Source organism: Tychonema sp. LEGE 06208, from assembly GCF_015207505.1.
Taxonomy (GTDB): domain Bacteria; phylum Cyanobacteriota; class Cyanobacteriia; order Cyanobacteriales; family Microcoleaceae; genus Microcoleus.
Genome location: NZ_JADEWT010000019.1, coordinates 1 through 57,671, shown reverse-complemented (window position 1 = coordinate 57,671; position 57,671 = coordinate 1). Strand labels below are relative to the sequence as shown.

The 57,671-nt window shown below is 46.5% G+C and carries 34 protein-coding genes and 1 pseudogene (1 of these 35 running past the window's edge); 23 read left to right on the top strand and 12 right to left on the bottom strand.

Translation table 11 applies throughout. The features are described from left to right. The 10 genes from IQ263_RS07630 to IQ263_RS07585 form a co-directional block, all read left to right on the top strand. Positions 1–7,824: the 3' portion of a non-ribosomal peptide synthetase gene (locus IQ263_RS07630; protein ID WP_194066902.1), read on the top strand. It extends 717 nt beyond the left edge of the window; 7,824 of the gene's 8,541 nt are visible here — the last part of the coding sequence; its start codon lies beyond the left edge, outside the window; the stop codon is at positions 7,822–7,824. Between the two features lie 204 nt (positions 7,825–8,028). Then, positions 8,029–12,741, top strand: a complete 4,713-nt coding sequence (locus tag IQ263_RS07625) for a non-ribosomal peptide synthetase (RefSeq protein WP_194066901.1) — start codon at positions 8,029–8,031, stop codon at positions 12,739–12,741. Between the two features lies 1 nt (position 12,742). Continuing rightward, on the top strand, positions 12,743–16,015 hold the full coding sequence (locus tag IQ263_RS07620; RefSeq protein ID WP_194066900.1) for a non-ribosomal peptide synthetase: 3,273 nt from the start codon (positions 12,743–12,745) through the stop codon (positions 16,013–16,015). A gap of 98 nt (positions 16,016–16,113) precedes the next feature. Continuing rightward, entirely contained in the window at positions 16,114–17,802 is a 1,689-nt protein-coding gene (gene panP, locus IQ263_RS07615) for a pyridoxal-dependent aspartate 1-decarboxylase PanP (protein WP_194066899.1), read from the top strand. After that, positions 17,789–19,339, top strand: coding sequence for a condensation domain-containing protein (locus tag IQ263_RS07610; protein WP_194066898.1), 1,551 nt, complete (start codon positions 17,789–17,791; stop codon positions 19,337–19,339). The genes panP and IQ263_RS07610 overlap by 14 nt, the downstream gene beginning before the upstream one ends. Positions 19,340–19,403: 64 nt before the next feature. Then, positions 19,404–20,453, top strand: coding sequence for a TauD/TfdA family dioxygenase (locus IQ263_RS07605; RefSeq protein WP_194066897.1), 1,050 nt, complete (start codon positions 19,404–19,406; stop codon positions 20,451–20,453). Between the two features lie 22 nt (positions 20,454–20,475). After that, positions 20,476–23,709 (top strand): non-ribosomal peptide synthetase, encoded by a 3,234-nt coding sequence (locus IQ263_RS07600; protein WP_194066896.1) that lies wholly within the window; start codon positions 20,476–20,478, stop codon positions 23,707–23,709. Then, positions 23,706–29,462: a non-ribosomal peptide synthetase gene (locus tag IQ263_RS07595; RefSeq protein WP_194066895.1), complete on the top strand. Its 5,757-nt coding sequence runs from the start codon at positions 23,706–23,708 to the stop codon at positions 29,460–29,462. The genes IQ263_RS07600 and IQ263_RS07595 overlap by 4 nt, the downstream gene beginning before the upstream one ends. Positions 29,463–29,530: 68 nt before the next feature. Then, on the top strand, positions 29,531–33,871 hold the full coding sequence (locus IQ263_RS07590; protein ID WP_194066894.1) for a non-ribosomal peptide synthetase family protein: 4,341 nt from the start codon (positions 29,531–29,533) through the stop codon (positions 33,869–33,871). A gap of 59 nt (positions 33,872–33,930) precedes the next feature. Further along, entirely contained in the window at positions 33,931–35,304 is a 1,374-nt protein-coding gene (locus IQ263_RS07585; RefSeq protein ID WP_194066893.1) for an aspartate aminotransferase family protein, read from the top strand. Positions 35,305–35,991: 687 nt separating this feature from the next. Here the strand turns inward: IQ263_RS07585 and IQ263_RS30090 are convergent. Further along, positions 35,992–36,246 (bottom strand): annotated as a pseudogene (locus tag IQ263_RS30090) (hypothetical protein); the annotation flags it as partial. Between the two features lie 14 nt (positions 36,247–36,260). After that, the gene (locus tag IQ263_RS30085; protein ID WP_486579294.1) at positions 36,261–36,386 is read right to left on the bottom strand and encodes a hypothetical protein; all 126 of its coding nucleotides are present in this window, start codon (positions 36,384–36,386) and stop codon (positions 36,261–36,263) included. A 380-nt stretch (positions 36,387–36,766) separates the two neighbouring features. Here IQ263_RS30085 and IQ263_RS07575 point away from each other — a divergent pair, with 380 nt between their 5' ends. Further along, positions 36,767–37,789 (top strand): ABC transporter ATP-binding protein, encoded by a 1,023-nt coding sequence (locus IQ263_RS07575; RefSeq protein ID WP_194066892.1) that lies wholly within the window; start codon positions 36,767–36,769, stop codon positions 37,787–37,789. A gap of 169 nt (positions 37,790–37,958) precedes the next feature. Here IQ263_RS07575 and IQ263_RS07570 read toward each other — a convergent pair whose 3' ends face one another. Then, complete coding sequence (locus tag IQ263_RS07570; protein ID WP_194066891.1) at positions 37,959–38,573, bottom strand: Uma2 family endonuclease; 615 nt, start codon at positions 38,571–38,573, stop codon at positions 37,959–37,961. Between the two features lie 31 nt (positions 38,574–38,604). Then, a complete protein-coding gene (locus IQ263_RS07565; RefSeq protein WP_194066890.1) occupies positions 38,605–40,008 on the bottom strand; it encodes a helix-turn-helix domain-containing protein in 1,404 nt (467 codons plus the stop codon). 233 nt (positions 40,009–40,241) lie between these two features. On the opposite strand from IQ263_RS07565, the gene IQ263_RS07560 reads away from it, so the two are divergent. Together IQ263_RS07560 and IQ263_RS07555 are read left to right on the top strand one after the other, a co-directional pair. Continuing rightward, complete coding sequence (locus IQ263_RS07560) at positions 40,242–40,754, top strand: DUF2273 domain-containing protein (protein ID WP_194066889.1); 513 nt, start codon at positions 40,242–40,244, stop codon at positions 40,752–40,754. Positions 40,755–40,787: 33 nt separating this feature from the next. Beyond that, positions 40,788–41,318, top strand: coding sequence for a hypothetical protein (locus IQ263_RS07555; RefSeq protein ID WP_194066888.1), 531 nt, complete (start codon positions 40,788–40,790; stop codon positions 41,316–41,318). Positions 41,319–41,546: 228 nt separating this feature from the next. Here the strand turns inward: IQ263_RS07555 and IQ263_RS07550 are convergent, their stop codons facing one another. From IQ263_RS07550 to IQ263_RS28305, 3 genes are all read right to left on the bottom strand, one after another. Beyond that, a complete protein-coding gene (locus tag IQ263_RS07550) occupies positions 41,547–41,747 on the bottom strand; it encodes a hypothetical protein (RefSeq protein WP_194066887.1) in 201 nt (66 codons plus the stop codon). 65 nt (positions 41,748–41,812) lie between these two features. Further along, complete coding sequence (locus IQ263_RS29760) at positions 41,813–41,926, bottom strand: type II toxin-antitoxin system PemK/MazF family toxin (RefSeq protein ID WP_194066886.1); 114 nt, start codon at positions 41,924–41,926, stop codon at positions 41,813–41,815. Then, the gene (locus IQ263_RS28305; protein ID WP_228049870.1) at positions 41,916–42,332 is read right to left on the bottom strand and encodes a hypothetical protein; all 417 of its coding nucleotides are present in this window, start codon (positions 42,330–42,332) and stop codon (positions 41,916–41,918) included. The genes IQ263_RS29760 and IQ263_RS28305 overlap by 11 nt, the downstream gene beginning before the upstream one ends. A gap of 144 nt (positions 42,333–42,476) precedes the next feature. Between IQ263_RS28305 and IQ263_RS07535 the strand changes: the two genes are divergently transcribed. Together IQ263_RS07535 and IQ263_RS07530 are read left to right on the top strand one after the other, a co-directional pair. Beyond that, the gene (locus tag IQ263_RS07535) at positions 42,477–43,367 is read left to right on the top strand and encodes an ABC transporter permease (protein WP_194066885.1); all 891 of its coding nucleotides are present in this window, start codon (positions 42,477–42,479) and stop codon (positions 43,365–43,367) included. 133 nt (positions 43,368–43,500) lie between these two features. Next, on the top strand, positions 43,501–43,890 hold the full coding sequence (locus tag IQ263_RS07530; RefSeq protein ID WP_194066884.1) for a hypothetical protein: 390 nt from the start codon (positions 43,501–43,503) through the stop codon (positions 43,888–43,890). 265 nt (positions 43,891–44,155) lie between these two features. Here IQ263_RS07530 and IQ263_RS07525 read toward each other — a convergent pair whose 3' ends face one another. Beyond that, the gene (locus IQ263_RS07525) at positions 44,156–44,905 is read right to left on the bottom strand and encodes a class I SAM-dependent methyltransferase (RefSeq protein ID WP_194066883.1); all 750 of its coding nucleotides are present in this window, start codon (positions 44,903–44,905) and stop codon (positions 44,156–44,158) included. Between the two features lie 398 nt (positions 44,906–45,303). Between IQ263_RS07525 and IQ263_RS07520 the strand changes: the two genes are divergently transcribed. The 6 genes from IQ263_RS07520 to IQ263_RS07495 all read left to right on the top strand — a co-directional run bounded on the left by IQ263_RS07520 (position 45,304) and on the right by IQ263_RS07495 (position 52,955). After that, positions 45,304–46,773 carry an adenylate/guanylate cyclase domain-containing protein gene (locus IQ263_RS07520; RefSeq protein ID WP_194066882.1) on the top strand — a complete coding sequence of 490 codons (1,470 nt, stop codon included), beginning with the start codon at positions 45,304–45,306 and terminating at the stop codon, positions 46,771–46,773. Positions 46,774–47,057: 284 nt separating this feature from the next. Beyond that, entirely contained in the window at positions 47,058–48,470 is a 1,413-nt protein-coding gene (locus tag IQ263_RS07515; RefSeq protein ID WP_194066881.1) for an adenylate/guanylate cyclase domain-containing protein, read from the top strand. A gap of 192 nt (positions 48,471–48,662) precedes the next feature. Further along, positions 48,663–49,967 (top strand): adenosylmethionine--8-amino-7-oxononanoate transaminase, encoded by a 1,305-nt coding sequence (gene bioA, locus IQ263_RS07510; protein WP_194066880.1) that lies wholly within the window; start codon positions 48,663–48,665, stop codon positions 49,965–49,967. A gap of 17 nt (positions 49,968–49,984) precedes the next feature. Further along, entirely contained in the window at positions 49,985–51,028 is a 1,044-nt protein-coding gene (gene bioB, locus IQ263_RS07505; RefSeq protein WP_194066879.1) for a biotin synthase BioB, read from the top strand. Between the two features lie 135 nt (positions 51,029–51,163). Beyond that, a complete protein-coding gene (locus IQ263_RS07500; protein WP_194066878.1) occupies positions 51,164–51,775 on the top strand; it encodes a class I SAM-dependent methyltransferase in 612 nt (203 codons plus the stop codon). A gap of 502 nt (positions 51,776–52,277) precedes the next feature. Further along, positions 52,278–52,955 (top strand): SDR family oxidoreductase, encoded by a 678-nt coding sequence (locus IQ263_RS07495; RefSeq protein ID WP_194066877.1) that lies wholly within the window; start codon positions 52,278–52,280, stop codon positions 52,953–52,955. 109 nt (positions 52,956–53,064) lie between these two features. Here the strand turns inward: IQ263_RS07495 and IQ263_RS07490 are convergent, their stop codons facing one another. Beyond that, positions 53,065–53,568 (bottom strand): hypothetical protein, encoded by a 504-nt coding sequence (locus tag IQ263_RS07490; RefSeq protein ID WP_194008018.1) that lies wholly within the window; start codon positions 53,566–53,568, stop codon positions 53,065–53,067. A gap of 82 nt (positions 53,569–53,650) precedes the next feature. Here IQ263_RS07490 and petN point away from each other — a divergent pair, with 82 nt between their 5' ends. Together petN and IQ263_RS07480 are read left to right on the top strand one after the other, a co-directional pair. Continuing rightward, positions 53,651–53,740 carry a cytochrome b6-f complex subunit PetN gene (petN, locus tag IQ263_RS07485; RefSeq protein ID WP_071883976.1) on the top strand — a complete coding sequence of 30 codons (90 nt, stop codon included), beginning with the start codon at positions 53,651–53,653 and terminating at the stop codon, positions 53,738–53,740. 152 nt (positions 53,741–53,892) lie between these two features. After that, entirely contained in the window at positions 53,893–54,081 is a 189-nt protein-coding gene (locus IQ263_RS07480) for a CsbD family protein (protein WP_194066876.1), read from the top strand. Between the two features lie 562 nt (positions 54,082–54,643). Here IQ263_RS07480 and IQ263_RS29600 read toward each other — a convergent pair. The 3 genes from IQ263_RS29600 to IQ263_RS29755 all read right to left on the bottom strand — a co-directional run bounded on the left by IQ263_RS29600 (position 54,644) and on the right by IQ263_RS29755 (position 57,412). Beyond that, a complete protein-coding gene (locus IQ263_RS29600; RefSeq protein WP_194066875.1) occupies positions 54,644–56,602 on the bottom strand; it encodes a calcium-binding protein in 1,959 nt (652 codons plus the stop codon). A gap of 13 nt (positions 56,603–56,615) precedes the next feature. Beyond that, positions 56,616–56,786, bottom strand: coding sequence for a hypothetical protein (locus IQ263_RS07470; protein ID WP_194066874.1), 171 nt, complete (start codon positions 56,784–56,786; stop codon positions 56,616–56,618). Positions 56,787–57,229: 443 nt separating this feature from the next. Then, positions 57,230–57,412 (bottom strand): cob(I)yrinic acid a,c-diamide adenosyltransferase, encoded by a 183-nt coding sequence (locus IQ263_RS29755; protein WP_333194381.1) that lies wholly within the window; start codon positions 57,410–57,412, stop codon positions 57,230–57,232. Between the last annotated feature and the right edge of the window lie 259 nt (positions 57,413–57,671).

The following is a 57,671-nucleotide window of genomic DNA, read 5'->3' as shown; positions in this document are numbered from 1 at the left end:
TCTTACTTCATGCCGCCAGCCGCGTTTATTCAGAACCCGATGTGCTGGTTGGAAGCGATTTCACACTACAAAGCTACCCACAGCGGCGGGCCAAATTTTGCTTACGATTTGTGTGCTAGCAAAATCTTGGGCGATGGCCAAAAAATGCTCGACTTGAGTAGTTGGCGCGTGGCCTATAACGGCGCAGAACCGATTCACAAAGAAACCCTAGAACGATTTACCAAAGCTTTTGAACCCTGCGGTTTTCAGGCGGATGCCTTTTGTCCTGCTTACGGAATGGCAGAAACCACGCTAAAAATTGCCACGGTTCGCAGCGGGACAACACCGACTTTCTTAGCTGTTGATGCTGGGGCGCTGGAAAATAATCATATTGTAGAAGCATCAACAGGCGAAGGGGGCGCGAGAACTTTAGTCGGCTGCGGTTTCCCTGAATTTGGGACTAAAGTTGCGATCGTCAATCCCGAAACTCTGACGCCATGCCAGCCGCAGGAAGTCGGAGAAATTTGGGTAGCCGGCCTCACAGTTGCGCGAGGCTATTGGAATCGCCCAGAAGAGACAGAAAAAACCTTTCAAGCATATCTTTCAGATACCAGCGAAGGGCCATTTTTGCGAACCGGAGATTTAGGCTTTTTACGCGACGGAGAACTGTTTATTACAGGGCGACTCAAAGATTTGATTATCATCCGAGGTCGCAATCTTTATCCCCAAGATCTAGAAAGAACAGCAGAACGGAGCCATCCCAGTTTGCGGCTAGGGGCGATCGCGGCATTTTCCGTAAAAATTGCAGGCATTGAACAACTCCTTATTGTCCAAGAAATAGAATCTCGCAAAACACCGACCAATAGCGAGGAAATTATCAGCGCCATCCGATCCCGCATTGCGATCGAATATGAAATACAAGCCTATGGAGTAGTGCTGATTAAGCCCGGAAGCATTCCCAAAACGACCAGCGGTAAAATTCAACGTCGCGCCGCCTGTGCTGACTTTCTAGCTAACAAATTGGAAGTTGTCGCCAGTAGCATTTTAGAGATATCTAATTTTGTTGAAATAGAGAATCGCCTGACGCGAGAAAATCTGCTGACAGCCGAGTTAGAACAACGGCAGGCACAGTTAGAAACCTATTTGCGACAGCAGGTAGCGAGGGTGCTGAAAGTCAGCGTTTCCCAAATCCCATCGGCACAGGATTTTAGTAACTTGGGTTTCGATTCATTGGCGGTATTTGAATTAAAAAATCAGCTCGAAACGGATCTCAAAATTGCTTTATCAATAGAAGACTTATTCGAGAAATTAAGCCTTGCTCAACTAACAGCCAAAATTTTAGAAAAATTGGCAGAAGCGCCGACACTTGAGTCTATTCAGGCAGTTTCTCGCCTACAAAACATCCCCCTTTCTTTTGCCCAAGAGCGCTTATGGTTCTTTGACCAATTGGAACCAGGAAACCCCTTCTATAACCTCTGCGGTGCAGTTCGGATTACAGGACAACTCAATGCAGAAACGCTCAGACAAAGTATTGAGAAAATTATCGAGCGACACGAGATTTTAAGAACTGCGTTTGCTGGTGGAGAAAAAGCCCAAGTACAAATTATTTCTGATGCAAAAAGTTTCCCATTACCGCTGATAGATTTGAGCTATTGCTCCCCGGAGAAACGCGAAAAAGCAGCGCAAGAACTGTCGTTGCAAGAAGCACAATCGCCCTTTGATTTGACTCAGCCAAATCTGCTCCGCGCCAAGCTTCTGCACCTATCTGAAATAGAACATACCCTGCTCTTGTCCGCCCATCATATCATTTTTGACGGGTGGTCTTTGGGCGTATTTTTACGGGAAATAGCTGCATTTTATGAAGGATTATCTAATAAGAATTTAGTCGCGATTCCACCGCTGCCAATTCAGTATGCAGACTTTGCAACTTGGCAGCGCCAACAAATGCAGGGAGAAATATTAGAAACTCAACTTACTTACTGGAAACAGCAGTTAAGTGGCAGCGCAGCGGTTCTAAATTTACCAACAGACTTTTCTCGTCCCGCTGTTCAAAGCTACAAGGGAGGTCGGCAATTATTTGAATTGCCAGAGCACTTAACCGAGGCAATTAGACAATTGAGTCGCCGCGAAAAAACTACTTTCTTTATGACATTGCTGGCAGCATTCAAAACACTGCTTTACCGCTACACGGGGCAAGAAGATATCCTCGTCGGTTCACCAATTGCCAACCGCAACAGCAGCGAAACCGAATCATTAATTGGATTTTTTGTCAATACTTTAGTCCTGCGGACTGACTTAAATGGAAATCCCACTTTTCGAGAGTTGCTGAGTCGAGTGCGAGAGGTTGCATTAGGCGCTTACGCGCATCAAGATGTACCGTTTGAGAAGTTGGTAGAAGAATTGCAGCCGAATCGAGATTTAAGTCACTCGCCTTTATTTCAGGTGATGTTTGCCTTTCAAAATGCCTCTGAATTCGCCTTAGAATTGCCGGGTTTAAGCCTGAACTGCCAACAGATTCACAGCGGCACAGCCAATTTCGATTTAACGCTGGAATTAGAAGCGACAGCAACAGGTATTAGAGGGTGGTTTGAATACAGCATAGACTTATTTTCACCGACCACTATTGCGCGAATGGCAGGACACTTTCAGAACTTATTAGAAAGTATCGTTGCCAATTCTTCCGCACGACTGTCAGATTTGCCCATGCTTGCAGAAGCAGAACGCCAGCAACTACTCTTTGAGTGGAATAATACTGGGATAAATTACTCCCAAAATGGGTGCGTTCACCGTTTGTTTGAAGCGCAGGCTGCGAAAACCCCTGATGCTGTTGCGGTGCAATTTGAATGTCAAAGTTTGACTTACCAAGAATTAAATAATCGCGCGAATCAACTCGCACATTACCTGCACTCTTTCGGCGTAAAACCCGATGCCATAGTCGGCGTTTATCTGGAGCGATCGCTCGATGCGATCGTCGGAATCTTAGGCGTATTAAAAGCAGGTGGCGCTTATTTACCTCTCGATCCGAATTATTCCAAAGAACGTCTTAATTTCATGTTAGAAGACGCTGGAGTTCAGGTACTGCTAACGCAAACACAATTAGCAGCAAACTTACCTGCGCAGAAGATTACTGTGATTTGCTTGGATGCAGAATGGGAGAAAATTTCTCCACAACATCAGTCAAATCCTGATAGCGTCGTTGGGCCAGAAAACCTCGCTTATATTATCTATACATCCGGGTCTACTGGCAAGCCAAAAGGGGTTATGGTGCAGCATCACTCTTTGGCGAATTATACGCAGGCTGCAAGTGTCGAATATGGCATTGAAGCGAACGATCGCATTCTTCAATTTGCTTCCCTCAGCTTCGATGTCAGTGCTGAAGAAATTTATCCCTGTTTAACGCGAGGCGCAACTCTGGTACTGCGCGAAAATTCCATGTCAGACAGTATTTCTTCCTTCCTACAAAAGTGCCGGGAGTGGGAAATCACCGTCCTGAATTTGCCGACAGCTTACTGGCACGAATTCACAGCCATGCTCAGTACCAAAACCCAAGAATTTCCCCCGTCAGTGCGCTTGACAATTATTGGTGGAGAAGCAGCGCTTCCAGCGTCGCTAGATCGGTGGCAAAAGTGCGTATCAGAAAAAGTGCGGCTTGTTAATGCTTATGGCCCCACAGAAACAACGATTTCCGCGACGTGGTGCCAGTTATCGGCAAATATTTCTACTGCAAAATCTCTGCCGATTGGTCGTCCAATTCCAAATGCCCGCACCTATGTACTCGATGCTAATTTGCAACCTGTTCCGATCGGAGTTCCCGGCGAACTTTATATCGGGGGTGCAGGGGTTGCGAGAGGATATATTAACCGTTCAGAGTTGAATCGAGAAAAATTTATTCCCGATCTTTTTAGCAAAGTGCAAGGCGATCGCCTTTACAAAACAGGCGATTTAGTCCGCTATCTCCCCGATGGCAACTTAGAATTTCTCGATCGCACCGATCGCCAAGTAAAAATTCGCGGTTTCCGCATAGAGTTGGGAGAAATCGAATCTGCACTCAGCCAACATCCAGACGTGCAAGAAGCCGTCATTTTGGCGCGTGACGAAGATTCAGCCGGAAAGCGCTTAATCGCCTACCTCGTTTTAAATTCAGCACTCAGCATTGGCAACTCTGCACTGATTAAAAATCTGCGCTCTTTTCTCCAGAAAAAACTGCCAGATTATATGGTTCCTGCCAGTTTCATGTTTTTAGAAGCGATGCCACTGACGCCAAACGGCAAGGTGGATTTTAAGGCACTTCCCGCACCGGAAACTAACAGTTCAGATGCGGATTTTATCGCTCCTCAGACTTTAGAAGAACAAGTATTAGCGGAGATTTGGGCGGAGGTTCTGGGTTTAAAACAGGTGGGAATCAATGACAATTTCTTTGAGTTGGGAGGTCACTCTTTGCTGGCAACTCAACTGATTGCCAAGGTGCGCGATCGCTTTCAAGTCGAGCTATCGCTGCGCTGCTTGTTTCAATCCCCCACTGTCGCCAGTTTGGCAGTTGCGATCGCGGAAACTAAAAGCGAGCCATATCAAGAACCTATTAAATTACTGCCGACAATCGCCCCCGATGCTCAAAATCGCTACCAACCCTTTCCGCTCAACGAAATGCAGCAGGCGTACTGGATCGGGAGAAATAGCTTCTTTGAAATGGGCAATGTTGCGATTCACGGTTATGTAGAAATTGAGAGCGACGAGTTAGATTTAGAGCGGTTTAGCCTCGCATGGCAGCGAGTTGTAGAGCGTCACGATATGCTGCGGGCGATCGTACTTCCGAACGGACAGCAGCAAATTCTGGAAAACGTGCCCGCTTATAAAATTGAGGTTTTGGATTTGCGATCGCTCGATCCAAAAGTTGCCGGCGAACAACTCGAAGCAATTCGCGATCGCCTTTCTCACCAAGTGCTGCCGCTCGATCGCTGGCCGCTGTTTGAGATTTGCGCTTCGCAAATAAGCGATCGCCGCATCCGCCTCCACATCAGCATTGACGCCTTGTGCATAGACGGCTGGAGTTTTCAAATTTTGTTTGGCGATTTGGTAAAACTTTACCGCAATCCCAATACTGCGATTCCCTACGGGATAGCTCCGCTTCACGCGCCCTTGCAACTGTCTTTCCGCGACTGCGTGTTAGCTGCGATCGCCTTAGAAAACTCCCCATTTTACCAGCAATCCTTAGATTACTGGCGCAATCGCCTCAAAACCCTGCCACCAGCGCCGGAATTGCCCCTCGCCAAACACCCGAATTCCTTAACGCAGCCGCGATTTAAACGTTGGAGCGATCGCTTAGATTTCTCAACTTGGCAGCGACTCAAAACGCGCATAGCTCGCGCCAGCCTCACTCCTACGGGTTTATTGCTCGCCGCCTATGCAGAGGTGCTTTCCCTGTGGAGCAAAACACCTCGGTTTACCCTCAACGTGCCGCGCTTTAATCGCCTTCCCCTCCATCCTCAAGTTGAGGAAATTATCGGAGAATTTGCGTCATTTACTCTGCTAGAAATAGATAACTCCAAGCGAGAAAGTTTTGAAGTACGAGCCAAGCGATTGCAAGAACAACTTTGGCAAGATTTAGAACACCAATATGTCAGCGGCGTGCGCGTTTTGCGAGAACTCGCCCAAGCGCAAGGTACAACGGCAGCGTTGATGCCAGTTGTATTTACGATCGATCCGCAAAACGCGCCAGGGGAAGATACTTCTATCTTTTCACTCATTCAAGAATTGGGAGAATTGGTGCACATTATCGGTCAAACTCCGCAAGTTTGGATCGACGCGCAATTTACCGAAACCGCCCAGGGGCTTTCTTTTAGCTGGGATGCAGTGGAAGAACTCTTCCCGCCAGGGATGATTGACGATATGTTTGACGCCTATTGCCGCCTGTTGCAACGCCTCGCCAATGAAGAGGAAACTTGGCAGAAAACGGTGCAGTTTCAGCAAGCCTTTACTAACAGCATTGAGGCACCCATTCCTGATGTATTGCTGCACGAATTGTTTGCTGAGAAAGTCGCGTCGCGATCGCACGAACCCGCCATCATTACTTCAACGCGCACTCTGAGTTATCAAGAATTGTATCTGCGATCGAATCAAGTCGCTCACCGATTGCGGAAGCTGGGAGCTCGCCCTAACCAGTTGGTTGCCGTCGTCATGGAAAAAGGATGGGAGCAAATCGTCGCTGTGCTGGGCATTCTCGCATCCGGGGCAGCTTATTTGCCCGTAGATGCGGCGCTGCCAAAAGAGCGGCTGTGGTATTTGCTGGAAAATGGCGAAGTTGAGATTGTTTTGACGCAATCTCAGTTAAATCAGCGATTGGAATGGCCGGAAAATGTGCGGCGAATTTGTCTCGATACTGAGGAATTGGTGGCCGAAAGCAACGAAGCTTTGGAATCAGTTCAGCAACCGGAAGATTTAGCTTATGTGATTTATACTTCTGGCTCAACTGGTTTGCCGAAAGGCGTGGCGATCGCGCACCGAGGTGCAGTCAATGCGATCGCTCAGACCAACCAAGTGTTTAATGTGGCCGAGTGCGATCGCGCGATCGCAGTCACCGCACTGCACCACGATATGTCCGTTTACGATATTTTCGGCATCCTAGCAGCCGGGGGAGCGATCGTCATTCCCGATGCCGCACAACGGCTAGACCCCGCTCACTGGGCGCAATTGATGGTAAAAGAGCGCGTCACCATTTGGAACTCGGTTCCCCCGATGATGGAAATGCTGCTCGATTACGCTGCAGGACGTTCTGAAGTGTTGCCGGAGTGTTTGCGCTGGGCGTTTCTCGGTGGAGATTGGATACCGATAACGCTCCCTGAGAGGTTAAGGGCGATCGTCCGTGAATGTCGCGTTGTCAGTGTCGGCGGGCCAACCGAAACTACCCTTTGGAATATTTGGTATCCGGTAGAAACTGTTGATTCTTCTTGGAAAAGCATTCCCTACGGCAAGCCGATCGCCAATACACGCTATTACATTTTGAATGAAAGGCTCGAAGACTGTCCCGTCTGGGTGGCCGGCGAGATGTGCTGTGCCGGAGTTGGACTGACAAAAGGATACTGGCGGAATGAAGAAAAAACTCGCGCCAGTTGCCTCACGCACCCCGTCACGGGCGATCGCTTGTACCGAACGGGAGATTTAGGGCGCTTCCTCCCTGACGGCAATATCGAATTTTTAGGGCGAGAAGATTTCCGCCTTAAAATTCGAGGATTCCGCATCGAAGCAGGAGAAATTGAAGCTGGTTTGAACGAGCACCCAGCAGTCAAAGCATCCATTGTCACCGCATTCGGAGAAAATCACAGTCAAAAGCGCTTAGTAGGGTATATCGTTCCACAACAAAAGGCTGCCCCTGCGGTTGAAGAATTGCGCCAATTCCTGAGAGAAAAACTGCCCGATTATATGGTGCCGTCTGCATTGATAATTCTGGACGCGCTGCCACTTTCGGCGAACGGCAAAGTTAACCGTAAGGCTCTGCCCGCACCGAATGCCGCAATTCCAGAAGCAAAGATTTTTGTCGCGCCTCGCACTCCTATTGAGGAAATGTTAGCGAGAATTTGCTGTGAGGTTCTCGGCATTGAGCAGTTAAGTATTACCGATAACTTTTTTGAACTAGGAGGAAATTCGCTGCTGGCAATTCAATTAACAGCAAAGATCCGAGAATCTTGTCAGATAGAATTGCCTTTGTGCGATATTTTTGCAGGACGATCGCTCGCTGTACTTGCAGAAAAGATTAATGATGCCAAGAACAAAAATGCGGCCGTTGAAGAACCCGCGATCGTTCCCGTTTCGCGATCGGCGTACCGCAGGTCACTGTCATCTTTGCGCTAACCACAAATCAGTGATGAGTCATGAGTTAGCAGCCAATAATATCATGTCTGTTCGATTGACCGTTATTCCTGTAGGGGCGGGTTCGCCAATATCTTTACTAAAAACGATAAATCTCGTAAACCCGCCCCGCCCAAGATATTACCTCATAACCAATCCCCAAATATCGGCGGCAATTCCAATTACCAATTACCAGTTACTAATCCAATGACGGTGCATTTTTCCGAAAAACTTCCAACAGATACTCGCGACTCGGCGAATGCTTCCGAAGAAGAAGTATTTGCATTTCCCACCTCTTTTGCCCAGCAAAGACTGTGGTTTATTGACCAATTTGAACCGGGAAACCCTTTTTACAACCTTCCGGCGGCTGTGTTACTAAAAGGCAGGCTAAATGTAGTAGTGCTAGAGCTAAGTTTCCAGGAAATTGTGCGCCGTCACGAAGCTTTGCGGACGACATTTGCCACTGTAGACGGTCAACCCATGCAGGTGGTTGGTCAGAAATTTAATTTCGGGCTGCAAGTTTTAGACCTGCAACAATTGGCGAAAACTGAGCGAGAAGAAAAAGTAAAACAACTGGCTGCCGAAGAAGCTAGCAAACCTTTTGATTTAACCAAAGGGCCGCTGTTGCGAGCTAATTTGCTACAGTTAGATGCTGAGGAATATGTCTTGCTGCTGACGCTGCACCACATTATTTTTGATGGCTGGTCAATCGGAGTCTTTCTGCAAGAATTAGCAGCACTTTATGAAGCGTTTTCGATTGGCAAACCATCCCCACTTCCCGAACTTCCCATCCAGTACGCCGATTTTGCTATTTGGCAGCGGGAATGGCTTGCGGGCGATTCCCTGCGGGATAGCTACGCTTCACGCCTGCAAACTCAACTTAACTACTGGAAAAAGCAGCTTAGTGGCCTTCCCCCCTTGCTGGAATTGCCAGCCGATCGCCCCCGTCCCCCGGTGCAAACCTATCGGGGTGCGAAAGAATCATTTCTCATCCCGAAAACGCTAAGGTCAGCCCTCAAAAAGCTCAGCCGCCAGGAAAATGCCACCCTGTTTATGACCCTGCTAGCAGCCTTTAAAACGTTGCTCTATCGCTATACAGGACAGGCAGATATCCCCGTTGGCTCTCCCATCGCCAACCGCAACAGAGCGGAAATTCAAGGGCTAATCGGGTTTTTTGTCAATACTTTGGTATTGCGAACTGATTTGTCAGGCGATCGCACTTTTCGGCAGTTGCTCGATCGCATTCGGGAGGTGAGTTTAGAAGCTTACGCTCACCAGGATTTGCCGTTTGAGAAACTGGTTGAAGAGTTGCAACCCGATCGAAATTTGAGCTACAATCCACTGTTCCAAGTTGCTTTTGTTTTGCAAACTGCACCTGTTGCTGCGGAATCAATAGCCGGACTCAATCTCACTCTTTTAGATGTTGAGAATCAGACAGCAAAAGTAGACTTAACGCTGTATTTAGAAGAAAAGCAGGAAGAAATTAGCGGTCAGTTTGAATACAGTACCGATTTATTTGATGCAGCCACAATCAATCGGATGGCGGGGCATTTTCTCACGTTGCTGGAGGGCATAGCTGCCAACCCAGATCGGCGGATTGAAGAGTTGCCGTTGCTGGGGGAAAAAGAGCGGCATCAGTTGTTGGTAGAGTGGAATGACACCCGCGTCGATTATTCGAGCGATCGCTGCATTCATCAATTATTTGAAGCGCAGGTCGAGCGAACTCCCGATGCCATTGCAGTTGTATTTGAAGACCAAAAACTCACCTACCGCGAGCTGAATGAACGAGCCAACCAAGTCGCGCACTACCTGCAAAAACTCGGCGTAAAACCAGAAGTTTTGGTAGGGATTTGTGTCGAGCGAGCGATCGATACAATTGTCGGCATTCTCGGCATTCTCAAAGCCGGGGGCGCTTACGTGCCGCTCGATCCAGCCAACCCGCGCGATCGCCTTGCTTTTATACTCGAAGACGCACAGGTAAATGTGCTGCTGAGTGAGAAAAATTTGTTGCCAAATCTGCCTAAATCCAGCGCCAAAATCCTTTGTCTCGATGCCGATCAAAGTGCTTTCTCCCAACACAGCAAAGAAAATCCCGCCAGCGCCACCACTGCCGAAAATCTCGCCTATATTATCTACACTTCTGGCTCAACTGGCATCCCCAAAGGCGTTTTAGTTTCTCACTCAAACGTCCTCCGCCTGTTTGCTGCTACCCAGTCGTGGTACAACTTCAACGAGCAAGATGTGTGGACGCTGTTTCACTCTTATGCCTTTGATTTCTCAGTCTGGGAAATTTGGGGCGCTTTGCTATACGGCGGGCGACTCGCGATCGTGCCTTATTCAGTCAGCCGATCGCCCCAAGAATTTTACAACTTGCTATGCAAAGAAAAGGTAACAGTTCTCAACCAAACTCCTTCTGCATTTTACCAGTTGATCCAGACAGATGAATCTGTTGGAATTGGCGAAGATTTAAGCCTGCGCTTAGTAATTTTTGGCGGGGAAGCTTTAGACTTGCAAAGCTTAAAACCTTGGTTCGACCGGCACGGCGATCGACATCCCCTACTTGTCAATATGTATGGCATTACAGAAACCACAGTCCACGTCACCTATCAGCCGCTGACTGTCGCTGATTTAAGTGAAAATGCCAGCCTTATTGGCCGTCCAATTCCTGACTTGCAAGTTTACCTGCTCGATCGCAACTGTCAACCCGTTCCGATCGGCATTCCTGGGGAAATTTACGTTGGTGGCGCTGGGGTCGCGCGGGGCTATCTCAATCAGCCAGAATTAACGGCCCAGCGGTTTATTTCCAATCCCTTTAATGACAGTTTGAAAGCGCGGTTGTACAAATCGGGAGACTTAGCTCGCTACCTACCGAATGGCGACATTCAATACTTGGGACGAATTGATCACCAAGTAAAAGTGCGTGGTTTTCGCATCGAATTAGGAGAAATTGAAGCAGCACTAGGACAGCATTCCGATGTGTTGCAGGCTGTAGTTATAGTGCGAGAAGATGTACCAGGAGATAAGCGATTGATAGCTTATATAATTGCTAATTCAGCAGCACAAAATAAGCATTCTATACTGATTCACGAACTACGCTGCTTTCTGAAAGGAAAATTGCCGGAATACATGATACCTGCTGCTTTTGTGACACTGGAGGCGCTGCCTTTAACAAACAACGGTAAAGTCGATCGCAAGGCACTACCCGCACCGGATCGCGATCGGCCAGAACTCGAAGAGGCATTCGCCGCCCCAAGCACGGGTATTGAGAAAAATTTGGCAGAAATTTGGGCGCAAGTATTGGGGTTAGAACAAGTGGGAATTGACGACAATTTCTTTGAATTGGGCGGCGATTCTATCCTCAGCATTCAAGTCATTTCTAAAGCCAATCAAGCGGGGTTGCGGCTCACTCCTAAACAACTGTTTCAACACCAAACCATTGCACAGTTAGCAGCCATCGCCGATACAGCAGGAACCCAACAATCCGAACAAGGATTAATCATTGGCGAAGTTCCGCTGACACCGATTCAGCACTGGTTTTTCGAGCAAAATCTCTCCGATCCGCATCACTGGAATCAGGCGGTGCTTTTAGAGTTGCGGCAACCTCTCGAACCTGCATTAATTGAGTCAGTTTTGCAAGAATTGCTGAAGCACCACGACGCGCTGCGCCTGCGTTTTGTGCGAGGAGAATCTGGCTGGCAGCAGGATCTCGCCAATCCCGACGAGGTTGCGACCTTTACCTGCATTGATTTGTCGTCGCTACCTTCAGAAAAGCGAGAAGCCGCTTTCCAAACCGCCGCCACTCAATTGCAAGGCAGTTTGAATTTGTCAGAGGGGCCATTACTTCGCGCTGCCTTATTTGACTTGGGCAAACATCAGCCAAATCGCTTGTTATTAGCCATTCATCACTTAGCGGTTGATGGGGTTTCTTGGCGAATTTTAATTGAGGATTTCCAGACAGCTTATGGGCAGATTAGCCGGGGTGAAACAGTCGCGCTGCCGCCCAAAACAACCTCATTTAAGCAGTGGGCAGAACGCTTGCATGAGTGGGCGCGATCGCCAGAATTGCAGGGAGAGTTCGATTACTGGTTCGCCCTTTCTCACCAACCAACTTCTCGCTTGCCGGTGGATTTCCCCACAGCAGCCAATTTAGTTGCATCTGAAAAGACAGTATCCGTTGCTTTGAGTGTTGAAGAAACAAAACTGCTCTTACAAGAAGTACCTGCCGTTTACCGCACTCAAATTAACGATGTATTGCTAACTGCTTTAGGTCAAGCATTTGCACACTGGACTGGCAATAACTCACTTTTACTTGACTTAGAAGGTCACGGGCGCGAAGATATATTTGAAGGAGTAGATTTGTCGCGCACAATCGGCTGGTTTACAGCAGTTTTTCCTGTTCTGTTAAATTTAAAAAATCCTTCCGATCTAGGGGCTGCCATCAAATTAGTGAAAGAGGAATTACGCGCAGTGCCAAATCGCGGTATTGGCTGCGGTGTCCAACGATATTTAAACCCAGAAATTGCTAAAAATTTCCACAAATTGCCGCAAGCTGAGGTAAGCTTTAACTATCTCGGACAGTTTGACCAAGTGCTGCCGAAATCTTCTTTATTCATGCTGTCCTCCGAGCCTAGTAGCCCCATTCGCAGCCCACGCGGAAATCGGCGTTACCTGCTGGAAATTAACGGATTTATTGCCAGCGGCAAGCTGCAATTAGATTGGACGTACAGCGAAAATATTCACCGACGAGAAAGCATTGAAAATTTGGCAACGGGCTTTATAGAATCGCTGCGATCGCTAATTCAATACTGTCAGTCCCCCGACGCAGGCGGCTGCACTCCTTCTGACTTTGCAGAGTTTAAGTGGAGCCAGTGGGGCCAGGACGATTTAGACAACATTACCGCAATTTTGGGAGAGCTTTAATATGATCAATGGCAATATCGAAGATTTTTATCCCCTCTCCCCAGCGCAGCAGGGCATTCTCTTTCATTCGCTTTACCAGCCAGAATCAGGCGTATATTTCGGGCAACTGCTATGCGTCTTGCGCGGCGATCTCAATGTTTCTGCGTTTAGAAATAGTTGGCAAAAAGTTGTAGAGCGACATCCCATTTTGCGGACTTGTTTCGTGTGGGAAAATTTGAAAGAACCCGTGCAAGCAGTGCGTAAGCAGGCTGCATTATCTTGGCAGCAGATGGACTGGCGATCGCTCTCGGTCTCCGAACAACAAGAGCAGCTAGAAACGTTCCTAAAAGCCGATCGCGCTCAGGGCTTTGACTTGACATCAGCTCCCTTAATTCGCATTGCACTGGCGCAGTTAGAAACAGATACTTTTCAGTTTATTTTGAGCCACCACCACTTAGTTTTAGATGGGTGGTCGCTGGCGATCGTGCTTGAGGAAGTTTTTGCATTTTATCAAGCGTTTTGCCAGGGCGAGGAATTGCACCTCAAACGCCCTCGCCCTTATCGGGATTACATCGCGTGGCTGCACCAGCAAGATTTATCTGCGGCTAAGTCATTTTGGCGGCAAACTCTCAAAGGTTTTGCAGCTCCAACTGCGATCGCCCGGGGCAATATTGTCGCGCGAAACCGTTTAGAAAGTAGTGGCGAACAGCAGGTGATATTTTCTGCAACAGCCACCGCCGCACTGCAATCTGCCGCGCGGCAGCATCAGCTAACATTAAATACCCTCGTACAGGCAGCTTGGGCGCTACTTTTGAGCCGATACAGCGGCGAGGAAGATGTGGTTTTTGGTACGGTTGTCTCCGGGCGACCGCCAGATTTAATGGGTGCGGAATCGGTAGTGGGGCTGTTCGTAAATCCTCTGCCAGTGCGCGTAAAAATTGACCCACAGGATGTTATTTTATCCTGCTTAAAACAACTCCAATCGCAACAAGTTGAGGCGCGGCAGTATGAGTACAGCCCCCTCATTGAGGTGCAGGGGTGGAGCGAAGTTCCTCGGAGTTTACCTTTATTTGAGAGTTTCGTCGTTTTTGAGAATTATCCCTCGGATGCTTCTTTGCAGGAGAAGATTGAAAACTTAAAAGTAGAGAATATTCGCTCCTTGGAAACAACGAATTATCCTCTAACGGTGATGGCGATGCCCGGTGCGGCATTGACGCTGAAAATTATTTTCGATCGTAGCTGCTTTGAGGACAGTGCGATAGCGCGGATGCTCGGACACCTGCAAACTTTACTGGAAGGAATGGCTGCCAATCCTCACCAAAAACTATCCAATTTATCCTTATTGAGCGCTACCGAACAACAACAATTACTTGTTAAGTGGAATGACACTCAAGCGGATTACCCCAAAAATGCCTCAATTCACGAATTATTTGCAGCACAAACAGAGCGAACCCCAGATGCAGTGGCTGCAATTTGCGAAAATGAACAATTGACTTACCGCGAATTGAATGCCAAAGCCAACCAAATCGCGCATTACCTGCAATCTCTAGGTGTAAAACCCGAAGTTTTGGTGGGAATTTGTTTAGAGCGATCGCTGTCGATGCTGGTGGCAATTTTGGGCATTTTAAAAGTCGGTGCCGCTTACGTTCCTCTCGATCCTGCTTATCCCCAAGAACGCCGATCCTTCATGCTGGCCGACGCAAAAGTTCCGGTGCTTTTGACTCAAAAAAACCTCCTAGAAACCCTCCCCGAACACAGCGCTAAAGTCGTCTGTATCGACGCCGAATGGCAGGAAATTTCCCGCGAGAGCGATCGCAACCCCGCTGTTAAAGTGCCAGCCGAAAACCTCGCTTACGTCCTCTACACTTCCGGCTCGACAGGTACTCCCAAAGGCGTACTCGGCACCCACCGAGGCACAGTCAATCGCTGTTTTTGGAACCCCTACCCTTTTATCGAAGCAGATATTTGCTGTCAAAAAACGTCCTTAAATTTTGTCGATTCGGTTTGGGAAATCTTTGCTCCTTTGCTGCATGGGTTGCCCACTGTCATTATTCGCGATCGAGCCGTCAAAGATATTAACCAATTCCTTCAAACCTTATCAAAGCAAAATGTAACCAGACTGGTGCTAGTTCCTTCTTTGTTGCGCGCTATCTTAGATTCCTTCCCTGATTTAGACAGGCGTTTGCCTCAATTAAAATATTGGATTTGCAGCGGAGAAACTCTGCCGCTGGAACTAGGCCAGCAATTTCGAGAGCAGATGCCCCAGCGGGTATTAATCAATCTTTATGGCTCTTCTGAAGTAGCTGCGGACGTGACGTGGTACGATGCAACTCACTGTGTCGAGAAAGTTCCAATCGGTCGCCCGATCGCCAACACGCAAATTTACCTGCTCGATCGCAATTTGCAACCCGTTCCCATAGGAATTCCCGGCGAGATTTACGTCGGCGGCGATGGATTAGCCCAGGGCTACTTAAACCGCCCCGAATTAACCTCGGAGAAATTCATTTCTAATCCGTTTGGGCAAGAAAAATTAAATTTTCTCGGCAATTCTCATCAAAAAGTTTTGTTCAAAACAGGGGATATCGGTTGTTACCTGCCGAATGGTAATATAGAATTTCTGGGCCGTGGCGATTCCCAAGTAAAAATTCGCGGTTTCCGCATCGAACTCGGAGAAATAGAGGCAGCACTTTCTCAACATTCTTCTGTGTCCACCGCTGCTGTTTTGCTTCAGGAAAATACACCGGGCAGTCAACGCTTAGTCGCTTACCTAGTTCCTAACTCAGAGTTCAGAAATCAGCACCCAGAACTTGTTTCCGAACTGCGTTCATTTTTGAAGCACAAACTGCCCGATTACATGGTGCCTTCCGCTTTTGTGCTATTAGATGCGTTGCCACTAACACCCAACGGAAAAATTGACCGCCTCGCCTTATCTCAAAAGTGCGATTACGTTTGTGATGAAACAGCCTTCACTGAGCCACAAACGCCCACAGAGAAAGAAATTGCTGAGATTTGGACTGCTCTTTTAGGGCTAGAAAAAGTAGGGACTAACCAAAACTTTTTTGACTTAGGCGGTCACTCTCTGATGGCAACACAGTTAATCTCGCGAGTGCGATCGTGCTTTGGGGTAGAGTTAGCGATGTGCGATTTTTTTGCCGCTCCCACCATTCAGAATTTAGCTGAACTAATCGAGGAAGAAATTCTGGCAAAGGCCGATGCTAACCAGATAGATAAATTGCTCGATTTTTTAGAAAAGAGTGAGGGAGAGTCAGCACAAACTGTGATGCTGACTGAGTAAATATCGGGTGGCAAAAAAACACAAAGAGCTCTTTTTCCCTTAAGGCTTCGGTGGGGAAAAGGAGATGAAAAAAGGCAATTTAACAGGAGTAATTCGGGATGATTCAACAAACAGTAAAACCCCAAAATTCTCAAGATATAATGGAGCAATTAAAAGCCTCTGTTACCCCACTTGAAGAAAAGTTAATGGAGCTATTCAGTGCCTCAGAAAAGTCATTTTTGGCAGAAGAAGCAATGGAGGAGCGAATTTCTGCCTTAGTTCAAGACTTTTTGTACGCAAAAACCGCTAGTACAGATATTGACTTAGAGTTAATTATTCAGCAGTTTAAGGAAAACAAAATTCCCGCCCTTCCTACAGATGTTGGGAATTATATCGATGATTTGACCCAAACCCTTGTTGCTCATTCCATCCACACCTCTTCCCCCCGATATATCGGTCACATGACGAGCGCACTTCCCTATTTTGTGCGCCCGATCGCGAAGCTGTTAACCGCGATGAATCAAAATTTAGTCAAGATGGAAACTGCCAAAGTTTTAAGCCCCTGCGAGCGCCAGACTTTGGCAATGATGCACCGATTAATTTACGATTTTTCTGAGGATTTTTATAACCAGCACATTCAAAAAAGTGACAGCACGCTCGGTATCATGACAACGGGCGGCACCCTAGCTAATATCACCGCTTTGTGGTGCGCTCGCAACGCTTCTTTAGGCCCAAAAAATGACTTTGGTGGCATTGAAAAAGAAGGCTTGTACGCAGCTTTAGAGTTTTACGGTAACAAGGGAATGGTGATAATCGGCTCCAGTTTGATGCACTATTCTTTTGAAAAGGCTGCCGGTTTATTAGGCATTGGCGATCGCAGTCTCATAAAAGTTCCAACCGATTCCAATCACCGCATGGATTTGGCAGCGCTGCGTCAAACTGTAGCCGAATGTCGCGATCGCAACCTGCACATTCTGGCAATTATCGGTATTGCAGGCAGCACCGATTCGGGAAGTATCGATCCGCTGCCAGAAATAGCGGCGATCGCGCAATCCGCAAACGCTCACTTTCACGTCGATGCCGCGTGGGGCGGCCCCGTGCTTTTTTCCCAACGTCATCGGCACAAATTAGCAGGCATTCAACTAGCAGATTCCGTCACCATAGATGGACACAAACAAATGTATTTGCCAATGGGAATCGGCATGGTTTTATTCCGCAATCCCCAAACCGCCAAAGTTATTGAAAAACACGCGCCCTACACGGTGCGAAAAGACTCCATCGATCTAGGCAAGCGATCTCTCGAAGGCTCTCGATCGGGTGCGAGTTTGTTCTTACAAGCAGCGTTGAATATCATCGGCCATCAAGGCTATGAGTTTTTGATAGATGGAGGCATCCATAAAACGCAGCACTTGGCCAATTTAATTAGGGAAAATCCAGCCTTTGAATTGCTGCTTGAACCAGAAATTAATATTCTTTTATACCGCTACATTCCAGAAATCTTCAGGGAAAAAGCAGCCAAAAAACAACTAACCGAAGCAGACAACCACTTCATTAATCAATTTAACGAGCGCCTTCAGGAGGCCCAGCGGCGAGCCGGTTACACCTTCGTATCGCGAACAACCCTGCAAAACACCTGTTATGGCAAAACCATTCCCATTGTTGCTTTTCGAGTCGTCCTTGCCAACCCCCTCACCACTGAAGCAGATATCAACTTTGTTTTAAACGACCAGCTCAAAATAGCAGCAAAGCTTTCCTTAACGATCGCAAACAGCGACAACTACGAGGAGGTGAATTATGATGTCTACTAATCGTTCAGAACGACTGAAAAACCTTTCGCCCCAGAAGCGAGCGCTCCTCCTCAAAGCATTGGGCAAAGAGGCAGTACAAGCCGAGCAATCTAAGCGTATTCCCAGGCGATCGCAGCAAGATTCTGCTCCCCTTTCTTTTGCCCAACAACGGCTGTGGTTTCTCGATCGATTGTCTCCCGAAAACCCTGCCTACAACCTTCCTGCTGCTGTGCGTTTGCAAGGGCAATTGAATTTGTCAGCACTGCAACAAACACTCAATGAAATTGTCCGGCGTCACGAAGTTTTACGGACTGCTTTTGCAGAAGTAGACGAGCAACCTGTCCAACAGATTTCTTCTTCCTTAAATTTCGCTTTGTCGGTGGTAAACTTGCAACATTTACCAGAAACTCAGCAGCAAGCTGAAATTGAGCAGCGTACTCTTGAAGAAGCCCAACGCCCCTTTGATTTAACGCGATCGCCCTTACTGCGGGCCACTCTCCTGCAACTTGGTGCGGCAGAATATGTGTTGCTGCTGACGATACACCACATTATTTCTGATGGTTGGTCTATGGGGGTGTTGGTGCGAGAAGTGGCCGCACTTTATGAAGCTTTTTCCACTGACAAACCCTCTGGGCTGCATGAACTTCCCGTACAGTATGCCGACTTCGCCAGTTGGCAGCGGCAGCATTTCCAGGGAGAAAAATTAGAAAAACAACTGGCTTATTGGAAACAGCAATTGGGTGGCACTTTAGCTGTGCTGTCAACAGATAAGCAGCGCTCTCCCGTGCCAAGTTTCCGAGGGTCGCAGCAATCTTTTGTGATTTCTGCTTCTTTAACTGAAAGGCTAAAAACCCTCACCCAGAAACAAGATGTCACCCTATTTATGACGTTGTTGGCAGCATTTCAATCCTTGCTATCTTGCCAAATAAAGCAGGAAAATCTCGCTATTGGCTCTCCCATTGCCAACCGCAACCTCCTTGAATTAGAGGAATTAATTGGTTTTTTTGTCAATACTTTAGTGCTACGAGTTGACACGGCAGGGAATCCAACTTTCCGCGAACTACTCCGTCGAACACGGGAGGTAGCGTTAGCAGCTTACGCTCACCCCGATGTTCCTTTTGAAAAGCTCGTGGAGGAATTACAGCCGGAGCGAAATCTCAGCTATAACCCGCTATTTCAAGTGTGGTTTGTTCTCCAGAATGCACCCATACCCCCCCTGAAATTAGGCGATTTGACCTTGAGCATTCTGGAATTCGATGTCGGTATGTCGAGACACGACTTAAGCCTCACTCTCTGGGAGGTTTCAGAAGGAATTCAAGGCTTATTTGAGTACAAAACCGACTTATTTGAGGCTGCGACTATTGCCCGAATGGTGAGAGGTTTCCAAACCCTCCTCAACCAGGTAGTCATCCAGCCAGATATCAAGATGGACGACTTGGCTAAAATTCTTGCCGAAGTCGAAAGGCAGCACCAAATCGAGCAGGAAAAACAAATTCATAGTTCGGGGATTCACAAATTAAAAATGGCTAAACGCCAAGTTATGAAAAGTGTGAATTGATGGCTCAATCTCTCATGTTTTCTCGAAAAAAAGGGATAAATTTTTCACCCAATTTGCCAAAATCATGACAAATACAGAAACAAAAAATCTCAATTTCCAAAAGTTAGGATCAGTTAGGCGCAAAGCCGTCAGCCTGTCCTCAGAGGAATTAGTCAAAACCGCCTATCTCCAGCCCCAAAACCTTCTACCTTTAGTTGTTCAGCCAACAGTAGAAAAATTAAATCTCGCGGGTTGGGCTGCGAACAATCGCTCATCAATTGAAACGCAGTTATGGAAGCATGGAGGAATACTTTTTCGAGGCTTTGAAGTCGGCGGTGTGAATGGTTTCGAGCAGTTTATTCAAACTCTTGCTGGCGACTTGTTGGAATATTCTTTTCGCTCAACTCCCCGTAGCCAAGTGAGCGGAAATATCTACACTTCCACCGAGTATCCTGCCGAGCAATTCATCCCGTTGCACAATGAAATGGCTTATTCTCGCAATTGGCCACTGAAAATTGCTTTTTTCTGCGTTAAAAAAGCCGAACAAGGAGGAGAAACTCCGATCGCTAACAGCCGCAAAGTGTTTGAAAGCCTGGATTCAAAGATTAGAGAAAAGTTTGCCCAAAAAAAAGTTATGTATGTGCGAAATTACGGCGGTGGCGTAGATTTATCCTGGCAAAATGTCTTCAATACTGATAGCAAAATTGAGGTAGAAAACTATTGCCAAAAAGCTGGAATTGAGTTACAGTGGAAAAGTGACGATCGCTTGAGAACTCGGCAAATATGTCAAGCTGTCGCCCGGCACCCACAAACGCAGGAAATGGTGTGGTTTAATCAAGCTCACCTCTTCCACATTTCCAATCTCGAACCCGTCGTTCGCAAAGAGCTTTTAACTTCTTTTAAGCAGGAAGATTTACCCCGCAATGCTTATTACGGCGATGGCTCGCCCATTGAAGATTTTATATTAGACGAAATTCGTCGCTGCTATCAGCAAGAAACGATTGTTTTCCCTTGGGAAGAAGGAGATGTCTTGCTGTTAGATAATATGCTAGCCGCGCACGGACGCACCCCATTTTCTGGTTCGCGTCGGGTTGTTGTCGGGATGGCAGAAGCGTTTAGCTGTCAAGATATTTAGGCTTATTAAAGGAACTTTAGAAATGCAAAACGAAACAATCGAAGGGTTTAGACTCTCTCCACAGCAACGGCATCTGTGGGAATTACAGCAAAATAATCCTAAACAAATCTATCGCGTTCGAGGTGCAATTTTAATTACCGGAAATCTCGATCGCGAGATTCTTAAAAGTGCGCTGCAAAATGTCGTGAATCGGCACGAAATCCTGCGGACTAGCTTTCACTGCTTACCTGGGATGACACTACCCCTGCAAGCGATCGCCCGCACTGGTGAAATTCCTATCTCGGAATACAATCTGATTTGTTTGTCTCCCGAAGAACAAGAAGCTAAAATTGAAGCGCTTTTTCAGCAACTAAACCTGCTTGCTTTTGATTTTGAGCGCGGCCCACTTTGGCATCTCTCTTTAGTCACTCTGGCCCAAGACAAGCACCTATTGCTGGCGAACTTCTCTGCCTTAATTGCAGATAGTGCCACCCTGAAAAATTTCACCCGCGAACTAAGTCTTTCCTACTCAGCCTGCGCGTGCGGGGAAGAGTTCTCTGATGAGTCAATGCAATATGCCGATATTGCTGAATGGCAAAATGAGTTACTCGAATCAGAAGAAACGGCAATTGGCAAAGAATACTGGCGAAAGCTGAACATTGAAGCTTTGGATTTATTAACGCTTCCTTGGGAAAAGAAGAATCGAGAAGCGGAATTTCAGCCACAAGTAGAAAGGGTGGAAATTCGGGGTGATTTGTTGAACAGCCTGGAAGCGATCGCCCAAAAACACCACAGCGATATTTCTGCCTTCCTGCTGACTTGCTGGCAAATTCTGATTGGGCGGCTTACCAGACAGCCAAACCCGATCGTCGGCGTAACTGGAAACGGCAGGAAATATGAAGAATTAGAGCGATCGCTGGGGCTGTTGAGTACCTATTTACCACTACATTGCGACTTGCAAGACGAATTCAGTTTTGCCCAAATTTGGCAGCAAGTTGAGCTAAATCTCAAAGATATTCACACTTGGCAAGAATATTTTACCTGGGAAGAAACTCTAGAATCCGATAAAAGTAACGCTTTTTTGCCCATCTGCTTTGAGTATGAAACAGAGCCAGAGAAATATGGCGAGTCTGGCGTTTCATTTTTTCTCGATCGGCAAGATGCCTGCGTAGAACCCTTCAAACTTAAACTTTCCTGCCTTTCACGAGGTAATTGCTTAATCGCCGAGTTTCGCTACGATTCGGCTTTATTTGAAGCTGAAGATGTCAAGCGCTTGTCACAACACTTCCAGGCTGTGTTAGAAAGTGCCTTAAAAAATCCACAAATACCCATCAGTCAATTAAATATACTGAGCGATCGCGATCGCCACCAGCTTCTCGTCGAGTTCAACCAAACCCAGAAAGATTACCCGACAGACAAGTGCGTTCACCAGCTTTTTGAAGAACAAGCAGAACGCACACCAGACAGCATTGCCGTCGTCTCTGAAAGCGAACAAATCACCTACCGAGAACTCAACGATCGCGCCAATAAACTCGCCCATCACCTGCAAAAATTGGGAGTTGAACCAGAGGCAATTGTCGGCATTTGCGCCGATCGTTCTTTAGAAACAATTGTGGGAATTCTGGGCATTCTCAAAGCAGGTGCCGCGTATTTACCCATAGATCCAGCAACCCCAGCAGATCGCAAGGCACTGATGCTAGAAGATGCCCGAGTGCAGGTGCTGCTAACGCAACAGAAACTCGTCGAAAGCTTGCCGAAAACTCACGCAAATATTGTTTGCATCGATACAGAAATTCCCACACTTTGTACCACTTACACGCCCCGTGTTTCTGCCGACAATTTAGCTTACGTCATCTATACTTCCGGTTCCACTGGCACGCCCAAAGGAGTAGCGATCGAACACCGGCAACTGCTCAATTACCTGTACGCTATTGAGGAAAGATTAAACCTGCCATCAGGTGCTAGTTTTGCCACCGTTTCTACCTTCGCCGCAGACTTAGGAAACACAGCGATTTTCCCGGCACTTTGTTCGGGTGGATGCCTCCATATAGTATCCCAAGAACGCGCCACCGATCCAGAAGCACTGGCCCAATATTTCCGCCGCCATTCTATCGATTGCCTCAAGATTGTTCCCTCGCACCTTGCTGCTCTTTTAACTTCTTCTGTCGCCGAATCTATTTTGCCACGAAGACGGCTAATTTTAGGCGGTGAAGCTGCAAGCTGGGAATTGATTGAAAAGATTCGTAAAATCAATCCAGATTGCCTTATTTTCAATCACTACGGGCCAACAGAAGCGACGGTGGGCGTACTCACCTATCAAGTGTATGGCGAGGAATTGAAAGGAATTTCCGAGACAGTTCCACTCGGCCAACCTCTAGCAAATACCCAGATTTATCTACTGGATTCCCATTTGCAGCCAGTGCCAGTAGGCGTACCTGGGGAACTGCACATCGGCGGCAGCAGTCTGGCGCGGGGCTATCTCAACCGCCCCGAATTGACCGCAGAAAAATTTATTCGCCATCCATTTGACGCGCAGGCACATCTTTATAAAACGGGTGATTTGGCTCGTTATTTGCCAGACGGAAACATCGAATTCATCGGGCGAATTGACAATCAAGTAAAAATCCGGGGCTTCCGCATTGAATTGGGAGAAATTGAAGCAGCGTTAGGGCAGCATCCAGATATCGCGCAGGCTGTAGTGGTGGCGCGGGAAGATGTGCCTGGTGAAAAGCGCCTGGTGGCTTATTTAGTTTCTAATCAGAAACAAGCACCAAGCAGCAGCGAAATTCGCCGTTTTTTAGCGCCAAAATTGCCTGATTACATGGTGCCTTGGGCTTTTGTAACGCTCAAAAGTTTGCCTTTAACTCCTAACGGAAAGATCGATTGGCGATCGCTCCCAGAACCTGACGAAATGCGGCCGGAGTTGACAGAAAACTTTGTCGCGCCTCGCACAAATATCGAGGAAGTTTTAGCCGCTATCTGGGCTGAAGTTCTCAAACTTGAAAAAGTCGGTATTTACGACAACTTTTTTGAATTAGGAGGGCATTCCCTATTAGCCACTCAAGTAATTTCCAGAGTGCGCCAAGCATTTCAGGTCGATTTGCCTTTGCACCGTTTATTTGAGTCTGCGACTGTCGCCGATTTTGCTGTAGCGATCGCGCAAAAGCAAGTCGAACAAACAGACAGTGAAATGCTAGCGAGGGTGTTAGCAGACCTCGATCAACTTTCAGAAGCACAAATTCAGGAAATTCTCGCCCAGCAAGGAGTCAGCAAATGAGTGATTTAATTGAACGCATCGCGGGTCTTTCTCCCCAAAAGCGCGAGTTGCTGTTGCAGCGACTCAACCATAAAAAAGAAAGCGTTTCGCTAGCAAAAATTCTGCCTCAAAGTCGAGATTCTAACACTTTTCCTCTGTCATTTGCTCAACAGCGGTTGTGGTTTTTTGAGCAACTAAATCCCGGCAACTTTACCTATCACATCGTCGCCGGCGTGCGTTTGACGGGCACACTCGACGCGAGATCCCTCGATCGCAGTCTCAACGAACTTGTCAAGCGTCATGAAGTTTTGCGAACGGCTTTTAAGACAATAAATGGGCAACCCATTCAGGCGATCGCTTCAAATCTGGAATTGAAAATTTTAGAAATAGATTTGCGATCGCTTCCTGAAACTGAACGATCTCGCGAAGTTGAACGGTTGATCGCCGCAGAAGCAAAGCAAGCTTTCGATTTGTCACAAGCACCCTTATTGCGTGCCAAATTGCTGCAATTGAGCGATTCAAACTGGGTGCTGCTATTGAGTACGCACCACATCATTTTCGATGCCTGGTCAATGGGAATATTCATTCAGGAACTGGCCACGTTTTATCAAGCCTTTTGCACTGGCAAACCTTCTCCCCTTCCCGAACTGTCGGTACAGTACGCAGACTTTGCAAGTTGGCAGCGCCAGTGGTTGCAAGGAGAAGTTTTAGAGACGCAGCTTGCTTACTGGAAAAAACAGCTCGGAGGCAATCTTCCTGTACTAAATTTGCCAACAGATCGCCCCCGCTCGGCAGTACAAACCTTCCGAGGTGCGGTGCATAAATTTACTATTCCCAAGGCAATCGCAGAGGAAATCGTCCAATTGAGCCAGCGGGAAAAAGCTACTTTATTTATGACCCTATTGGCAGCGTTTAAAACATTACTTTATCGCTACACCGGGCAAGAAGATATTTTGGTCGGCTCCCCCATTGCTAACCGCAACCGACGCGAAATCGAGGAATTAATTGGCTTATTTGCTAACACTTTAGTTTTCCGAACCAATCTGTCGAGCAACCCAACTTTTAAAGAGTTACTGGCTAGCGTGCGAGAAGTAGCTCTCGGCGCGTATAACCACCAGGATTTACCATTCGAGAAACTGGTAGAAATCCTACACCACGAACGAGATTTAAGTCATAATCCGCTATTTCAGGTGTTGTTCTCTCTGCGAAATGTTCGGACACCGCAGATAAAATTGCCAGGAGTGATGTTGAGCAATTTAGAAATAGAACGAAAAACCGCGAGATTTGATTTAGCGCTTGACCTGGAGGAAGGATTAGAGGGTATTAATGGAACGCTTGAGTATAGCGAAGATTTGTTTGACGCTAGCACTGCACGACGGATAGCCGGACATTTTATTACCTTACTAGAAAGTATAGCTACCAATCCCGAACAGCGCCTTTCAAATTTGCCAATCTTGACAAAACCTGAACAGCAGCAACTGCTGTTCGAGTGGAACAATACTCAATCTAATTTTCCGCAAGATAAGTGCATACATGAACTATTTGAAGCCCAGGCAGAACTGACACCAGATGCGATCGCTGTCGTCTTTGAAAATGAATATCTGACTTACCGGGATCTGAACAAAAAAGCAAATAACCTCGCAAGTTACTTGCAAAAAATTGGTGTCAATCCAGAATTTTTGGTAGGAATTTATGTCGATCGCTCCCTAGACATGGTGGTAGGGCTTCTCGGCATCCTCAAAGCCGGTGGTGCTTACGTTCCCCTCGATCCAGCATATCCGCCAGAGCGCCTTGCATTCATGCTAGAAGACGCGCAAATTTCAGTGTTACTCACTCAGCAAAAACTATTAGAAACACTGCCAAAAAATAGCGCCTCTATCGTGTTTCTGGATGCAGATAGGGAAGGCATATCGAGCTGCGACGAGCCAGTCGTGGGTTTACAAAATTCCTCAAATTTAGCCTATGTCATCTATACTTCAGGCTCAACAGGTCAACCCAAAGGAGTGCAAATTTCCCACGCCTCTGCCGTTAACTTCTTGAGTTCTATGCGCCAACAACTCGCGATCGCAGACCGAGATGTTTGGCTAGCAGTAACATCCTTATCTTTTGACATTGCAGCGCTGGAACTGTTCCTGCCTATTACAACAGGTTCTCGCGTCGTTGTAGCCAGCCGAGAAGTAACATCTAACGGGGAAAAGCTGTTAGAAACATTAACAAATTCTGGCACAACCATTATGCAAGCTACTCCAGCCAGTTGGAAAATGCTTTTAGCAGCAGGATGGCCGGGAAACAATCAATTAAAAATACTGTGCGGGGGAGAAGCTTTACCCCGACAGCTCGCCAATCAGTTGCTTTTGCGTGGCGCTGCTGTGTGGAATTTATACGGCCCTACAGAAACCACTATCTGGTCAACTCTCTATCAGGTCGATCGCAAAGATGAATCAGTTTCCATCGGTCGCCCGATCGCTAACACTCAAATTTTCATATTAGACCGCTATTTAATGCCGGTTCCCGTTGGCGTATTTGGCGAACTGCACATCGGCGGTGCCGGCTTATCTAGAGGCTACCTAAACCGACCGGAACTAACCGCAGAAAAGTTTATTTCTAACCCCTTTACAAAGAACGAAATTTATGCTTCATTCATCCTTAATTCTTCATCGTTTATTCTTTCAGAACGCCTCTATAAAACCGGGGACTTGGCTCGCTATCTCCCAGATGGAAACATTGAATTTATGGGGCGCAGCGACCACCAGGTGAAAGTTCGCGGATTTCGCATCGAATTAGGCGAAATTGAAGCGGTACTCAGCCAATACCCAGCCGTGCGAGAAGCGATCGCACTCGTTCGAGAGGACAATCCGGGCGACAAGCGTTTAGTAGCTTATATCGTTGTTAACTCAGCACTCCGGGGCGGACAGGGGGACACTGCTCCTACGAATTCAGAATTTATTAATCACTTGCGCGTCTTTCTCAAACAAAAACTGCCGCAGTACATGATACCGTCAGCGTTTGTGCTGCTGGAAGCCATGCCTTTAACGCCTAATGGAAAAATCGATCGGCGATCGCTAAGAGCACCTGACACAAACACAGCGGAATTCGAGAGCAATTTTACCGATCCTCGAACTCCCGAGGAGCAATTAATAGCAGAAATTTGGGCGGAAGTTCTCGGTTTAGAGCGAGTTGGCATTCACGATAACTTCTTTGAATTAGGAGGTCATTCATTGCTGGCTACTCAGGCGATCGCCCGCCTGCGAGAAGCTTTTCAAGTTGAAGTACCTTTGCGCTCTCTTTTTGAATCGCCTACCGTCGCAACTGTCACCGAAAGCCTCTTGCAATATCGCGCCGAGCAAACACTGAAAGCACCCCCCATCGATCGCGCATCGCGGGAGGGAGAATTGCCCCTTTCCTTTGCACAACAGCGGCTCTGGTTCGTCGATCAATTGCAACCGGGCGATCCAGCGTACAATATTCCAGCCGCCGTGCGCTTGAAAGGTGCGATCGACGTGACAGCATTACAGCGCAGTTTCCAAACAATTATCGATCGCCACGAAGCCTTGCGGACAATTTTTAACACAGTGGAAGGGCGATCGATTCAAACGATTATTTCCTCCCCGACTTTCGCGCTTTCAGTCATAGATTTGCAGGAATTCCCTCACTCGCAGCGGGAAACCGAAGCGATGCGACTCGCTCTTGAAGAAGCGCGACAACCTTTTGACTTAGCAAAATGGCCATTAATGCGCGTCACTTTGCTACAGTTAAACGAGACAGAATCTATATTATTGCTAACCATTCATCACATCGTTGCAGATGGCTGGTCCCTAGGGGTAATAGTGCGGGAAATGGCTGCACTCTACGAAGCTTTTTGTGCTGGCAAAGCTTCCCCACTTTCCGAACTTCCCCTTCAATACGTCGATTATGCCGTCTGGCAGCGAAACTGGCTTTCTGGGGAAGTTTTAGAAACAAAACTTGCCTATTGGAAGCAACACTTAGGCAATCCTTTGCCAGTGCTGCAACTGCCTACCAAACAACCGCGCTCTAATGTTTCTACCTATCGGGCTGCCCTTCAACCGTTCCAGCTTTCCCCAACCCTTTCGCAAGCCCTCAATAAGCTGAGTCGTCAAGAAAATGCCACCCTATTTATGACGATGCTAGCCGCTTTAGAAACGCTGCTATATCGCTATACAAATCAGGATGACATCATTGTCGGCACAGACCTGGCAAATCGCACCCAAATTGAGACAGAAGCTTTAATAGGCTTCTTTGTCAATATCCTCGTTTTGCGGACTGATTTGAGTGGCAATCCCACTTTTTGCGAATTGCTCGCAAGGGTGCGCGAAGTCACTTTAAAAGCCTACGCTCATCAAGATTTACCCTTCGACAAATTAGTGGAGGAATTGCGCCCCGATCGCAGTCTAAATCAGACACCAATCTTTCAAGTTTTATTCGTCATGCAAAATATGCCGATGCCTGCTTTAAAGCTGGGCAATTTAACTTTGACTCCCATAGAAGTTGACAGCGAAATTGCCAAATTTGATTTAGTTCTCTTCGTGGGGGAAACCGAGCGGGGAATTGCCGGTAGTTGGAAATATAATGCAGGTCTTTTCGACTGCGCCACCATCGAGCAAATGTCAAATCGCTTTGAAACCCTCCTCAGCAGCATTGTAGCGCAGCCAGAAACTCGGTTAAAAAACTTGGAAATTCTCACGGAAGCTGAAAAACAAAAACAAACCATGCAAGAACTAAAGCGCGAAAAACTAAATTTTAGCAAGTTTAAGAGCATTAAACCGAAAGAGGTTGCTCTGCCTGAAGGCGAATTGATAAAAACCGAGCTTCTCCAGCCTGGGGAACTATTCCCCTTAGTCATCAAACCCGCTATTAACAATGTCGATCTTGCAGACTGGGCAAAGAACAACCGCGAATTGATAGAAGCAAAATTGCTACAGCACGGAGCAATTCTGTTTCGAGGATTCATTGAGCCTGTGGTTTCTGCTTTCGAGCAGTTTGCTCACGCAATTTGTCCTGAATTATTTGGGGAGTACGGGGATTTGCCCCGGGAAGGAGTTAGCCCAAAAGTTTACGGTTCAACTCCTTACCCCGCAGATCAAGCTATCTTGTTTCACAGCGAGAGTTCGCACCTGCACCGCTGGCCGATGAAAATCTGGTTTTTCTGCGTTCAGCCAGCGCAACAAGGCGGAGAAACGCCGATTGTTGACTGCCGTAAAATTTACCAGTTGCTAGACCCGAAACTCAGAGAAAAATTTGCCCAAAAGCAAATTATGTACGTCCGTAACTACACAGACGGACTGGATGTAAGCTGGAAAGATTTTTTCAAAACGGAAGACAAATCGGTGGTTGAGGAATACTGCCGGCAAGCTGGGATGAAATTTGAGTGGAAAGCAGGAAATAATTTGAGAACTCGCAAAATTCGCCCCGCAATTGCCAAGCACCAAAAAACTGGAGAGATGGTATTTTTTAACCAACTTCCCTTGCACCACATTTCCTGCTTAGATGCGGCAACCCGCGCTTCCTTGCTCTCTGTTTTTGGAGAAGAGAATCTCCCCCGCAATGTCTATTACGGTGACGGCACTCCTATTGAAGATTCGGTAATGGAAGAAATTCAAGCAGTGTACGCGCAAGCTGCTGTTAGTTTTCCCTGGCAAGCAGGAGACATCTTAATGCTAGATAATATGCTTGTCGCTCACAGTCGCAATCCATTTATAGGTTCGCGAAAAATTGTTGTAGCGATGGGCGAAATGATTCCTGAATTAGGAATTTAATTCCCTCTCATCTCTGCCACGCAGAACCTGGAAACGAGAATAAAGTAGTGCTTTGAGAAATAAAAACAATGCAAACAATTAATGGATTTCGGCTTTCACCCCAGCAAAAATATCTGTGGATGTTGCAGCAAGACAGCCCGGCTTATCGCATTCAATCCGCTATTTTGATCGAGGGAAGTCTTCAAACTGATAACCTAAAGAAAGCTTTAGAAAAAGTGAGTAAGCGTCACGAAATTATCCGAACCAGTTTTCAGCGAAGGCCAGGGCTAAAAATTCCTATACAAGTTATTTCAGAACATAGCTTTGTTTCGTGGAACTGGGTTAACTTGAGTGAAGTGACTCCCCAGGAGCAAGAAGCCAAACTTGAAGATATTTTTCAGCAAGAAAAGAGCGCTTTATTCAACTTCGAGGGCAATCCTGTTTGGCGCTTGTCTTTAATTACACTTTCATCTGAGAGGCATATTTTGCTAGTCAGTTTACCAGCACTGTGCGCCGATAGTCGCACACTAAAAAATCTGGTTCGAGAACTCAGCCAGTGCTATGCTGCCTCCCTTCACGGCGAAGAACTTTCCGATGAAGTTGTACAATACGTTCAATTTTCCGAATGGCAAAATGAATTGCTCGAAGATGAGGAAGCGGCGGAGGGCAAAGAATACTGGACTAGACAAGATTTATCGGCGCTAGCGAGTTTAAGGTTGCCGTTTGAAAATAGATTAATCAACGCGCCATCTCAATTTACTCCCCAAGCTTTTGAGGTCAAGTTAGAGTTAGCTTTGCTAAAAAAAGTGGAAGCGATCGCCCGCCAGTACAACACCTCACTTTCTACATTCTTGCTCGCTTGCTGGAAAATTTTGCTCTGGCGGCTGATTGGCCAATCAGAGCTCACTGTTGGCGTGGCATTCGACGGTCGAAAATACGAAGAACTAGAGCCAGCGCTGGGGCTGTTTGCCAAATTTTTACCGCTGTCGAGCCAACTAACAGAAAACTTTTCCTTCGCGGAAACCTGGCAGCAAATTCAGCAGGAAGAATGCGAGGCATACAAGTATCAAGAATATTTTTCCCACGAATATTTAGGCAACTCTTCCGGCTTTCCATTTGGTTTCGAGTTTGAGGAACAGCTCGAAAAGCATTCGGCTAGTGGCGTATTTTTTTCAATTGACAAGCAGTATGCGTGCGGCGATCGCTTCAAAGTTAAACTCTCTTGCCACCGCCAAAATGACTCGCTCGCCGCTGAGTTTCACTACGATCCTATCTTCCTTGCAGACAAAAGTATCCGGTGCTTGGCAGAGCAATTTTACGCCTTAGTGCAAAGTGCAGCCAGCAACCCACAAACCGCAATCAGGGATCTGGAAATGCTGAGCGATCGCGCCCGACATCAATTATTAGTAGAATTCAACAGCACAACAGCAGATTACCAGCTCGATAAGTGCGTTCACCACCTATTTGAGGAACAAGCAGAGCGATCGCCGAACCGGATAGCTGCTGTTTGTGAAAATCAGCAAATTACCTACAGCGAACTCAACGCCCGCGCCAACCAAATCGCCCATTATTTGCAACAATTAGGGATAAAACCAGAGGTGATTGTCGGCATTTGCGTCGATCGCTCTTTAGAGGCGATCGCTGGAATTCTAGGCATCCTCAAAGCAGGTGGCGCCTACCTACCGATCGACCCAGCCATGCCCAAAGAGCGCCTAGCATTGATGTTGCAAAATGCTCGGACTCCAGTGCTGTTAACCCAACAGCATCTCCTCAAAAATTTGCCTGAAACTCAAGCACAGATCGTCTGCTTAGACGCAGAAATTCCCTCTGTCTCCCCCTCTCCCTCTCCCCCTCTCTCTCCTGAAAATTTAGCTTATGTCATTTACACTTCCGGTTCCACCGGCACACCCAAAGGAGTCGCCATTGAACACCGGCAACTGCTCAATTACCTGCACGGCATTCAGGAAAAATTAAACCTGCCACCGACTGCCAATTTTGCCACCGTTTCCACCTTCGCAGCAGACTTAGGACACACTGTTATTTTCCCCGCTTTGTGTTCGGGCGGGTGCCTCCACATCATCTCTCAAGAACGCGCAACAGATCCTCAAGCAATTGCCGCTTATTTTCAGCAACATTCTATCGACTGCCTTAAAATTGTTCCCTCTCACTTAAAAGCTTTGTTGAGCGATTCTAACGCCTCGCAAATCTTACCGAAAAAGCGATTAATTCTCGGCGGTGAGCCTTTGATGTGGAATTTAATTGAAACAATTCAGAAATACAATCCAGACTGCTCGATATTCAACCATTACGGGCCGACAGAAACAACTGTAGGCGTGCTGACTTATCAGGTAAAAATGCAAGGCGATCGCATTTCCCAGACAGTTCCTTTAGGTCGCCCGCTACCCAACACGCAGATTTATTTGCTCGATTCGCACTTGCAGCCGGTTCCTGTAGGGGTGGCCGGTGAATTATATATTGCTGGTGCGGGATTGGCTCGCGGCTATCTAAACCAACCAGAACTCACCGCAGAAAAATTCCTTTGCAATTCATTGACTCAGGAACCGAAAACTCGACTTTACAAAACTGGCGACTTAGCTCGCTATTTGCCAGACGGAAATATAGAATTTATCGATCGCGTCGATCGCCAAGTAAAGCTGCGAGGTTTCCGCATTGAATTGGGGGAAATTGAGGCGGGGCTGTCTCATCATCCCTCTGTACGCGAGGCAGTCGTTGTACTTCAGGAAAATGAACCGGGAAATCAGCGTTTAGTCGCCTATATCGTTGCTCACTCAAAACTCAGCCTTCAGGACTCACAACTGATTGAAAACCTCCGTTCATTCCTCAAAGAACAACTGCCCGAATACATGATACCTTCTGCTTTTGTGGTTCTGAAAGCGCTGCCACTGACTCCCAATGGCAAAATAGACCCTCAAGCGCTTCCTGCACCGTCCATAGCAGCCAATTTTACAGATACGTTTGTAGGCCCTCGCACTCCCGGTGAGGAGATTCTTGCCGGAATTTGGAGCCAGCTTCTCAACCTTAAAAAGGTAGGAATTCACGATAATTTCTTTGACTTGGGGGGACACTCATTACTGATTACTCAGTTGTTAGCCAAAGTGCGAGAATCTTTTCAGGTGGAATTGCCTTTGCGCGTTTTGTTTGAAGCTCCTACTGTAGCGGGTTTAGCTGAAAAAATCGAAATGCAACAAGGGGGCAACACAGCGGGCGATCGCCCCTCGAATTTCGATATTAATGCTGAAGCTATCCTAGACCCAGTCATCCGCCCTGAAACTGCAATTTTTGAGCCGACGGCTGAACCCACTCGTATCTTGTTAACGGGAGCAACAGGATTTCTGGGAGCCTTTTTACTCCGCGAATTACTGCTACAAACTCAAGCACAAATTTATTGCTTGGTACGCTCGGACAATGCTGAATCAGCCAAGAAGCGCATCCAAAGTAGCCTTGAATATTATTCGATTTGCGACGAGCATCTTCACTACCGAATTATCCCGATTGCAGGAGATTTAGCTCAGCCACTTTTGGGGCTTTCAGAGGAGCAGTTTCGAGAATTGGCAAGCCAAATTGATGTCATTTATCACAATGGCGCGTTTGTCAAGTTCACTTATCCCTATTCGGTTCTCAAGCTTTCTAATGTTTTGGGAACTCAAGAAATTCTGCGACTGGCGAGTCAAATTAAGCTCAAACCCGTGCATTTTGTTTCTACTATATCCGTTTTCTCATCAGCGGGGGAATCTGGGGTGAAGGTTGTGGGAGAGCAAGACGAACTAACGCCGGGAGAAGTTCTCAAAGGCGCTTACCCCCAGAGTAAATGGGTAGCAGAAAAGTTAGTTGAAATCGCGCGCTATCGCGGAATTCCTGTTAGCATTTACCGACCAGGACGCATTTCAGGACACAGCCAAACGGGTGCTTGTAATTCCAGCGATTCACTGTACCGATTGCTTGCCGGTTGCGTGCAATTAGGATGCGTACCAGACGGAAACTGGATGATGAATGTAGCGCCAGTGGACTATGTGAGCCGAGCGATCGTTCACTTGTCGAGGCAAAAAGAATCGATCGGGAAAAATTTTCACTTAGTCAACCCTCATTCTTTCTACCTAAGTGAATTGGTGGGCTGGATTCGCTCAAGCGGTTATCCAATCGAGCGGGTTTGTTATGAGACTTGGCAAGCAGAAATTGTGAATCGGGCTGGAAATTCTCCAGAAAATGCTTTGTACCCGCTTGTCGGTCTTTTTTCAGAAAAAGTTTCTGAAACGGAAATGTCACAATCAGGAACGCTACAGTTCGATTGCAAAAATACACTAGATGGACTTGCTACCACTGCCATCACCTGTCCGCAAGCAGATGCGAATCTGTTTCGCACTTACCTTTCCTATCTCGCCGATTGTGGCTTGATAGGTAGCCACAATTAAAACCTATAAGGGCGCAAAGCATTGCGTCCCTACCTCCCTCAATCTCTGGAGACTTCAAAATGAACGAATTGCAGCAAAGACACATGAAAGCGCTCATAGAGCGCTACACCGATCGCACAAAGACATCTAAGAATTTCGCGCAAAAATACCGTCCGGTTCTGGCTGATAATCGGGCTTCTGATGGGTTTCGCCTTCCCGTTAAGGAGATGTTTTATCCCATTGTCGCCGATCGCTCGCTTGGCTCTAAAATATGGGATGTTGATGGCAACGAATACATCGATATCACGATGGGATTTGGCATCAATCTTTTCGGTCATAATCCGACCTTTATTAAAGAAGCCCTATTAGAGCAACTCGATCGCGGTGTACAAATTGGCCCTCAAGCAGAAATTGCCGGAGAAGTTGCGGAATTAATCTGCGAATTAACGGGAATGGAGCGCGTCGCTTTTTCTAATACGGGCACGGAAGCGGTGATGGCAGCTTTACGATTAGCTAGAGCGGCAACTAAACGCAATAAAATTGCTTTATTTTCTGGTTCTTATCACGGTCATTTTGACGGAACTCTCGCAGTTCTAAAAAAGATCGATGGCGATTTATGCACCATTCCAAAAGCGCCAGGAATTCTCGCTAATTTTATTGAAGATGTTTTAGTTTTGGATTACGGCAGCCCTCACGCGCTGGAAATTATCAAAGCTCATCAGCACGAATTAGCGGCGGTTCTCGTGGAGCCGGTGCAAAGCCGCCGTCTCGATTTACAACCCAAAGAATTTCTCCACCAACTCAGACAATTAACAAAAGAATCAGAAATTGCGCTGATTTTTGATGAAATGGTTACTGGTTTCCGAATTCATCAAGGCGGGGCGCAGGGGTGGTTTGGCATTGAGGCAGATATTGCAACTTACGGTAAAATTGTCGGGGGCGGTATGCCCATTGGAATTATCGCTGGAAAAGCTGCTTATATGGATAAAATTGACGGCGGTTTGTGGAACTACGGCGATGATTCCTCCCCCCAGGTAAAAACAACAATTTTTGCCGGCACTTTTTGCAAGCACCCACTTGCTCTGGCTGCTGCGCGTTCCGTGCTGCGCTATCTTAAAAGTCAAGGCCCAGCCCTTCAGCAGCAGTTGAATCAGCGCACTTCACACCTAGTTGAAACCCTGAATGCTTATTTCAAAGAAAATGAAGTCTCTGTCTGGCTTGTAAATTTCGGATCGCAATTTCGCGCTGCTGCCTCGGTTGAGATAGATCCGCTACTTTTTCACTTACTTGAAAAGCGTATTTTCATAGGCGAAGGTCGTAGCTGCTTTCTCTCCACCGCTCACACTAATGAAGACATCGATCGCATCATTCAGGCCGTTAAAGAGAGTATTCAAGAAATGCGCGAAGGAGGCTTTTTCCCGGTTTCTTCTCATCCCCAAGCAGAAGTTGTTTAGGCTCTTCCTTACTTGCCATGCCAAACTAATACCATTTTTTTAAAGATGTGCTAGAGATAAAGAATGTAAAATTCAAGACCATCCTGTGAGAAAACCAATGACATGATTCGTTAAAGATGCTAAGATTTCCTGAACTTTTACGCGGAGTTCGTCAAGATTACTAAAAACTAACTTTCGCTTAAAATTCTTTGATGTATTCCCACACTCTTTCTGTTGGATTTACTTCAGGACAATGAGGAGGCTGAAATAGTAAAATAATATTGTCTGGCAATTCAGATGTGCTTAAAAGATGACCGGGAGCATTATCGACTTGAATAATATGCAATTCATCGGGATATTCAAGCTAAAATTGTTGCAAATATGCTTGAAAACAAACTTTATCTCAAGGGGAAAACTCCCAAAAAAAACTTATTCCCGTAGATGGGGATACGGCGACCTAATGCCAGAAACATTTAAATTTTCCTTGAGGTTCTCCTACGGGCTTTACACCCCGTAGTGTTATCCTTCGTCTCTGAATTGTATGTAGTCCTAATCGAGTTTCGTCACTACACCAAAACAGAACTTTCTTGTATTTCTTTACTTGGTCAGGATTTCGATCCAGCAAGGCTTTGATTTGTTAAGGTAGGCTATTATTGAATTCATTGATTGCCGTTGTCTTTTGTTCCCTACTGCGGGGTATTGGGATTTTTAATTTACTTTTAAACTCCCCTTTAAACAAGGTATCTCTTCGATCAACCTGAGCCAGAGATGAGCTTCTTTATAACTGAAAAATCCTTCGGGGTCTCTCAATTCTTGTTGTAATGCAGCCGCTACGTCAACTGAAAAATTCTTGGGTCTGCCAAAAATATGCCGATTTTTTAACAAGTTTTCCAGACCACCCTCTTTATATTGAAAGAGCCAGCGATGAATTGTGGTTTCACTTTTACCCAAAACCGACGATACTTCTCGGACTGTTTCTACTTTTTTTGATTGAAATAAAGCCTTTGAACTTTATCATATGCTAAAATTCTTTTTTGTTGCTTCCTAATCTTTAGCAATACTTCTACAGATTCGGCAATCTTTATATGAGGAAGACCAGACATTTTAATGTTCTCCTTGACTTTTTATAAATCTATCATAACTTTATAAAAATGGTATAAGAAGTTATAGTTAACTCCATTTTTTATGATAAAAACATCAATAACCGAGAAAAGAAATCAGAACTGGCGCATCAATATTAAAGAAACCGGGTTTTGGACAGGGATTAAAGGTTGAGATGCGCGGGTTCGTTAAAAAAACCCGGTTTCTGCCTCGGCGCATCAATCTTAAACAAATTGGGTTGTGGAGAGGGATTAAAGGTTGAGATGCGCGGGTTCGCCAAAAAACCCGGTTTCTATGGAGACTTGGGCTTTGAATTTCGAGATTCCGGCAAATCAAGCCCAGAAGTGTCAAAATATTAACAACCAGTTCATCCTTAAAATATATGGCTCCCGCCGTTTTAATTGAAAATCTTCAGAAACGCTACGGCACTGTAGAAGCCGTTAAAGATGTTTCCTTCAAGGTAGAACCGGGGGAAATATTTGGTTTGCTAGGGCCCAACGGTGCTGGTAAAACCACTACCCTGCGGGTACTTTGTACTTTAACATCGCCAGACAGCGGACGCATTGAAGTGTCTGGCATTTCTGCAGTCAGCCAGCCAAGAATTGCCAGACAAAGACTCGGCTATGTCGCCCAAGAAGTTGCTCTGGATAAGGTGTTGACGGGCCGGGAACTCCTGCAACTGCAAGCAGCCCTTTACCATTTACCCCGCAATACAATTAAAGGGCGGATTGACGAAATGGTGAAACTCCTCGGTTTGGAGGAGTGGGAAAATAAAAAGACGGGTACGTATTCTGGCGGTATCCGCAAGCGCTTGGATTTGGCTGCTGGGTTGCTTCACCAGCCGGATGTTTTGGTGTTAGACGAACCGACTGTCGGGCTCGATATTGAAAGTCGGGTGGTGGTGTGGGATTTCCTGCGGCGCTTGCGGGAGGAAGGTACGACGGTTTTGATTACGAGTCACTATCTCGAAGAAGTTGACGCTTTGGCCGATCGCGTGGCGATTATTGACAAGGGTACGGTGATTGCACAGGGCACGCCGCAGGAGTTGAAAAATCGGGTTGGGGGCGATCGGGTGACTTTGCGGATTCGGGAGTTTTCGCCGATCGAAGAAGCCCAAAAAGCCCAAGCTTTAATGCAATCTCTGCCTTTTGTACAGGAAGTAATTATCAACAGCGCTCAAGGAAATTCTCTCAATTTGGTAGTGAGTGCCCAAAGCGATGCGCTGGTGAGCATTCAGCAAGCTTTGAAAGATGCCGGATTGCCTGCGTTTGGGATTGCTCAATCTCGGCCGAGTTTGGACGATGTGTATTTGGCGGCGACTGGTAAGACGCTGTTGGATGCGGAGTTGGCTGCTGCTAGCAACCGCGATTTGAAGGCCGAGCAAAAGGCGGCGATGCGATCGTAATTTTAAACAGGCTTTCCGGCCTGTTCCACAAAGAGTAAATTTTCTGGTGGAACAGGCCGAAAAGCCTGTTCAGAAATAATTATTTGGGCGGTTGAAACCGCGTCTACAGAAACGAAGTCCGCGCAACGCGAGACTAAGAGATAAACCGATATTTAAGCTGGATTTGATATCATACATCTAACACTTGCTCTGCTGTCAGCGCTAATTCTGGGAAAGTTCTAGATATAATTCGCTCAGTGCCTCGGTAAGCAGTCATTTGATAAACCCTATTTTCATCAAGTAGATAAACAAAAACAGTCGGTTCTTTCGGGTTGCCCAAATAGTTTCTGCTACCCAAAACTAAATAATCGACAATCCAATATTCAGAAATTCCCAGCCGCTGATATTCATCCAGCTTGTCGATATAATCATCTTCCCAATTTGTTGAGACAACTTCTACAACTAATTGTGGTGGTTCAGTTAGGGCTGAAAGGGCGAAGGGCTGCGATTCCCAGAGGGTTTTGTCTACTACTGTAACATCAGGATGGCGGCCTTGTTCTTTACCATTCGGGGTTAATGTCCTCAGCATAAATCTGCCAGATACCCTGTAATTGAGGGGGACGCGATCGACCTCTCTATCAAATTGTTTGATTAGAAAATCGGCAACATCCTCATGCAGTCTGATTGGTAATATTTTCACAATTTCTCCATTCACAAGTTCATAGCGGCCCTCTTCATCGGGAAGTTGCTTTACAAATTGCTCGAAACTGAGCATCTGCTTAGGTTGGGTAGGAGTTGCGGTCATTGTTTTATCTCATTTAGCTAGATATTTAAGACTATTCTGCAACCATTTTAACATACTGTTTTAACACAGGTGGAATCGTGAAAACTGTTTCAGATTCATAGCTCAATTTTTCGATCATTCCCCGTCGGGCTAAAGATTGAATAGCTTTACATAATTCGCCTTGTGAGCCTTGACATTTTGCCATCCATTGGGTAAACGAAACAGGCTCGATTTCATTGCTAAGTTGCGAAATCGCCTGTTTTTCTATTTCCGACAACCGCTGATAGTGCTGCTGCAATATCGGTGTCAATTCGTCACCTAAAAATACTGATTGATAGCTTAAATATTTAGAAACTCTGCGGTTAAATAAGTTGTTAATGGTTTGAGCGACTAATTTTAACCATAGGGGATTGCCTTGATAAAGGTTAATCAATTCTGGCCAGTGTTCTTCATCCAATAAACCTTTATCTCTCAGAATTTCGGTTGCGGCTTCACCTAAACCGGTTAACTGTAATAAACGTACTGCTGAATTATCGTCGGTGAAGGTGAGGATGTCTGAGGGAGGTTCCCAACTATTGAGAATTAAGCAGCTATTGTGGGGAATTTCGCCGATGAGTTTAAATAGGGTTCCGTAGTTTTCATATCCGGGTTTATAATTTCCTGCAAGTTGCCCGCTGCTGAGAATTTGCTGCACGTCATCGAGTACGATCAGGCAACGATTTTCGCGCAATGTTTCTATGAGGATTGACAATTGAGTGTCGGTGTTGGCGGGTATGTTAATTTCTGGTTGATTTGAGAGAAATTGAATGAGGTTTTTTAGGGTTGTTTCTAGGGGTGGGGAGGTGCGGAGACTGAGCCAGATGATGCGATCGAATTGAGATTGAATTTGGGGGATGAGGTTACGGGCGATCGCACTTTTGCCGGTGCCTGCCATGCCTGTGATGGTGAGGAGGCGGCAGTTTTGGCGGGCGATCGAGTTTTCGAGGGTGGTGAGGGGTGAGTTGGGGTAGTTGTAGAAGGTTCTGAGCTCTGGTGCGTCTCTTAAATCGAGTCGCGGTTTCTCTTGGGTGTCGTCTTCAGTTGAGGTTTGTGTTGGGGGTGAGTTTTGGGGAGTTGTTGGAGGGTGTGGCGTTTCTGTGCAAACGTTTATATTCCCTTTGTGGACAAGGTTAAAATAACCAGAATTTGAAATTTTAGAAAATTCATACCTCTCCATTGTGGAGCGCAAATTTGATTTCATTACATCTTCATCTAATATTTCTGAAAGAGTTTGCCATAACTTTGAGGCAACATTTCTGACATGGCGTTCAGTACAATGAACCTCTTTGGAAATTTCGGAGTATCTTTTACCTTGCCAAGTTCCCCGTACTACTGCCTGTTGCAGATCGTCTAGGTGTTTGCCGATCTTAGTGAACACCAAGCCATCCGCAAACTTTAAGAGTTCTTGAACATCCATTGATTGGGTAGGTGTAGGAGGTTTTATCTATTCTATCAGACTTTTTCTGACTTTTTCTGACTAAGGAGGGCAAAATATGACTTTGAACCGCTAGCTAATTTTATCAACTACTGGCAATTTGTGACATTATCCTACTTTACACTACATAAAAATTAACTTAAAATTAAATTAGGGGCTTTGAGACTCGTGAAATGTTCGGAAAAATTTTGTAATTTACAATAGGATAAAAAATCATGTCTAGTGCATTATCCCTACCTCAAGCTAATTTAAAAATGGCTCTCTGGCAAGTCGATGCTGATGCAATGAGTAGCAGCGACTTGTATGTGTGGTTAAATGATACCGGCTTGCCGCATGAAGTCTCGATCCGGCTGCATGAACTTGCCACATACACGAAAAAAGCTGGTAACAAAGTTTTACTCATCGGCAAAATTCTCCTCATTAAAATCATAGAATTTGTCAAAGCACATCCTAATTTAGCGATCGGGGCTGCTGTTGGCGTCGTTGTAGGAATTTTGGCAAATTCGATACCATTTGTCGGCCCCTTATTAGCACCTTTGGCAACAGTGCTGGGTATCCCAATTGGTGCAATAGCCGGCCACCGACTCGATCAACGCGCCCAAGGCAAAGAGGTGTCTGATGATGGAATTATTGGAATTGCTCAAAGCATTATTGAGATTGCCAAAGCATTTTTTCAACTGCTGATAGACGTTTTCAATACGATTTTCCGCAACGTCATCACTGCTTAACTGCCAAAATTAGCAAAAAAATTGAGGTCGAATATGTCGGCAAATAAAACACCAACCAAAGAGCAAATTCTGAAGTCAATAGAGCAACTGGAAAAAAACCCACATGATAAATTAGGGATTTTAGCAGATATTGGCATTGGTGTGGTGGGGGCTGCCGGTGCTGGTGCGGCGGTGGCAGCTTTCGGTGGTGTACCAGTTCTATTGGGGTTGTGGGTCGTTGCACCTCCCGTAGGATTAGTTGTTGGCGGTGCAGCTTTAGGTGCTGCTGCTCTTGTAGGGGTAAAACGAATGTTATTTGATGGCACTTCTGACCAGGGAAAAAAAGCAGAAATACTTAAAAACTTAAAAGAACAGCTAAGAGATATTGAAGCCAAAGAAAAAGCCTCTAACCTGCAAGACAGCGATAAAACTAAATTTATTGTTTCGTTGAAAGAACCCGTCAGGCTCAATTTAATTAGCCCGAAAGACGCTCAGGATTTAATTAGGGCCGTAGAAAGCGGTCAAATGACAATCAAAGAGGCAATTACAATGGTTAAGGATGTGGTTGAAGCTGCTAAACCATAGTTGCCTTCTGACTCCGTAACCTGGGAATGCTAAGTTGTAAGTCAGCGATCGCCCTTATTTTCCTGAAGCCCGATCGCCCTTATCCCATCCCCATTAACTCTCTTTCGTATGCGAGCGCTAAAAAGTGAGCTCGCCCTTATTCCCAAAAGTGCGTGAAGCGGAGCTATCCCGTAGGGAATCGCCCTTTCCATGCTCATGCTCTTGATTCGTGGGTGTCAATGAGATAGCTTATTCCCATTGTTCGAGTTCCTCGAATGGTAGGGGCTCAAAAAAAGTATCACCCAGTTTTCCTGTCAGTAAACCAGGCCTGCGAGGCTGTGGCTGTTCTCGTCCTAATCCGAGGCGAAAGTAGTGAATCAAGTCATAGATTTCTGCAAGTTTGTCTTCGGGAATGTCTTGTAGTTCTTGAACGATCTTCTCAATTAGCATAAATCAAACACTCCGATAGTTGCTGGTTAATCGATCGAGCTACTGCGATCGCCCTTAATAAGTAACTACTCATACTCTACTACAGCCGGACGGATTTTTTTAATTTCGGCTCCCACTGTTGGATCAAAATTAGTCAACCAAATATCACCCCATTTAGGAGAAGGAGAGTTAGCAGTCAATTAAATCTCCTGCTTTTAATTCTTGCCATTCTCTATCTTCCCGGTAATGTTGCAACATTGCCTCAGCTTGTTTTGCTAGAATACTTCGCCTCTCTTCAAGCGGCAATTGCATAAATTCTCGGCGGCTGGGATAGTCGGCTAGTGTTGGTATTTTCAAACCTATATCAATATCTAATGGCTGTGCTTTACCTTCCAAAATTTCTTGTTTGGCGCGTTTTGCAGCCACAATCAGCGATTGTTCTGTATTCTGAAAAGATACATTCCACTGCTCTTCATCCCTCAAGTCTTCAAGATATTCTCGCAAATGTTCAACGACTCTATCTTGCAGAGTTTCCGGCAAAGATTCCATCATTTTGACCAAAGTGGCGATCCTCTTCGAGGGCTTCGCTAACGCCCTTGATGACATCAGCCAATCCTCCTAGTAAATCAAGTTTTTATTTAGCATATTTGATGAGCTTATTCTCAATTTTAGACCGATCGCCCGCCCAACCACACCAATACCTCCAGACTTGCTACCCTAAAGATAGTTAGATTTAATCAACAAGCAATTATGAGCGGTACTGTTACATCCCCCAACAACCTCAACCAGCAGCGGCCACTCTCCACAGCATCCGCTGACACTTCCAGTTCCCTGCTGGGCGACTTCATCCAAGAAACCCTCGCCTTAACCAAGCGCCTGTTTATTCAATTGCAGCGCCGCCCCTCGACGCTAGTTGCAGGCATTATTCAGCCCCTGATGTGGTTGGTTTTGTTCGGAGCTCTGTTTGAAAATGCACCCGCAGGCTTGTTCGGCGAAAGCCAGAATTACGGACAATTTCTCGGCGCTGGTGTAATCGTTTTTACAGCCTTTGCCGGGGCGCTGAATGCTGGTTTGCCGATTATGTTCGATCGCGAATTCGGATTTCTCAACCGCCTGTTAGTCGCGCCCCTAGCTTCCAGATTCTCGATCGTCCTAGCTTCCGCGATTTTCATCGTCACCCTTAGCTTTATCCAAACAGGCGCAATCGTTACAGCGGGTGCGTTTTTGGGCGCGGGATTCCCCGGAATTGCCGGACTCGGGGCGATCGCCCTAATAGTCCTGCTGTTAGTTTTGGGAGTCACCGGCATCAGTCTCGGTTTAGCCTTCGCGCTTCCGGGCCACGTAGAATTAATCGCAGTAATTTTTGTTACCAACCTGCCCCTATTATTTGCCAGCACCGCCCTCGCGCCGCTGTCGTTTATGCCAGAGTGGCTGCAAGTTGTAGTGACTCTCAATCCTCTGAGTTACGCGATCGAACCCATCCGCTATTTATACCTGCACAGCGATTGGTCGCTAGCTAGCGTCGTCATGGACGCTCCTTGGGGTAATGTTACCTTTGGAGGAGCGCTCTTAGTCTTGCTAGCCTTTGATGTCCTAGCGCTGCTGAGTATTCAACCCCTGCTGCGCCGCCGGTTTGCGTGAGGAAGGGCGATCGATTTTTGTGGGGTGGGCTTGTAGCCCGCCCTTGACTAGCTTTTGAGTGGTACAATATTTAGCCACAAGTCAGCATATTGTTGAGATACAATTGTTTTTTTGAAGGTTAAACTAATAAATTATGAAAGCCAAAACTTCTAAATCAGGAAAATTGATGATTCGGATTGCTGCAAGCGCGATCGCCACCTGTGCTATTTTATCGCCTCAAGCAACCTTCGCTCAAGCCAGCAATTTAAATAATAATAACGCCCAACCGCTGCAAGACTTTCAAACTCAAGACAACACCGACCCTTTTTCCGGCCGCAGCAGCGGCAGCGGAATATTTGACTTAATTCACAGATCCCGATTGGGAGGCGGCCGCAGCATGGAAGAATTCAATACCGAACAGCGCCAAAATTTGAACGATGCCGCCGCAGAATTTCGGAACAAACAGCGCCAACTACTGGAAAAACCAACAGCACCATCACAAGGGGCGATCGCACCTACAGAAATTACCGCCCCCGCCCCTTAAATTGATTTCTTAGATGATTCGGCGGTTGAAACCGCCAGAAAGTCAAACGATGTCGGCCGGAGGCCACTGGTTCATCAATAATATCCCAAACCCTTTGGTATCAACCGCCGAGTTTTCATCTTAATGTCTTAGTCCCCCTCTGCTTGGACTTCGTTTATGTAGCAGCGGTTTAAACCGCCCAAATTAGTCGTTCTAGCAGCGGTTTAAACCGCCGAAATTAGTCGTTCTAGCAGCAGTTAAAACCGCCAAAATTAGTCGTTATAGCTTAATTAACAAATCCCCCAAACACCGCCATACCGTAATACTTCCAAGGAACCGCCACAGTCTCAAATCCCGCATTTGCCAGCATTTCCAACTGTGCCGCAAGTGTAGCTAGGCGATCGGGATTAGAATACCCGTAAGAAACACTCGTCCCCACCTTTGCCCGAATTTGTGCTAAAGTTTCTCCCTGACTTAGCGCCCAATCTTCCCGCGCCACTCCATAAATATCCTTCATTGCTGACGATTCTGCCACCACAGGATCGGCATTCCAAAAACAACCGCCAGCAGTTAAACTTTCGCCAATCCGTTGAAACAATTTCAACTTCATCTCATCCTCAAGATGGTGAATTGCCAGAGACGAAATGCCAGCATTAAACTTATCGCCCAAACCTGAAAAATTTGGATTATTCGCCCATTCTCCAAAATCCAATTCTATGCCAGTCCACCGGGCTGCATATCCTGCCGACTCTATTTTGGCGCGGGCAAAATCCAGCATTCGCGGCGAATAATCCACAGCAACAATTTCCGCAGACGGGTAGCGTTGCAGAACTTTTAAACTTAGTTCCCCCGTACCGCAGCCGAGTTCTAAAATCCGCTGGTTTGTGTTAGCAATGCAGGCTACTAATACATCCAGCATTTCGTCATATTTCGGTAAAAGCCGCCGAATGCCAGTATCAAAATCCGCAGTATTGACGAAAACTTCTCCCGGAAAAATTTCGTTGTTCGCAGTTGAGACAGTAGAGTCAGAATTCACGATCGCCAACCATAGACTACAATTGCAATCCTAACGTAGATACAGCAAAAAGTGAGTGAAGCGCAGCTATCCCGTAGGAAATCGCCACTATAAACTTATGCGTACTTTTACGGACAAGGGAAAAAATCGCGGTAAATCATAATTAACCATCCCTTGTACTCTCCAGTCTTGCTTACCCCAGACCCTAGCAAAACACTCACTCAATTTTAGATTTTAGATTTTAGATTTACTCCAACATGAGATGAATCTGGGAACTTAAACTTTCGTCTAAAAAATATTGCTCTCCACGACAAAATTCGCGGGCAATTATATCCATTTTTGGCCTGGTCTGAAAAAGCAGTGTTATGTTAGTAGTGCATAAAATCAAATCAAGATTCAACCTCACACTTGAGGATACCATGCGCCAGTTAATCTCTCGCAGTTTGGCTGCCATCAGCCAATTAATTTACAAGCGAATTCTCCTTGCGGTGACAATTTTATTTTGTGTAGGTGTAGGAGTAGCGATGGCAAATATGTCTCGTCTTTCCTCCAACCTCATCGAATCGCAAGCCCTCCAAAATGCCACCCTCTACGCCCAAGCTATTAAAGAAGCCCGCACCCTTTACAGTTCCGATGTTGTTAATCCTCTAAAAACCGCTAAAGCGATTAACTTTACCTACGATGACACCCCGACCAAAGTAACAGTTCCCGTACCGGCCACCTTCTTAATAGAACTGGGCAACCATATCACCAACAAAAATCCCGAAGTATCAGTTCGCCTCTACAGCGACTACCCGTTTCCCTGGCGGCGAAAAGAAGGCGGAGTTAGAGACGATTTTGAACGTCAAGCTATTACCTATTTAACCCAAAATTCCAATAAACAATTTTTCAGAACAGAGGAATTTCGCGGCAAACCAGCCTTTCGATATGCCGAGGCGGATATTCTAACTCCTAGCTGTGTGGACTGTCACAATACTAACCCCTACAGTCCTAAAACTGATTGGAAAATTGGAGATGTCCGAGGGATATTAGAAATTACTCAACCTCTGGAAACCATCACTAAAAAAACTCACAATGGACTCAAAAATCTGTTCTTACTATTAGCAGGACTTTCAGTTTTAGGCATCGCAGGATTAACTTTATCTATCAGCAGGTTGCGCCAAAATGCTAAACAATTAGAACATCGCGTCAGGGAACGGACGGCACAATTGCAAGAAACTAATGTAGAATTGTTGAAAGAACAGGAAAAGTGCGATCGCCTGCTGCTCAATATTTTACCCGAATCCATTGCTGCTAGGTTAAAAGACGGTCAAAGCAGTATTGCTGACGGCTTCGCAGAAGTCACGATTTTGTTTGCGGATATCGTGGGCTTTACCGTGCTATCAGCACAAATATCTCCCGAAGAATTGCTCGTTTTTCTCAACGAAATTTTTTCAGCCTTCGATGGGCTGACGGAAAAGTACGGATTGGAAAAAATCAAAACAATTGGAGATGCTTACATGGTAGTCGGAGGTTTGCCAAATCCCAGCACCAACCACGCCGAAAAGATTGCGGAAATGGCCTTAGATATGCAGGAGGAACTAGCAAAATTTAATGTCAAACATCATGCAGAAATTAACATTCGCATCGGCATCAATACCGGGCCTGCCATTGCGGGAGTTATTGGCACCAAAAAATTCATTTACGACCTCTGGGGCGATGCCGTCAATACAGCAGCCCGCATGGAATCCCACGGGATTGCCGGCAGGATTCAAGTCACACAATCAACTTACAATATCTTGCAAAATAAGTATCAGTTTGAAGACAGAGGAGTTATTCACATCAAAGGCAAAGGCGATATGAATACTTATCTGCTTGCAGGCAGGTTAGTCAGCGCAGTTTTGGTTTAATTTGTTTATTATATTATTCAGGGGCTAGCCAATACGCTTGGGATCAGAAGACCGGGCGGTTGAAACCGCTTCTACACAAGCAAAACCCGGATGGTGCGCGGGTTGAAGAGCGGGCGATTAAAATTACGTTATCTTCTTTCTTCAGTCCGCAGAGGCGGACTTCGTTTGTGTAAACCTGGTTTCAACCGCCGTCTTATCTTCGTCGAAAAACCCAAAATTTATGGCGATAAACCGGGTTTGTTTTCCTATATCCTAAATTAGCCATTTGCAGAATAGTAAATTTTATGTCAGCGCGCATTTTATCATTTTTGGATTTTTTTAAATCTCGCTTGTCCAGACAAATAGCTTTGTGGATATTTGCTAGCATTCTTGTCATAGAGGGAATTATTTTAGTCCCCTCTTATTTTCGGCGCGAAAATGAACTTTTAACTCAACTGGAACAGCTATCTCGGACAACTGTTGATTCCCTCGAATTTTTGCTAGCACAAGATGTTTCCGATCGCACTTTGTTTCAAGAAGAAGTAAAAAATATTACTAAGGATTCTCAAGTAGTCTTAGGACTATCTATTTATCAAGCTAACGGTGAATTAATATATACACTTGGCGAACCACCAGAAATCAGTTTAAAGCAACTAAAAAAAGCTCGTATAGTTCACCATCACAATTTCGATGGCAAGCGCTACGATATTGCTTGGACGGAGCGACATTTGGGAGGCGATTACATCTTAATTGTTCGTCACGATGCGTCCACCGTTCAACCGGAACTCTACGCATTTATCGGGCGGATTGCGGTTCTAGTCATCATTATATCAGCCTTTGTCACTTCGGTGACTATGTTCTTTTTAGGGGTGACAGTAATTGCACCTATTTTGAGATTGCGCGATGACTTGATCGCTGCCGGAGACGCTTTGAGCAAAGATCGAGAAAAACCTGATTTCTACTCTCTATCTGTCAAGCGCGATGACGAGTTGGGAGAAGTCATGGTCGCTTTTAATCAAATGTTTCACCGAGTCTACCAGGAAATCGCACAGCGGAAACAAGCTGAGGAAATATTGCGCGCCGAACAAGAAAAGTCGGAACGTTTACTGCTAAATATTTTACCCGTAATGATTGCCGATCGCCTAAAACAAGGCCAGATAAATATTGCAGATGGATTTGCCGAGGTGACGGTACTGTTTGCCGATATTGTAGGCTTTACCGAAATATCCTCCCGCACGTCTCCTGAAGAATTAGTCAAATTGCTTAACAAAATATTTTCAGCCTTCGATTGTTTGAGCGAAAAATACGGCTTAGAAAAAATTAAGACCATCGGCGACAATTATATGGTAGCAGGTGGTTTGCCACTGCCCTGTACAAATCACGCCGAATCTATTGCCGAAATGGCCCTAGAAATGCAGCAAGAAATTATGAAATTCCGCGACGAATGCGGTAAACCTCTTAATATCCGCATTGGCATTAATACTGGGCCTGTTGTAGCAGGTGTCATCGGTACTAAAAAGTTTATTTACGATTTGTGGGGAGATGCTGTGAATACGGCAAGCCGCATGGAGTCTCAGGGACTTCCTGGTAAAATTCAAGTTAGCAGCTCAACTTATGAGTTGCTGTGCGATAAGTATTTGTTGGAAAAGCGCGGTAAAATTAATGTTAAAGGTAAAGGGGCAATGACGACTTATTTGCTTAAGGGCAGAAAATTGTAACTGTCGCCCGCAGGCGGTATGGCTGGAAAGGTTGCAGCCCAGCTATTTTCAACAAACTAATTTTTTTTAACGAACCGCGAAGACGCAAAGGACGCTAAGGAAGAGAAGAAGAAGGAAGAAGGAATAAAAAGTTTATAAGTGAGTGAAAGTTGCTATATTACAAGGGGAGTTGATGTTAGTTAGATGGTAAGTATGACGGCTAATCAGGAGCATATTTCTTCGAGTTCACCGATTTGGCAGCCCTTCACGCAAATGAAAACTGCTCCTGCGCCGCTGAAGGTGGTTCGCGGTAAAGGAGCGCTGTTGGAATTAGCAGACGGGCGGCAAATTCTCGACTGTATTTCTAGTTGGTGGGTGACGATTCACGGACACAGCCATCCGGTTCTGGCTGAGGCTCTTTACAAACAAGCTCAAACTTTAGAACACGTAATTTTTGCGGGATTTACTCACGAACCGGCACAGAAACTTGCTGATAAATTGATCGGCCACACGCCTGATTCTTTGACGCGAATCTTTTTTTCGGATAATGGTTCGACTGCTGTTGAAGTTGCTCTGAAAATGGCTTTTCAATATTGGCTAAATGTCGGAGAAACTAACCGCACTAGCTTTATTAGTTTTGAGGGAGGTTATCACGGTGATACTGTGGGCGCGATGTCTGCTGGCAGAAGTTCGCTGTGGTGGGAACCTTTTGCGCCTTTAATGTTTCCTGGGGATGTTGTGCCTTTTCCTGCGACTTTTGACGGGGATGCGGAGGTGGAAAGCAAGGAGGCGGAGAGTTTGGATAAATTGGAGTTTTTGTTGCAGCAGGGCGGCTGTGCGGGCATTTTTATTGAGCCTTTGGTGCAAGGTGCTGGGGGAATGCGAATGTGCCGCCCTGAGTTTTTGCGGGCGATCGCACAAATGGCCCGTCAGTATAATGTATTGTTGATTTACGATGAAGTAATGACTGGTTTTGGCCGCACGGGCGAACTGTTTGCCTCGGTTAAATCGGGAACTGCACCGGATATCATGTGTTTGTCTAAGGGATTGTCTGGTGGCTGCTTGCCACTTTCTGTCACAATGGCTTCGGAGGATATTTATCAAGCTTTCTGGCGAGATGAATCGGACAAAGCTTTTTATCACGGTCATTCTTACACCGGAAATCCGTTAGCTTGTGCGGTGGGTGTAGCATCTTTGGAGCTTTTGGAGCAAAACCCAAATGTGTACCAAGGGATGGAAAAACTGCACCGCAAATACCTGAATCAATGGCTGATAAATCATCCTAAACTCGAACGGATTCGGACTTGCGGCACCATTGCAGCAATGGATGTGAAAACCGAAAGCGTTTCCGGTTATTTTAATGACATTGCTCCTGTATTGAAAGCCAGATTTCTCGAAGCGGGGTTTTTGCTCCGCCCCTTGGGAAATACGCTTTACTTGATGCCTCCCTACTGCATTTCTCCTGATGAATTAGAATCGATTTATCGGGTGATTCGTCAGGTTTTGGATACTCTGTAAACCCTTTAATTTTAGTAATGAATTTACCCAATTGGAACGATTTGGCTGACGACGCGCTGGCGGGCAAATGTCTCTCTCGCGAGCAATCTTTAGCCGTATTGCGCGCGCCGGATGAGGTTTTGCTGGAACAACTAAACGCAGCTTATCGGGTGCGCCGCCATTACTGGGGAAACCGCGTCAGATTGCACTATTTGCTAAACGCTCAAAGTGGCCTTTGTCCTGAAGATTGCCATTATTGTTCTCAGTCCAAAATCTCGACTGCGGAAATAGAAAAATATCCGCTTTTAGCTAAGGAAAAAATTCTGGAGGCTGCCGGGCGCGCGGCAGATTTAAAAGCTGGTACGTTTTGTTTGGTAATTTCTGGCCGCCAACCCAACGCATCTACTTTCGATCGCGTTTTGGATGCTGTCGAGACTGTGAAGGCAAATTATAACCTAAAAATCTGCGCTTGTTTGGGGTTGTTGAGCGAGGAACAAACTCACCGTTTGGCTAAAGCTGGAGTCGATCGCGTAAATCACAATCTCAATACTTCCGAATCGTACCACACGGACATCTGCACAACTCATACTTTTGGCGATCGGGTCGAAACCGTCGAACACGTAAAAGCAGCGGGAATCACAACTTGTTCCGGCGGAATTTTGGGGATGGGCGAATCGGACGATGATGCGATAGACTTAGCGCTTTCCCTGCGAAAATTGGGCGTTACTAGCGTACCCGTCAACTTTTTCATTCCGATTCCCGGTACGCCCTTTGCAGGTTTAAACACATTAAATCCCCGCCAATGTTTGCGAATTCTCTGTATGTTCCGATTTTTGCTTCCCAGCCAAGAAATTCGGATTGCTGGGGGACGGGAGGTGCATTTGCGTTCCTTGCAACCCCTGGGACTCTACGCGGCTAATTCTATTTTTGTGGGCGATTATCTGACTACTCCCGGACAAGCGGCCAATCAAGATTGGGATATGATTCGAGATGCAGGATTTGCGATCGAATCCCCCGAAGGTTCTCTTTTAAAAGTTGATTCAGCAGTTACCAAATCCGAACAAAAAACCCTGGTTGTTTAACTATTATAGCAGTTTTCAATCGGATGAAATAGAGTAGGAAATGGCAGATTAAATAGAATAGGACACGGCAGTGCCGTGTCTCTACGGTTGAGATTCTTCAATCTCAAATCTAAAATCCTACAAGAGGGGAAAATTGTGGACAAACGCGAAGAAATTACAATCGCAGAATACCAAGCAACCGCCGAATCTTTCCTGCAAGGAACATGGCATCACGACGTATCCCAAAATCGATCTGCACTCACCGCTGCCATGCCCCGCAATCCCGGTAAAATCCTCGATATAGGATGCGGCCCAGGACGAGATTTAGTCGCGTTTAAAAGCCAAGGACACACAGTTGTAGGCTTAGATGCAACTCCGGCTTTTGTAGAAATAGCAAAAAAGTTATCCGGCTGCGAAGTTTGGCAGCAATCTTTTCTGAATCTCGACTTACCAAAGGCAGAATTTGACGGTATTTTCGCCAATGCTTCCCTGATTCACGTTCCCAGCGACGAGATGGTAAAAGTGCTGCAAAACTTACAAAAAGCCTTAGTTGCGGGCGGTGCAATTGTCATGTCAATGTGCCGGGGAAATTGGGAAGGCTACGACGAGCGACCGACCGGAAAACGCTATACTGCAGGATGGGAATACGAAACTTTAGCACCTTGTTTAGAACAAGCAGGATTTGCAATATTCAACCACTACTACCGCCCCCCCGGCTTACCGCGCGAAGCTCAATCTTGGGTAGTAATGGTCGGAAGAAGTCATTAGTCATTAGTCATTAGTCATTAGTCATTGGTCATTGGGCATTGGGTATTGGGCATTGGGTCATTAGTCATTAGTCATTAGTCATTAGTCATTAGTCATTAGTCATTAGTCATTAGTCATTAGTCATTAGTCATTAGTCATTGGTCATTAGTCATTAGTCATTAGTCATTAGTCATTAGTCATTAGTCATTGGTCATTAGTCATTAGTCATTAGTCATTGGTCATTGGGCATTGGGCATTGGGTATTTTGTAGGGGCGTGTTTAGCTAATAATATATGATACAAACAACTAAAAAACGGCAAAGTCTGCCCTCATTCATTGTCTTGCATTCAATTAATTTCTCAACAATTTTCAAGATTTCTGCGTTTGTCTGCGTTACATCTGCCTTTCATCTGCGATCGATATATCAATTAAAAACTTCGGCAATGAATCTAATCAAAAGTGTCTAAATCATCTTAGTAATTGCTGTATAATAAAAATTGTTAGGAATTCGAGGTAATAAATAATGACAGAGAAATTGCATATCTTTTTAGCAGGTGCTAGCCGAGGCGTTGGCTTAGAAATCGCAAAATGTCTCGTAGCACAAAAGATGCAAGTAACTGCACTTTTGCGATCGCCCAACCACCGCACTGAATTAGAAGCAATGGGCATCAAAGTCATGACTGGCGACGCTTTGGACGCTGCGGCTGTGGAAGCTGCAATGGCTGGCGGCGAACCAATTCATGCCGCAATCAGCACCGTTGGCGGCTTGCCCAAGGATGGGGAAAGAGCCGATTATTTGGGCAACAAAAACTTGATTGATGCGGCTGTTAAAGCAGGCGTGCAAAAATTTATTTTAGTTTCATCCATCGGCAGCGGTAACACTGCTGCTGCTTTGCCGCCGCAAGCTTTAGAAACTTTGCGCCCGGTGTTAATTGAAAAGGAAAAAGCGGAAAATCATTTGATAGCAAGCGGGATGATTTATACTGTGATTCGTCCGGGCGGATTGAAATCGGAACCGGCGACGGGGAACGGTGTTTTAACGGAAGATTTTCGGGTGGCGGGAACGATTCACCGGGCGGATGTAGCGGATTTAGTTTGTCGGTGTTTAGTTTCTGATGCTGCTAACAATAAGGTTTTGTCGGCGGTAGACAAGCAAATGGTTTATGGCAATTTAGAATATGAGGTATTAGGTTTGAAATAAAAAGGCTATTAGTTGGTAATGCGGACTTTAGTCCGCAAATTGGAGCGGATTAAAGTCCGCACGCGCGATCGAACTGTTTTTGCGATCGCACGACCGGATATGATATTGTCTACGATCGCCCGAAGGGTTTAATCAACGATCGCCCGTTAGCGAAGCCCTCGAAGAGGATCGCCCAATCCAACACCAAACGCGCGATCGCAAACAATACCACGCTCTCCACCGCACCAACCGCAAACGGCAATAACTCCTGGAAACCAGGTATTTCCCCCGCCTCAAAAGAAAGTCCCGCATCCAACTGTCCAAAAGCCCGCACCAGCCCAAAAGCCAACACCACACCAGACTTAAGGTGCGGGTTAGTATCGCACCGGATAGCGTAGCGGTAGGTAACGCCGAATAAGAAACCGCCCAAAAGCACCATCACTCCTCTGAAGGCAAAATTTAGGTCAACGGCCATTACCTGCAAGCTCGCCAGAGAATCCCACCAACGGGCTAGGATTAAGCTGTTAACCAGGGCGATCGCCCCAAAACCACAAAAACAAGACAAAGCAGCAACAGTCCCTGCTTTCAAAGATTCTACCCGTTCAGCGAAACTAAAATTTGACGAGTCCTTCACAGCGCCCTCATTTCAAAAATGGCTCAAATTGACTTATCATAAGGGTTGAAGTCACTTTGTACAGTTAGTTCAATAAATAGCTATGGATATTTTGTCACTCGGTTGGGTTTCGGTGCTAGTTTTGTTCTCCTTCTCAATTTCAATGGTAATTTGGGGCCGCAACGGTTTCTAGATTCCAGATGCAGACGGCGGTTGGAACCGCGTCTGCACCTAGAAATGCTAGCCTTTTCCGCCCTAGGCATTAACCGCAAATCTATCTCAAGACTGATACAGACTCAACTTTAAAATTCTATATTGGTAATTGTAGAGTTTATATAAAAAATCATGAACATTGAAAACAGAGTGGAAGCTACAGCTAAAAATATTGAAGGCAAAATCCAAGAAGCTGTGAGCGAAGTGACAGGGGATCAAAAAGATAAATTAGAGGGTCAAGCCAAGCAGGACCAAGCCTCAGCAATGCACCTGAAAGAAGACCTCAAAGATAAAGCAAAAGAGATTGTAGATAAGGCTTAGTCACAGTATTTGCTAAATTTTTCCTGCCTACTCAATCCAGCAAACAATATGTTTGCTGGCTTTTTTTTGTTGGCGCAAACTTGTAGGACTGGTGAAGGGGCATTGGTGTCAACAAACAGGTCAAACCATTGATAAATCTCGCTTTTAGCTGAGGCCATATCCCCCTAAATCCCCCGGATAGTCGGGGGACTTTGAGAAGAATCTTGTCCCGGCGACTATGTGGGGGTGACCGGAGAAGCAAGATGCTCTTCCCCAACTGTGATGGGGGTGACGGGAGACGCAAAATGCTCTTGTCCCCCCCGACTATCCGGGGGGTTAGGGGGGATCTGGCCTAATAGTCAAACAGTAGACCGCTACTACATAAGACGTGTTTGTTGACACAAATGTCAGGGGAACACCTCGCGACACCAAGAAACTAACACACCCGCCAAGTCCCTCAAAATCGCTGCCAATAAAAAAGCTAGGGATATCAATCCCTAGCTCGAAACATAGCACAATTAGTTTTTAGAGTTGGCGCGGGCGATCGCTTTTTCCAAACCCACCTTACCCGCTGCCACCTAAATTAAATTAGCTGAATATCAGTCACCGTCAAGCCCGGTTTGCCGTTGAGGTTTGCCAGTGTAACGGCTGGCAGCGCTCCTGAACCGTCAGGGTCGTACAGCAAGCGACCTGTGTTGTCGTTTAGGTTCAGTCGATTTTCATAGATCAGGAGTGGTGATTGCCCATTTAGCCCGCCCTGACCGTTGTATTCCCCTTCGTCAATCACTAAGAACTGTTGGGAACCAGGTCGGCTCGGTCCATCCACTTTACCGAAGCCGAAGGCATTGCTATCCAAGACGATTTTGTCTACGCCTGCAGTAAAATCACCGATCTGGTCTGCGTTAGTACCGCTGAAGCCCTCGGTGCTGTTCTGGTAGTAGAAGCTGTCACTGCCGAAGCCGCCAATCAGCGTGTCTGCACCGGGCCCGCCGCCGAGAGAGTCGTTGCCGTCTCCTCCGATCAAATAGTCGTTCCCAAAGCCACCCAACAGCGTGTCGTTTCCACCGCCAGCATCTAAGGTATCGTTCCCGTCAATTCCTGGGGTAACAAGATTGGTGGGGCCGCCGAACAGGATGTCGTCGCCAGCACCGGTAGTAATGACATCAGTGCCGTTGCCGCCGGTGATGAAGTTGCTGCCTAAGTTATCGGTAATGACGTTTGGGGCTGTTTGGGCAGGGATAAAGTTGACATTGGCAGCGTAGGATATGGTGTCGTTACCGCCAAGCGTGCCAATTAATGTATCGCCCGTGGTGCCAAAAATGATGTTGTCATTTCCTTCACCGCCGTTCATGAAGTTGCGGATGGCACCGGGGCTGCTGTTGCCCTTTAAGACATCATTGCCCAGGCCGCCGTCGAGAGTAATCAGCGGAGCATTAGTACCGGCAGAAGAAGCATCGATCGTATCGTCGCCATCTCCACCGAAGGCTTGAGTAAAGAAGCCGCTCAAGCTGTCATTGCCACCGCCGCCGATCATTGTGTCAGTCGAAAAAGCTGCCACGATGGTATCGTTGCCCTCGCCGCCGTCGAGCAAGTTCCGACCCGCAAAGCCGGGAAATGAACTGGAGGCGCCTTGGCTCGAAAGCACACCAGGCCTCAGCTCCGAGGTGATGATGTCGTCGCCTGCCCCTCCCAAGGCGGTATCCTGCGTGGCAAAAACCCTGATCCTGTCGTTGCCGTCGCCGCCGTCAAAGAAGTTTCTGCCGCTGCCAAAGTCCCCGATCCCGCCGTAGAGGGAATCGTTGCCCCCACCGCCGAGCAAGGTCGTTCTCTCAATACCGACCGTGATGACGCTCGTCGGGGCAAACGGGCTTGTTTGGGTAGTGTTGGTAATAACTAAAGTATCGTTGTCAAGATCGCCGGACAAGTAGCTGCTGCTGGCCACACCATACAGTGTGTCGTTGCCTTTACCGCCGAAGAGACTGTCTCTCTGATTGATACCTACAACCAAGTCGTCGCCTAAGTCGCCCCGCAAGTAGTTGCTGCCTTCGTTGCCAGCGAAGCCAATAGCCAAGGCACCGGGTAAAGAAAGGTTGTTGCCACCACCAGCGGTGAAAAAGCCGATCGCGTCATTGCCCTTGCCGCCGTAGAGCGAGTCTCTTCTCTGCGCTCCTCCCAGGATCGTATCCGCGTCCTCATTACCAAATATGAGGTTAGCTTCGACAGTACCTTGCAGGAAGTCTTCTCCCGCACCGCCGTACAGCGTAGCGCGGGCTTCAGCAACTATCGTGTCATTGCCTCCGTCGCCAAACAGCAAGGCGGGAGTGCGCTGGGATCTGATGGAATCTTCGTCTTCGCCGCCGTATATGGTGTCGTTCGGGCCGACGGAAACCAAGGTATCGTTATCGCCTTGACCAAATATTAAACTGCCGCCGAGGGTGGAAGTTCTTACGAAATCCGCTCCGGCTCCGGCGAATATTGTATCGGGCCCTAGTCCGGGAAGGTTTAAATCTAATTGATTAGGATCGTCACTTAAAGTTGTCATACAGCTTCACTCCTCATACTTGTTGGTCATCGCTTTCGCGACTACAGACACTGCCTAGAACACCGAATGTTTGGATGCCGCTGTAGTTTAACCTGTTTGCCAGCCGCAAGTCTAGCCTACTGGCGTTAACCGTGTCTAGACTTTCTCCCTCCCCGACTTTTTGCTTGTAAGCTTTTATTTTCAATGTCTTCACCCTTTAATAATCCTTGTGGGCTGTCTCTGGTGCTCACGCTCAAGAAGACGCACCTCATTTTATTAATGTTCCATTCTGGATTTGCGGTCGGGGATCGCCTCCGGGGGAGGAAATTCAAGATTAAGATCGGTCGATCGCTGCGATCGCCAGACAATGAAAAGTCAGGGATTGGTTACTTAGTAACAAGGTTTTGTGGCAATTTCCGGTTTTTCAGGCAGGGCCGTTTTTAAATCAATACGGTTTCATTAAGATCGCTCCTTAGCTTGTTCCCTAGCTTCCGTTCAAAATGGGGGTGACAAGAGTTTTCTCTTGCTTCCCCTTTTTTTTGGGGAGTAGGGGTCGAGTAGGGAGTTCTTTGGAAACAAACCCTGTTAACTCAAGCGTATTGGCTTTTAAATAACTGGCTCGGATTGAACTCCGCGCCACTTTGGGGTTTAAAAGTCTACACCCCGTTTGAATTCTACGCCCCGATCGCCGTAGTGTTTGTGACAGTATACCTCGGAGTGTACGCTTGCCAAGTCATGGTCAGCGTGGGGTTTGTGACAGCGCCCGGTGATAATGATTTCAGTATCGCGGGGCTTCTGCAGCAGGGCTTGGACGATCGGCTCTACCGGCAGCAGTTCTAAGTCTACTGTGGGATTGAGTTCGTCGAGAACGATAGTTTTATACTAGCCGCTGGCGATCGCCATTGTAGCAATTTCCCAGCCGCGTTCTGCTTCTATGCAATCTAGCTCTTGCTGTTCCGCCAAACTATAGCATCTGCGCCGCACCGCTGGCGATCTACTAACGGCGGCTAACTTGGCCGTACCGCTGGCGATCGCCGCCTCTTCTGTTATTTGAGTCTTGTTCGGGGTGGGTACTGGGGCTGTCTCTTAT

Bases quoted from the DNA above. Each gene is read 5' to 3' on its own strand.
- IQ263_RS07620 (WP_194066900.1), top strand. From the start codon at position 12,743: ATGATCAATGGCAATATCGAAGATTTTTATCCCCTCTCCCCAGCGCAG.
- bioA (WP_194066880.1), top strand. From the start codon at position 48,663: ATGACGGCTAATCAGGAGCATATTTCTTCGAGTTCACCGATTTGGCAG.
- IQ263_RS29600 (WP_194066875.1), bottom strand. From the start codon at position 56,602: ATGACAACTTTAAGTGACGATCCTAATCAATTAGATTTAAACCTTCCC.
- IQ263_RS30085 (WP_486579294.1), bottom strand. From the start codon at position 36,386: ATGTCTGGTCTTCCTCATATAAAGATTGCCGAATCTGTAGAAGTATTG.
- IQ263_RS07570 (WP_194066891.1), bottom strand. From the start codon at position 38,573: ATGACCGCAACTCCTACCCAACCTAAGCAGATGCTCAGTTTCGAGCAA.
- panP (WP_194066899.1), top strand. From the start codon at position 16,114: ATGATTCAACAAACAGTAAAACCCCAAAATTCTCAAGATATAATGGAG.
- IQ263_RS07595 (WP_194066895.1), top strand. From the start codon at position 23,706: ATGAGTGATTTAATTGAACGCATCGCGGGTCTTTCTCCCCAAAAGCGC.
- IQ263_RS07565 (WP_194066890.1), bottom strand. From the start codon at position 40,008: ATGGATGTTCAAGAACTCTTAAAGTTTGCGGATGGCTTGGTGTTCACT.
- IQ263_RS07495 (WP_194066877.1), top strand. From the start codon at position 52,278: ATGACAGAGAAATTGCATATCTTTTTAGCAGGTGCTAGCCGAGGCGTT.
- IQ263_RS07550 (WP_194066887.1), bottom strand. From the start codon at position 41,747: ATGCTAATTGAGAAGATCGTTCAAGAACTACAAGACATTCCCGAAGAC.
- IQ263_RS07520 (WP_194066882.1), top strand. From the start codon at position 45,304: ATGCGCCAGTTAATCTCTCGCAGTTTGGCTGCCATCAGCCAATTAATT.
- IQ263_RS07515 (WP_194066881.1), top strand. From the start codon at position 47,058: ATGTCAGCGCGCATTTTATCATTTTTGGATTTTTTTAAATCTCGCTTG.
- IQ263_RS28305 (WP_228049870.1), bottom strand. From the start codon at position 42,332: ATGTCATCAAGGGCGTTAGCGAAGCCCTCGAAGAGGATCGCCACTTTG.
- IQ263_RS07585 (WP_194066893.1), top strand. From the start codon at position 33,931: ATGAACGAATTGCAGCAAAGACACATGAAAGCGCTCATAGAGCGCTAC.
- IQ263_RS07610 (WP_194066898.1), top strand. From the start codon at position 17,789: ATGATGTCTACTAATCGTTCAGAACGACTGAAAAACCTTTCGCCCCAG.
- IQ263_RS07555 (WP_194066888.1), top strand. From the start codon at position 40,788: ATGTCGGCAAATAAAACACCAACCAAAGAGCAAATTCTGAAGTCAATA.
- IQ263_RS07480 (WP_194066876.1), top strand. From the start codon at position 53,893: ATGAACATTGAAAACAGAGTGGAAGCTACAGCTAAAAATATTGAAGGC.
- IQ263_RS07575 (WP_194066892.1), top strand. From the start codon at position 36,767: ATGGCTCCCGCCGTTTTAATTGAAAATCTTCAGAAACGCTACGGCACT.
- IQ263_RS07600 (WP_194066896.1), top strand. From the start codon at position 20,476: ATGCAAAACGAAACAATCGAAGGGTTTAGACTCTCTCCACAGCAACGG.
- IQ263_RS07560 (WP_194066889.1), top strand. From the start codon at position 40,242: ATGTCTAGTGCATTATCCCTACCTCAAGCTAATTTAAAAATGGCTCTC.
- bioB (WP_194066879.1), top strand. From the start codon at position 49,985: ATGAATTTACCCAATTGGAACGATTTGGCTGACGACGCGCTGGCGGGC.
- IQ263_RS07625 (WP_194066901.1), top strand. From the start codon at position 8,029: ATGACGGTGCATTTTTCCGAAAAACTTCCAACAGATACTCGCGACTCG.
- IQ263_RS07590 (WP_194066894.1), top strand. From the start codon at position 29,531: ATGCAAACAATTAATGGATTTCGGCTTTCACCCCAGCAAAAATATCTG.
- IQ263_RS07530 (WP_194066884.1), top strand. From the start codon at position 43,501: ATGAAAGCCAAAACTTCTAAATCAGGAAAATTGATGATTCGGATTGCT.
- IQ263_RS07605 (WP_194066897.1), top strand. From the start codon at position 19,404: ATGACAAATACAGAAACAAAAAATCTCAATTTCCAAAAGTTAGGATCA.
- petN (WP_071883976.1), top strand. From the start codon at position 53,651: ATGGATATTTTGTCACTCGGTTGGGTTTCGGTGCTAGTTTTGTTCTCC.
- IQ263_RS07535 (WP_194066885.1), top strand. From the start codon at position 42,477: ATGAGCGGTACTGTTACATCCCCCAACAACCTCAACCAGCAGCGGCCA.